Raw genomic sequence first — 54,370 nt, forward strand, 5'->3', positions numbered from 1 at the left:
CGACTCCTACCTCGAGCATGCGAAGCGAACGCCTGCAGCGGGAGATCGACGACCTCGTGGCGCAGGGATGGAAAATCGAGGACGAAGGTCGGGACCGAGTCGTGATGGTCGACCGGGAGTTCGGCTCCGTCGCCTCCCACATCCTCGTCGCGATCCTGACGATCTGGTGGACGATGGGGATCGGAAACGTCCTCTGGGGCGCGTACAACTACATCTCCCGATCACGTCGGCAGGTGCTCTGGGAGGGACGGGAGCGCTGTCCGGACTGCGGCGCCGACGTCTCCGAGGACGCCGCGTACTGTCCTTCGTGTGGCACCGACGTCGAGACCGCATCCGTCGACGGCTCCGGGCTCGCATGTCCGAACTGCGAGGCCGTGGTCGTCGAGGGGTCGCGGTACTGTCGGGCCTGCGGGACCAAGCTCGCCGACGAGATGGGCTCTCCGTAGTCCGAGGAAAAACAGGGGCGTTTTACACCGGTCTCTCGAATCGGCAGTATGGAGTGTCGCCACTGCGGCTCGGCCCTCGAGAAACCCGGCGACTTCTGTCTGGTCTGCCGGGCCGAGAACACCGAGGCGATCGTACTCGAGGCGACCCGCGAGCGGGCGACGCTGACGATGCTGGCCGGCGAGGACGCCGACGATCCCGTCATCGCGGAGACGACGGTCACAACCACGCCCGAGGACGGCGAGAACGGGGTCGTCGAACTGCGAAACTTCGCGGGGCTGCTCGCCGACGAGATCCGTCGCAAGCGCCCCGAGGAGGTGTACGCCAGCGGGTGCCGGGAGGTGATCCGTGCCGTTCGACGCGAGGTCCACTACCCCTTCTATCGCGTCGACGGCGACGCCGACGATCCGGTGGAGGCGACCCTCGAGCGCCGAGGCAACCGAGCCCTCGAGGTCGTCGAGACCCCGCCGGCCGAGAAGATCGGCGGCAGCCACTCGACGCTGATCGGCGGTCGCACGGGAATGCGCGCGATCCAGACCGTCGCGGGCCACCCCCACGTCAAGAAGGTGATTCCGGGCCCGATCGACGCGGGCGGGAAGGGCTCGCAGTCCGGACTCCGGGCGAAAGTCACCCGCGCCGACGACGGCGGCAACGTCCGCATGCTCATCAGGGACGGCTCGAGCGTCCAGGAGAATCGCGTCGTCACGACGGCACCCAATCGGGAACTCGGCGAGCGGATCCGAGACGACCTCAACGACGTGCTCGCCGACTCGGAATTTCAGTGAAACTCGTAGGACGTACGGAGCAAGCGGGTATCAGCGCAACAATCCGTTCCTCCGATAGCTGTCAAGAGAAGCGTGCTGAATATAGCGGCTATAGCAACAACTGAAACTGCTTGCCCACCGATCGCATAGCCGTCGTGCGATCGGGTGCGCACTGACTTTCAGCGGCTACTATAGAGACCGTAACCCGATATCGTCTGTTTCGACTGCGTCGATCAACCGACCGGGAAACCTGCGGGTTGAGCAGCGGCGAGTGTAGCACGGACTCCGGTACCCCTCCAGAACCGGCGTGCCAGAGGAGACCTATTCGTCGGGGATGGGTTGTTCTTCTTCGAAGAACACGACTTCCTCGTCCCCCTCTACCCATGCGTCGTGCCCCGGTGGGAGTAAGGCGACATCGCCCTGTCTGAGTGTTTCGCGCGTTCCGTCCTCCATCTCGACAGTCAACTGACCGGATAGCATGTAGAGACGGTGTGGCCACGGACAGTTCTCGGTTTCCAGATCGGGTGCGTTGTCTCTGGAAAACTTGTATCCCGGCTCTAACGTGGTTACCCAAAAGGTGCCGTCCTCGAACTCGACTCCTTCGACCTTCCCGTTATCGAACGTATTCGTTACGTCGGGTGAAAGAAGTGACTTTATCTGTAATCCACCGGCCATATGTGTGCTAACATACCGAACGGCGATATAGCTGTTTCTACGGGCAGACGGTAGATGATGGGCGATATGCTGCCCTTCGCTGACCGTTCGATCGTGTCGCCCTCGAGAACGGGAGCGGTAACGCTTCTCGTGTCCTCGTTCGGGAGTGAACGAAAGGTCCTGTCGCTCTATGGATCAACGAGACCGAGTTGTCGTACCACTCCCAGGTAATCCCCCTCCCCATACTCTTCGATGATCTTGCCGTCCCGTACGCGGTACACCGCAATACCGGTGTATCGTATCGTTCTTCCGGACCCCGCAGGGAGGACACCGATCGGCAGTTCCCAGGCGGGGCCGGTGTGCGTTCCCTCCGCTTCCCAGAGGGCGACCACGCGATCGCCCTCAGCGATCAACTCAGCAGTCAGCTCGCAGTTGTAGTCCGGAAACAGCCCGTCGAACCCGATAATCCGGGTTTTGATCTCCTCGTGCCCCCGTGACTCGCCACCAAGCGGGTACCGGAGCAGCATGTCGTCTGCAGCGAGTTCGTCGACGATGTCCGGGTTCCGTTCGTCCCAGTACTCGGCAACCCAGCGATCGACGATCGCTTTGTTCGCTTCACTTCTTGGAGGTGCTGTCATAGACGACTTCTCCTCGACTACTATGAGGGACGATAGCATAAACTCACCCAGTGGGAATCCTTCAGAGGCTGAACGGAGAAACGGAAGGGCTCAGGTCGGTCGGTGGCGAGCGATACGCGCTCTGTACAGCGAACTTCTTTACCGAGGGCATCGGCTGACGCCATTGGCGTCAGCCTCAACCCCGGCAAAAAACTTCGATAAAAAAGGCCGACGGCTCGCCCACGGGGCTCGCCGTCGGTGAAACCCCTCGCTTCGCTCGGCGTATGCTTCTCCGTTCCATTCGCACGCGAGACCGAACAAATCGGCCGCCTCAGACGTACAGCCACGACCGACGGCAAAGCCGCACTCCCAGATACTAGTACCGAACCAGTCGGAACCGATCGTTTTCGTCGCTCCGGAGAAGCGACAGGTGCTGCTGGTTGTCGGTCCCTTATCCGACCGGGTGTAATTAGATATAATTAGCCATGCTCGAGCGACCCGACGCGATCCTGGCTGCGATCCCGCTGCTCTCGGTCAGCGGTCTCGCCCTCCAGACGACGATCGCGGCGACGGGACTCGGAACCGGGCTGCTCGCGGCACCGCTGGCCCCGGCCGGCCCGGTCGCTGCGCTCGCGCTCGTCTTCCGGGAGCTGCTCGCCGGACCCGTCGCCGAGCGTGCCGCGGACGAGTAGTCGCAACTCAACAGGTTTAAGAATCCAGTACCGATAGATAGCGGTACTATGGGTAACCAAGAAGTCGGCAGCGCGGGCCGTTTTGGCGCACGCTACGGTCGCGTCGCTCGACGCCGCGTCAGCGAGATCGAAGACGACATGGAAAACGCCGAAGTCGACGGTGACAGCGTCACCCGCGTCGGCACCGGCATCTGGAAGAACGACGAGACCGGCGAGGTCTTCACCGGCGGCGCCTACCGGCCGGAGACTCCCGCAGGTCGCACCGTCCAGCGCTCGATTCGAGCCGCGCTGGCCGAAGACGAATAACGGTCTCTCACTCTCTACGCATGAGCTACAAGTGTTCCCGCTGTAAACGCGACGTTCAGCTCGACGAGTACGGCGGCGTTCGGTGTCCCTACTGTGGCCACCGCGTCCTCCTGAAGGAACGCAGCCGCGACGTCAAGGAAGTCAGCGTTCGGTAGCGTCCGTGGCCGCCCACGGCGCGACCCTCGAGTTCGAGTACGACGAGTCGGCTCGAGCCCGCCTCGTCGCCGAATCGGTCGCCCGCGAGGTCGGCGAGATCGACGACGACCGGTCGCAGACGACGATCGACAGCGAGGGGGCGATCGTCTCGCTCGAGATCGAGGCCGCGGATCCGGTCGCGCTCCGCGCGGCGCTGAACACCTGGTTCTCGCTGGTCGACGTCGCCGAGCGAACCGCCGCCGTCGGCGACCAAGTTCGGTCGCGTTCGGAAACGTAGCAGTCGTCGGCCGGCCGTTTTTCCCTGCGGTCCGCGAAGGACTGCGGTATGGTAACGGATTCGAGCACGGGGAGCCGTCGGCGCGTTCTGCTGGCCGGCGGAACCGTCGGCTTCGGCTTCGGTGCGATTATCGACGTCGTGATCTTCCATCTGACGCTGCAGACCCACCACCTGCTGTCGGGGATCTACGACCCCTACAGCCTCGACGGGATGCGGACGAACGTCATGTTCGACGGTCTCTTCCTGCTCGGAATGCTCGGCGTGATGGGCGTCGGCCTCGGGCTCACCTGGCGACTCGTCAACGGCACCGACGCCCGGTTCTCGACGCGGTACCTGATCGGCTCCGTCGTCGTCGGGGCGGGCGCCTTCAACGTCTTCGACGGCGTCGTCAGCCACTACGTGCTCGACCTGCACAACGTCGTCCACGGCACCGAAGCCTGGAACCCCCACTGGCTCGCGGTGAGCGTGCTCATGCTCGCCGTCGGAATCCTCCTGGTCCGCAGCGCGGACGGCCACCTCGCTCGAGCCGACTGATCGGCTCTACTCGAGGTCGATCCCCACCGTCGCGGGCTCGAGGTCGAAAAACGCCGTCTCGTACCCCTCGTGGCGCGAGAGCTGCGGCGTCGCGTCGACGACCACCGCCAGCTCGGTCGTCGACTCGAGGCGCTCGCGCTCGAGGGGAGCGCCGTAGTGGTGACCCAGCTCGGCATCGAGGCGCTCCGTGAGCGGGGTTTTCTCGCCGGGCGATCCGTCCCGAACCGGAGCGACCGACAGCCCGGCGAACGGGAGCGAAAACTGGTTGTACCGCGTGCGAGCGCTCACGACGAGGGTGTCCTCGCCGATCCCGTCCGATCCCCGCTCGAGGACGCCGACGCCGAACTCGAGGTCCCCGCTGCGGGCGGTGCCGAGCCACTCGTCGGTGGCGGCCTCGAGATCGGCTCCCGCCCCGTGGTCGTCCGCCTCGTGAGCATCGTGATCGTCGTGGCCGTTCCCGGACTCGTGATCACTGTGGCTGTCGTGGTCATCGTGGCCGTTGTCAGTCTCGTGTTCGCCGTGACCGTGTTCCATCGGTTCGACCGCTCCGCTCTCGCCACGCCCCTCGTCCTCGTCGATTAGCCGGCGCTCGAGCGAGTCGATCTCGTCGGCCGCGTACTCGAACTCGAGGTCGACGGTGCGGGCCGTATCGAGTCGGTCGGCGAGGGGACCGGAGACCTGGGCGCTCGTCGGTTCGATCCGAACGGTCGCGTCGTGGGGGCCGTCGTCGCCCAGCGGGACGTTGTCGCCGTAGTGAAATCCCATCCGCTGGGAGAGCATCGGCCACAGAGTCCGCTCATCGATCCGTTCCTCGCGGCTGTGGATCGCCGTCGACACCGACGTCGGAACCGCGAGACCGGTCTCGGCGTCGGTGACCGTCGCCATCAGGTGGACGTCGTGGTGGTCCCGGACGTCCGCACGCGCCCGCTCGCCGTCGGCGACCGTCCAGAACGAGTGGGGTCGCGTCGCCGACAGCGAGACCTCGAGACCGTCGGCGGTCGCAGTGCCAAGCAGAAGCATCTCGTCGACCTTCGGCGGTACGTAGGCGCCGTCAGGTGGGTCGACAACCAGCTCCCGCCAGGCATCCTCGCGCTCGAGCGTCTCGAGACAGCCCGCAAGCGAGAGCGCACTCGAGAGGGCGCCGGCAGTGAGGAGGTCGCGACGTCGCATCACCGGAGGGACGCCCGCGAGGGGGATAGGTTTCGAGGTTGCACGCCCAACGGGCTCGGACGCACGCTTTCGTTCGAGCGACAAAGCTTGGCTTTATCAGTCCGGAGGGCGACGGTCGAGATATGCAAGGAAACCTGCCGCCGGAAGCACAGGAGAAAATCGAGCAGCTCCAGGGCCTTCAGGAGACCGCACAGGAAGTCGCCATGCAGAAACAGCAGGCCGAGACGAACCTCGAGGAGGCTGAGAGCGCCCTCGACGAGCTCGACAACATCGACGAGGAGACGACGATGTACCGTAACGTCGGCGAGCTGTTCGTCGAGACCGACTACGACACGGCCGAGGACGACCTCGAAGAGAAGGTCGACACCCTCGAGATCCGTCTCGAGACCCTCGAGAAGCAGGAGGAGCGCGTCCAGGAGCAGTTCGAGGACCTCCAGGGCGAGCTCGAGGAACTGCTCGGCGGCGCGGGCGGCGGCATGGGCGGCCCGGCAGGTCCGGGCGGTCCCGGTGCCGGCGGCGCGTAAATGTCGAGTGAGGAGCCGACCGACGAGGAGATCGTCCAGACCGCCTCCGACGCAGCGGAGGGACTGATCTTCTCCCGGTACAAGCAATCCGAGGTTCGGGACTACGACGTGACGGTCGTCTTCGAGGACGGCGTCCTCGAGGTCGACGTCTACCTGAACGCGCCCGAAGACGGGGCCGACCCGGAGCAGGTCGCCGACGACGCCGCCCTCGCCGCGCGCGAGGCCGTCGACGAGCTGTTCGGGGAGTAAGGTATTCGGCTCGCTTTTCGCGACGAGTTCGATCGAAACGGCCGTACTCCCGAGAGGATATGTCACAGCTACCCACACTACCACAACCGATTAGTGGTATGCTCGGCAAATCCACGCCACAGCAGATGGAGATCGTTTTCGCTCGGTGAGTCGGGTTCGCCGCCGTCGTCGACGGTTCGGTCGACGGCGACGCAGCCCCCGATCCCCGCTCGTTTCGCCCGGCACGGACTCGAGCCGGAGCCACGCAGTACTCGCAGCTACAGACGCTCATGTCACGATCAGCACCCACGCAGACCGCACGCACAGTTATCGCGAAACGATCGCCGAACGCCCCCGTCGAGACCGACGAGATCGAGGCGCTCGTCCGGGCCAACGGGGACGACGTCGTCGCGACCGTCACGCAGGTCGGACCGAACGACTCCGGGACCTACCTCGGCAGCGGGAAGCTCGAGGAGCTCGCGACCGTCGTCGAGGAGCAGGAAGCCGGCCGCGTCGTCGTCGACGGCGAGCTCACGCCCGACCAGCACCACACCATCGAGCAACGGATGCCCGAGGAGACGATCGTCGTCGATCGCTACCGGCTCGTCCTCGAGCTCTTCGAGAGCCAGGCCGGCACCCGTCGGGCCCAGCTTCAGGTCGAGCTGGCGCGCCTGCGCTACGACCTGCCGCGGGTGATCGCCGCGGCCGACGAGGGGATGTTGAACCAGCAGACCGAGAAGGGGTCCCGGATCTACGACGTCGAGGAGCGGATCGACCGCCTCGAGACGAAACTCGAGGAGCTGCCCGAGCCCGCCGAGCAGTTCCGGCAGCGCCGCCGCGAGGAGGGGTTCGATCTCGTCACCCTGGCGGGCTACACCAACGCCGGGAAGTCGACGCTGCTGCACCGACTCGCCGACGAGATGAGCCTCGAGGATCGCGACGAGGACGCTCACTCGGACGGCGACGGAAAGGACGCCACCGCGGCGATCGAGGATCGGCTGTTCGAGACCCTCGAGACGACGACCCGTCGGGCGACCCTCGAGGGCCGGCCCGCGCTCGTCACCGACACGGTCGGGTTCGTCGACGACCTGCCCCACGACCTCGTCGAGTCGTTCAGTTCGACGCTGTCGGAGGCGGCCGCGGCCGACGTCGTCGTTCTGGTCGTCGACGCCGGCGATTCCCTCGAGACGTTCCGCGAGCGGCTGTCGGTGTCCCTCGAGGTGCTCGACGCACAGGGGGTCGACGACGATCGGATCGTCCCCGTACTCAACAAGGCCGAGACGCTGTCCGACGAGGAGCGCCGACGACGCTCCTCAGTAGCTGCGGATCTCATTCCGGAATCGGCGGCCGACCCGATACTCGCGAGCCTGCTCGAGGGGACGAACCTCGAGGCCGTTCGCTCGGCGATTCGGGAGCGGTTCCCCGAGGAGCGGGCGACGCTTCGGTTGCCGAACACCGACGACGCGATGTCGCTGGTCTCGACTGCTTACGACCGCACGACCGTCGAGTCGGTCGACTACGAGGGCGAGACGGTCACGCTTACGTGTCGCGGTCGGCCGTCCGTGCTCGAGCGGCTGCAGGGTCGGGCCGAAAAGTTCGGGTAAGCGGGGCACGGCCGACCGTGGTTGAGAGCCGATCGATACCCGTTTGGCACGTCGCCGGAAGATAGTCAGTATGGGCCTGGACCGGATCGACGCCGTCTCGATCGTCGGCGTCGGCACGCTGATCGCGGCGTCGACCATCCTCGAGGGCGTCCTGGTGGCGGCCGCGCTCGGCGGCTTCGCGCTCTCGCTCTCGAGCTGGCGGCTGTACGGCGGGCGACCCTGGGAGGCGCTGGCCTGGCTGGCGTGGGTGGTCACCGCCGTCTCGCTCGTCGTCCCCGTCGGTGGTGCGATGTCGACCGTCGTCTTCTTCGCGTCCCTGCTGGTCGGGCTCGGACTGCTGATCGGCGCTCGAGCCGGCCTGCTGCCGGAGGTCTGGGTCGTCGGCGACGCGACCGAGTGACCGAGCGGAAACCGGCGGCTTTTACGCCCGGCACCGACTCATGGCGAGTATGAGCACCGACGAGTTTCCAACTGACAGTCCCGCGATCGTGACCTGCGGGTTGCCCTACGCCAACGGCGACCTCCACATCGGTCACCTCCGCGGATACATCGGCGCAGACGCCTTCAACCGCGCGCTCGAGACGCTGGGCCAGGAGACGGCCTACGTCTCCGGCTCGGACATGCACGGCACGCCCGTGGCCGTCAACGCCGAACAGGAGGGCGTCGATCCCGCGGAGTTCGCGCTGGACTGGCACGAGCAGTACGAGGAGACGTTTCCCAAGTTCAACGTCGACTTCGACAACTACGGCCACACCCACGACGAGACCAACACGGAACTCACCCAGGAGATCGTCCGCACCCTGGACGAGGAGGGCTACGTCTACGAGAAGGAGATCCAGGTCGCCTACGACCCCGACGCCGACCAGTACCTGCCGGATCGCTACGTTCAGGGCACCTGTCCGTACTGCGGGGAGAAGGCCCGCGGCGACGAGTGCGACGAGGGCTGTCAGCGCCACTTAGAGCCCGGCGAGGTCGAGGATCCGAAAAGTACGATCACCGGGAACCCGGCCGAATACCGCCACCGCAGCCACAAGTTCTTCCGCGTCTCGGAGTTTTCGGACTACCTCACCGAGTTCTTGGACGGCCTCGAGGGCACCTCGAACGCGCGTAACCAGCCCCGTCAGTGGATCGAAGAGGGGCTGCAGGACTGGTGTCTCACGCGGGACATGGAGTGGGGGATAGACTACCCCAATGGCGATGACGAGAGCACGGAAGACGTCGTCCTCTACGTCTGGGTCGACGCCCCCGTCGAGTACATCGCCTCGACGAAGCAGTACAGCGAGCGCGTCGGGACCGACGAGTACGACTGGGAGCGCGTCTGGAAAGACGACGGTGAGATCGTTCACGTCATCGGCCGAGACATCATCCAGCACCACACGATTTTCTGGCCCGCGATGCTCGAGGGCGCCGGCTACAACGCCCCTCGAGCCGTGGCCGCGACCGGCTTCATCACAATCAACGGGAAGGGGCTCTCGACGAGTCGCAACCGCGCAATCTGGGCCGAGGAGTACCTCGACGAAGGGTTCCACCCCGACCTACTGCGGTACTACCTGACGACTACTGGGGGTCTCCAGCAGGACGTCGACTTCTCCTGGGACGCTTTCCAGGAGAAGGTCAACGGCGAACTCGTGGGAACGGTCGGCAACTTCTGGTACCGCTCGCTGCTGTTTGCCTACCGGAACTTCGAGGGGACGCCGGACGCGGACGTCTCGGAGGAAGTGCAGGAACGCATCGAGGGCGCCATCGGCGAGGTCCGCGAGGCCGTCAACGACTACTCGCTGCGCGGCATCGGCCAGGCCGCCACTCGTCTGGCGCAGTTCGGCAACGAGTACATCCAGCGCAACGAGCCCTGGAAGCTCACCGACGAGGATCCCGAGCAGGCCGCGCAGGTCATCCGCGACTGCGTCCAGATCGCCAAGGCCGTCGCCGTCCTGCTCGAGCCGATCACGCCCGACAAATCCCAGCTGCTGTGGGACCAGATCGGCGAGGACGGCGAGATCGCGGACGCCGGTCTCGAGGCCGCCCTCGAGGCGCCACCTCGAAACTTCGCGGAGCCCGGCGAGCTGTTCGAGAAGATCGAGGACGACCGCGTCGACGAACTGAACGAGAAGCTCGAGGAGCGCGTGGCTGCGGCCGGTGACGGGGAAAGCGAAAGCGACCACACCGACGAGGGCGAAACCGCAGACATGGCAGACGGAGACGAGGAGACGAGTGACCTCGAGCCCCTGCTCGAGGACCGCATCGGCTTCGAGGAGTTCCAGGACGTCGACATCCGCGTCGGCCGCATCGAGACGGCCGAGGGGATCGAGGGCGCCGACGACCTCGCCAAACTCGAGGTCGACATCGGCTTCGAGACCCGCCAGGTCGTCGCGGGGATCAAGCAGCTCCACGACCTCGAGGAACTCCCCGGCGAGAAGTGCATCCTGCTGGCGAACATGGAGCCCGCCGAGCTGTTCGGCGTCGAGTCGAACGGAATGGTGCTCGCCGCGGGCGAGGGGGCCGACCTGCTGACGACCCACGGCGACGCCGAGGTCGGCGAGAAGGTTCGATAGGCACCCCTCGATTTTTGCTCGAGTCGGGTGCGTTTTAGACCCAATGGTACTCGAAGGGGTCGTTGCGTAGGGAGTGCGAATGGAACAGCCGGCGATACGTCTGCAGTGCCGACCAACCACCACGGGGTGGGACTGAAAGGGGCTGGCGTTCTCGGGCGTTCCGACGACACAAGCACGCGACTGCAAGGAGCGTGCGCAGCGAGTCAGAACGCCCGAGAACGGCAGGGGCTTTCGCGGTAATACCGATAGAAGCAGACGCTGTTCGTACGAACACAGGGAATCGCCACGCCCTCCCTACCCAATTCTCTCACTCGCTTTGCTCGTTCGCTCATCCACTGGAAGACGCGCTGCGTCTTCCAAGCCGTTCGCTCGCATGGCTCGCGAAGACCTCGCGCAGCGTCGTTGACCGTCCTCACAGACGTTCGGCCGGTCGACAGCGCGCGCCACCGCAGGTGGGATGGTCGGACCGAGCTGATACGTCGTTCACCTGTACGTACCGCGAATTCCTAGGTAGAGGGAACCCGGTCAGGATCGACGTGTGGGTCGTGAGGCCGTCGTCCTCCGACGTCCCTCGAGACACGAGCCGATTTAGACTTCGTCGACGAGGTCGGCGAAGTCGTCGGTGTCCTTCAGTGCCATCGTCTGGGCGTCCAGCCCGTGTCGATGCATCGTCAGTGCGGCCTTGTACGCCGAGTCCTGGTCGGGAGCCTCGAAGATGACGAGGAAGTCGTGCTCGCCGAGCATCGCGTAGGAGTCCTCGAGCGTGGTGTCGTGTTCCTCGAACTCCGTTCTGATCTCGCCCCAGATCGAGGCGAGTTCCTGCATGTTCTGGACGTCACGGTCGGCAAGCTCCACGACGGACGCGAACGTTGGCATATACAAAGAGAGGCACGAACCTCGGAAAACCGTTCCCGTGGCACATGATGGGTCGGGAAGGAACTCGAGACCGAGTAAACCACGCAGCTTTTTGACGGTGCTCGCGCTATCAGGGGACATGAGAAACGCGAAGATCGTCTGTACCCTGGGTCCGGCCTCGGACGACCGGGGAACGATTTCGGCACTCGCCGACGCCGGGATGTCCGTCGCTCGGCTGAACGCGAGCCACGGCAGCCTCGAGGATCGAGCGACGCTGATCGACCGCGTGCGCGCGGTCGACGAACAACGGGACGAGCCGGTGGCCGTCATGCTCGACATGAAGGGACCGGAGGTCAGGACGGCCCCGCTCCCGGAGGGTGAAACCGTCTCGCTCGAGACGGACTCCGAGATCGAGTTCGTCGAGGGCGACGAGGCCTCCCCCGAGCGCGTGGGCCTCTCGCTTCCCATCCGGGAGGTCGAGGCGGGCGACCGCATCCTGCTCGACGACGGCCTGATCGAGACGACGGTGCTCGAGCGCTCCGGCGGGTCGGTCCGGGCTCGCGTCGACACCGGCGGCGAACTCGGCGGCCGCAAGGGTGTCAACGTCCCCGGCGTCGACCTCGACCTCGATATCGTCACCGACTCCGACCGGAAGGACCTCGAGCTCGGCGCCGAGAAGGAGGTCGACTTCGTCGCGGCGAGTTTCGTCCGCGACGCCGAGGACGTCTACGAGGTCAGCGAGGTCCTCGAGGAGCTGGGCGCCGAGGACATTCCGATCATCTCGAAGATCGAACGGGCGGGGGCCGTCGAGAACTTAGACGAGATCATCGAGGCCTCCTACGGGATCATGGTCGCTCGCGGCGACCTGGGCGTCGAGTGTCCGATGGAGGACGTTCCGATGATCCAGAAACGGATCATCCGAAAGTGTCACAACGCGGGCTCGCCAGTGATCACGGCGACGGAGATGCTCGACTCGATGGTCCACGCCCGACGACCGACCCGCGCGGAGGCCTCCGACGTCGCCAACGCCGTCTTGGACGGCACCGACGCAGTGATGCTCTCCGCCGAAACGGCGATCGGCGATCACCCCCCCGAGGTCGTCGACGCCATGGACAGCATCGTCCGCCAGGTCGAGAACACGGAGGAGTACGCCGAGACCCTCGAGCAGCGCGTGCCGACCGCGGGCGAGGCCCGGACCGACGCGCTCGCTCGTTCGGCTCGCTACATGGCCCGGGACATCGGCGCGGAGGCGGTCGTCGCCGCGACCGAATCCGGCTACACCGCGCTGAAGACGGCGAAGTACCGTCCGGGCGTTCCGGTCGTCGCCTCGACGCCGAACCACGACGTGCGTCGACGACTCGCGCTGTCGTGGGGCGTGACGCCGCTGTACGCCCGGGTCTCCGATCAGGGTGCTGACGCCGTCGTCGAGAAGGCCGTTCAGGCGGCGCTCGACGCTGGCGTCGCCGACAGCGGCGACACCGTCGTCGTCCTCTGTGGCATGATGACCGAACTCGAGGGCGCGAACACGACGAACATGATGAAGGTCCACGTCGCCGCGGACGCGCTGACGACGGGACGGGTCGTCGTCGAGGGTCGGACGACCGGCCCCGTCGTTCGGCTCCGAGATGGCGACCTCTCGTCGATCCCCGACGGCGCGATCGTCGCGCTCGGGACGGCGTTCGACGACGAGTTCGAGGGCGACCTCGAGCGGATCGGCGGGATCGTCAACGCCCAGCGGGGGATGACGGGCTACCCCGCGCTCGTCGCCCGTGAGATCGACGTCCCGATGATCAGCGGGGCCGACGTCGACGAACTCGAGGACGGATCGACGGTGACCCTCGACGCCGAGCGCGGCGTCGTCTACGGCGGCAACATCGCCCCCCGGTCCGAGCGGAACTGAGTCGAGGACCGCGGGTTTTTGACCGCGGCGCTCTAACCTCGAGGTATGGCAGGCGACGCCTCCGGCGACCGACGCGAGGGCGACGACGGGACGCGGGAGCAGCCGACGGCGGGGTCGACCGACGAACGGGAAACGGTGCGGAACGTCCGGGACACCTCCGGTATCGAGCCCGCCCGCAGCGGTGATCGCGATCGAATCCCGATCGACCTCTCGAGCTACGATACCGACGAGACGGACGCGAGCGAGGAGACCGAGGAGGACGACCCCTACGCGCCCGAGCCGAGTTCGACGCCGATCGAACGCGGCGATCCCACCCTCGAGAACGCGGTCTTCGTCGTGCTGGGCGCGATCGCGATGCTTCTCGTGATCGCCCGCGTTGTCTCGCTGCCCTTCTGAGCCCACTAAACATTTAATCACGGCGAGACCTTAGCATCGGACATGATCGAAGTTCTCTTCGAAAATATGCCCCTCGTGTTGCTGGCGACGGGTCTCGTGTTGATGGGGCTCGAGGCGCTGTCGCCGGGGGCCCACCTGATCGTCATCGGCATCGCCCTGGTCGGTGCGGGGCTCATCGGGATGCTGTTCCCGCCGGCGGCGAACCTGCTGGTGCTGGCGGGGCTGACCCTGGCGATCGGGCTCGTGGCGACCTACGTCTACCGCGAGTTCGACTTCTACGGCGGGAAGGGGACCCCCCAGACCTCGGACTCGGAGTCGCTGGCCGGAACCACCGGCTACGTCACCAAGACCGTCACCAACCGCGGCGGCGAGGTCAAACTCGAGCAGGGCGGGTTCGCCCCCTACTACAGCGCCCGGACCTCGAGCGGCACCATCGAGGAGGGCGAGGAGATCATCGTCCTCGATCCCGGCGGCGGGAACGTCCTGACCGTCGAGTCGCTTGGCTCGATCGGCGAGGACGAGATCGACCGGGCGCTCGCCCGCGACTCCTCGAACGCCGAGGAGCCGACGGTCGACGAGACCGGATCCGCGGAATCGAACGCCGACGACTCGATCCGCGAGCCCGAAACCGAGAAATCCGGCTGACTGCCGGGACATGTTGACCAGGGGAACGTTTTTCCCCTCACCGCCGTAAGATCGACGTATGGCGATCGAATTACTCCCCATGCAAACCGGCGGTGCACTGCTGTTTCTGGGTGCGCTGGTTCTCGTCGTCGTCGTCGCCGCGCTACTGAGCGCGATCGAGATCGTCGACGCCTACGAGAAACGCGCCCTGACCGTCTTCGGCGAGTACCGCAAGCTGCTCGAGCCCGGGATCAACTGGGTCCCGCCGTTCGTCTCGAACACCTATCGGTTCGACATGCGAACCCAGACCCTTGACGTCCCCCGGCAGGAGGCGATCACGCGGGACAACTCGCCCGTGACCGCCGACGCCGTCGTCTACATCAAGGTGATGGACGCGAAGAAGGCCTTCCTCGAGGTCGACGACTACAAGAAGGCCGTCTCGAATCTCGCCCAGACCACCCTCCGCGCCGTGCTGGGCGACATGGAGCTCGACGACACGCTCAACAAACGCCAGGAGATCAACGCGAAGATCCGCCAGGAGCTCGACGAACCCACCGACGAGTGGGGCATTCGAGTGGAGAGCGTCGAGGTTCGAGAGGTGAACCCCTCGAAGGACGTCCAGCGCGCCATGGAGCAACAGACCTCCGCGGAACGGAAACGGCGCGCCATGATCCTCGAGGCCCAGGGTGAACGCCGCAGCGCCGTCGAGAAGGCGGAAGGTGACAAGCAGAGCGAGATCATCCGCGCCCAGGGTGAGAAGCAGAGCCAGATCCTGGAAGCGCAGGGTGACTCGATCTCGACGGTCCTGCGGGCGAAATCCGCCGAATCGATGGGCGAACGCGCCATCATCGATCAGGGAATGGAGACGCTCGAACAGATCGGTCAGAGCGAGTCGACCACCTTCGTCATGCCACAGGAGCTGACCTCGATGGTCGGACGCTACGGCAAACACCTCTCGGGCAGCGACGTCAAGGAAGACGGCGACCAGCTCGAGAGCCTCGAGTTCAGCGAGGAGACCCGCGAGCTGATCGGGCTCGACGACATCGCCGAGATCATCGGCGAGATCGACCAGGAGGCCGAGATGGACGTCGAGGCGATGGAACAGGAGGCCCAGGCGATCAAGGAGGGCGAGGATCCCGCCGAGATCACCGACCCCGACGAGGTCATCGAGGAGATGGACCAGGAGTTCCAGCAGACCGACGGCGGAACGACCGAACCCGCGGGCGACGATGCCGACCCCGACGACGCCGAACCACCGGTTGACGACTCGAGCGCAGACAACTAGCGCTCTGTCCGAGACGGCGGTTTTTGCGGTTCGGTGTGCCGACCCCTTTCGCGTCGGCTCTCTCTCATATTTGTCAGCGTATTAGAAACACTTTTGCAGTGCTGAGTTCGTCGTAGAAGCATGTCCCTGTTCACGCCGCTTTTTGTGACGACCGTCGCCGGACTGGCGATCGGACTGTTGGTGTTGTTGCTCGTTCCGATCGTCCTCCGGAGCAGTATCGTCATCGTCGACGCCTACGAGAAGAAAACGCTGACCGTCCTCGGTGAGTACCGCAAGCTGCTCGAGCCCGGGATCAACGTCGTTCCGCCGTTCGTCTCGAACACCTATCGGTTCGACATGCGGACCCAGACGGTCGACGTCCCACGCCAGGAGGCGATCACGCGGGACAACTCGCCCGTGACGGCCGACGCCGTCATCTACATGCGCGTGATGAACGTCAAGCGGGCGTTTCTCGAGGTCGACGACTACAAGAAGGCCGTCTCGAATCTCGCTCAGACGACCCTGCGTGCCGTCATCGGCGATATGGAGCTCGACGACACGCTGAACAAGCGCCAGGAGATCAACGCAAGGATCCGCCAGGAGCTCGACGAGCCCACCGACGAGTGGGGCATCCGGATCGAGTCGGTCGAAGTTCGGGAGGTAAACCCCTCGCAGGACGTCCAGCAGTCGATGGAGAAACAGACCTCCGCGGAACGGAAGCGGCGCGCGATGATCCTCGAGGCCCAGGGTGAACGCCGCAGTGCCGTCGAGAAGGCGGAAGGTGACAAGCAGAGCGAGATCATCCGTGCACAGGGTGAGAAGCAGAGCCAGATCCTGGAAGCGCAGGGTGACTCGATCTCGACGGTCCTGCGGGCGAAATCCGCCGAATCGATGGGCGAACGCGCCATCATCGATCAGGGAATGGAGACGCTCGAACAGATCGGTCAGAGCGAGTCGACCACCTTCGTTATGCCACAGGAGCTGACGTCGATGGTCGGACGCTACGGCAAACACCTCTCGGGCAGTGACGTCAAGGAAGACGGCGACCAGCTCGAGAGCCTCGAGTTCAGCGAGGAGACCCGCGAGCTGATCGGGCTCGACGACATCAGCGAGATCATCGGCGAGATCGACGCGGAGCTCGAGGCAAACTCGTCGATCGAGTTCGAGGATATCGACGAGGAGCCGTCGCCTGCAGGGGACGACACGACAGATCCCTCCCAGAGTACCGACTGAGGCCGTTTCACCGCTGATCTTGGGATCCGAGACGGAGCGAAACCTGTTTTACCGCGGGTCACATTGCTGACTGTAGAAGTCATGACATCGTCCGAAGGGGTCGACGACGACAAACGCTCGACCCTGCGTCGGTTCGCCGCACTCGGTGCCACTGCACCGGTGGCGGGCCTCTCGGAAACCGCGAGCGCCGACACCGGAGAGAGCGACGCTCGCGACGCGATCTCGGGCTACCTCTCGACGACGCCCGGCGCGCACTTCTCGAAGATCCGTGATGACCTGCAGCTCGGTACCGGCGAGACCCAACACCACCTCCGCCAGCTCGAGGAGCAAGGCGCTATCGAGCGCTACCGTGACGGCGACTACAAGCGATTCGTCCCCGCCGATCGGTTCGACGAGTTCGAGAAACGCACGCTGGGGTATCTCCGCCGGGACACCCCGCGAGGAATGCTGATCGAACTGCTGCTGTCGTCGGACTCGACGGCCGGCGACCTCGCGGACGCCCTCGAGGTCTCGGCACCGACGGTGAGCAAGTACGCCGGCGAACTCGAGGGGGCCGGACTGCTCTCCCGGGAGGACGGGTACGCGGTCGAGCGACCCGAGACCGTGCTCGTCCTCGTCGTTCGCCACGCCGACTCCTTCGGCGACCGCGCGCGTCGACTCGCGCGCAACGCCGACCAGTTCGTCGCCTACGAGGGGTAGCGCGGTGACTCGAACAGCTACTGCTCGCAGGATAGAACGCTCTAGCCGCTGCCTCGTCTCGAACCGCTACAGGCTGACCTTCCAGGTCGTACTCGAGGAGTACCCCCATTTCTCGATCTCGACGCCGGAGTCGCTCTCCTGGAGCGCCGTGATGTTCGACCCGACCTCCTTGGCCGTCATTCCCAGCTCCTGGGCGATGAGTCGCGACTTGAAGTACGTCTTCGTCGCCGCGTGCTCCCGGAAGTACTGGAGGATCCGGCGCTGTTTGCTCGTGAGGTCGGTAGCCATTGCGGTGCTCATACGACATGCCACAGTCGGAACGCTCTTAGGGGGTTTGGTACGACCGGTTAACTCGCTCCCGTCTTGCGATTGCTCGAGGCGTAGGGACGGAAACCGGAGAGCGAACCGTCGTGTTGGTACGGTCGGCTAATCGGTACGGATCGACGACTGTCCGCGGGAGAAACCTCAACGCGGTGCTACCGATCCGGCTACTCGTACCTCGGTGTCAGGAGCGGGCCGACGCTACAGGCGACCGCCTCGCCGAGCGCCCGCGTTCGGTCGGTGAGTCCGTCGGTGAGCACGCCCGCGGCCCCGTCCGTTTCGGCGACGTCGTCCCGACCGAGGACGTCGTCCATCACCGGTCCGAGTTCCTCGCCGTCCTCGAGTCGGTCCGCGATCCGATCGGGAAGCCGAAGCGTCGGTCCGCCTCCGCGCTCGATACGGTGACCGTCGGTCGCCGCGCCCCACATGATCAGCGAGAGCCCCGGCGTCCCCTCGACCCGGGCCACGCCGCCCTCGAGCCCGATCCCGTACTCGCAGTCGGTCGCCTTGAGGGCTCGTCGCGCCCGGTTCTCGGCACCGGAGACNCCCGCTCAGAGATGTGTATAAGAGACAGGGATCGTATCGCTCGAGCGTTCGTTCGACCGCGTCGACCTTGACCGGGTTCGTGCTCCCGACTGCAACGTCCATACGCAGGGCTCGGGGCGGAGCCGTTTGGAACTCCCGTTTCGTTGCTTCCGTCCCGGACCCAAGCGCTCGCGGCCCCGAGTTCTACACGGATTTTGACGATGAACCGCGTCTCGAGCGGAGCACGGCGGCGATTTCGAAACCATTAACTCCGGTGTCTCGGAACCAGGTAGGTAGCAACTCCGTCCGGATTCTGTACGCGACCTACCGGGCAGTACCCGCCATCCCATGACTAACGCATCACCGAGCACGAGAGTCCGACGTAGCGAACACGAAACGAGCGAGGAGACGACCGAGAGCGAGGAAAGCGACGTCGTCTGTCCCGAGTGTACGGGCAACCTCGTCGTCGACGACGAACACGGCGAGACGGTCTGTGAGGACTGTGGCCTCGTCGTCGAGGAGGATTCCGTCGACCGCGGCCCCGAATGGCGCGCCTTCGACGCCAGCGAGAAAAACGAGAAGTCCCGCGTCGGCGCGCCGACGACGAACACGATGCACGACAAGGGGCTGTCGACGAACATCGACTGGCGAAACAAGGACGCCTACGGCAACTCCCTGGGATCGCGCCAGCGCGAGAAGATGCAGCGCCTGCGCAAGTGGAACGAGCGCTTCCGTACCCGCGACTCCAAGGAGCGTAACCTCAAGCAGGCACTCGGCGAGATCGACCGGATGGCGAGCGCCCTGGGGCTGCCCACGAACGTCCGCGAGACCGCCAGCGTGATTTACCGTCGCGCGCTCGACGAGGACCTCCTTCCCGGACGCTCGATCGAGGGCGTCTCGACGGCCTGCGTCTACGCCGCCGCGCGCCAGGCCGGCGTCCCGCGCTCGCTGGACGAGATCGCCGACGTCTCCCGCGTCGAGAAAAACGAGATCGCCCGCACCTACCGCTACGTCGTCCGCGAACTCGGCCTCGAGGTCCAGCCCGCCGACCCCGAGAGCTACGTCCCCCGCTTCGCCTCCGGACTCGAGCTTTCGGACGAGGCCGAACACCGCGCCCGCGGCCTGCTCCAGAATGCCAAGGAGAAGGGCGTTCACTCGGGGAAGTCGCCGGTCGGCCTCGCGGCCGCCGCGGTGTACGCCGCCGCCCTGCTCACTAACGAGAAGACGACTCAGGCCGCGGTGAGCGACGTCGCCGACATCTCCGAGGTCACCATTCGGAATCGGTACCACGAGCTGCTCGAGGCCGAGGAAACCCTCGGGATGGCCTGAGCCGGCGAAACGACACCGTTTTTCGCCGCCCCGTTCTCACAACCGGCTATGGGTATCGACTTCGACTCGTTTACGCTTGCGGCCGCGACCGCCGATCTCGCCGACGCCGACGAGCCGACGGCCCGCGAGCACGCCGATGCCGTCGAGTTCCGGATGGACCTGACCGACGACCCCCTCAAGGCACTCGAGGCGTACGACGCCGACCTCCCGATCGTCGCGACCAACCGCGCCGCCTGGGAGGGCGGCGAGTGGGGCGGTGAGGACAGCGATCGGCTCGAGGTCCTCTCGGCGGCGACCGCGTTCGACGCCGTCGGCGCGATCGACGTCGAACTCGAGTCGATTCTCGAGGGGAAGGCCGAAGACGTCCTCGAGACCGCCCGCGAACGGGACGTCTCGATCATCGCTTCTTCGCACGACTTCGAGGGAACGCCACCCCGCGGCGAGCTGGTTTCGACGCTGACCGAGGCGGGCAAGTACGCCGACGTCGCGAAGCTGGCTGTGACGGCGGAGTCGAACGCCGACACGATCGCGTTGCTGTCGGCGACCGAGCAGCTCGCGTATCACGGCGATCGGGTGGCGACGATGGCGATGGGCGAGGTCGGGCGGCACACGCGGGCCGTCGCGCCGGTGTACGGCTCGCGAATCGGCTACGCGCCCGTCGACCCCGCCGAGGCGACCGCGCCCGGACAGTACGATCTCGAGACGCTCTCGAGGCTCGTGACCGATCTCGACGGATCGACGGCCGAGAACTAAACGCGCGGAGCTTGCTGCTTACGAGAGGCGGCGCTTCCAGCGCTCGAGCAGCGTCGTCCCGGAGCCGTCGGACGGCGCTCGCTCGTCACCGATCAGATCCCGCTCGAGGACGCGCGCGAGGTGACGACCGTCCGCGGTCAGCTCGACGCGTCCGCGTCCTCTGTCGTATCGGATGAATCCTCCGTCGCGAAGCGTCCTCAGGTGGATCTGAATAAGTGACGTGTACGTCCGCTTTCGTTGCTTGTAAGACACCTCCTCGACGCTCACGTCGTTTTCGCGCGCGGCGAGCCACTCCGAGAGTTCCCTGACCGTTGCCTCCCGTCCGTTCGCTCGCAGATACGTCAGCACGTGCCGCCGTCGCTGGTTACTCAACGCGTGAAAGAGTTCGTCCCTCGCGGACCGCTTCTCGTTCGATACCCCCCGTCGAACCTCATGTACCTCTCCTTCGTCCATCTCTTACCCGGCCTCGAGCGGATATTCGGCGGGCCGCTAATAAGGCAGTGAGACCGTTTATCACTGACACTGGCACCGACCGAGAGACAAGGAGGGCCTTCAGTAGACCGTAACTGTCGGTGTATCCGAAACAGTCACCGTCGGAGCTCACGCTGAAACGAGAGACGTGACTCGTCGATTCGGGAGCCAGGTGGGAAGGACAGAGCGCTATCCCGGTGTGAGCGCTCGAGCACCGGGGATGAACGAGCTTGAAGTCGTTGCACGAGCTCCCTGTCGTCTATCAGGTCGGGCTTGAAAACCACGAACGGCCTATTGAGCCGCCGAAGAGCGACGGGTGAGGGTCTCGCGAGCGACGCGTCGCCGAACGAGCGACGGGGGACCGTCCGGCCGACTCGATTGGTGCGAGCGACCGTAGTGTGGTTCGCCGACCGCTGCGAGCGACAAGTGATCGAACGCGGTAGAGTGGTCATACATATTTTGTCCAGAGTCCGAGCGAACGTATGACGAGACCATGGGCTACTCTGCTCGAGCGAGTAACCCGACCGGAGTACATCGGGGAGAACAGATGTCTCCCATGTACGGTACTCAACGTCGCGGTTGCGACGGTCGCGGCGGTCGCCGTCGGTGCCGCCGTTCCGGTCGCGGGAATCGTACTGTTCGTCGTCGCAATTGGAGCGATCTGGCTGCGAGGCTATCTCGTCCCCGGAACGCCGTCGCTGACGAAACGCTACCTCCCGAGTCGGATGCTCGACTGGTTCGGCAAGTCGTCGGAGCCGACGCCGATCGCGGAGCTGCAGATCGACCGCTACCTCAAGGAGACCGGCATCGTGATCGAGGATCCAGTCGCCGACGACCTCGTCCTCGAGCCGACGTTCGAGCGTGCGTGGCGACGGGAGTGTGCAGCCGTCGGCGTGGAACACGCCGATCGGGACGCGCTCGCCGAGCTCGTCGGCCTTCCACCCTCGGAACTCGAGATCCGCTGGCACGGCGACGCGTTCGTCGCGGTGGTCGAGGGAGAGCGGATCGGACAGTGGGAGTCCCGCTCGGCGTTCGTCGCCGACGTAGCCAGTGCCAGGCTGCTCGAGGAGCGGGTCGAGAGCTGGGACCAGCTATCGCTCGCCCAACGCAGCGAGGTTCTCGGCGCGCTGCGACTGTTTCTCGAGCGCTGCCCGACCTGCGACGGTACCGTAAACTTCGAGCAGGCAGTCGTCGAGTCCTGCTGTCGGCAGTACGATGTTGTCGCCGCGACCTGCGAGGAGTGTAACGACAGACTCCTCGAGGCCGGAGTCTGAACCACTACGCCGCGAGACCGTTCGGGGATTCTCCCTCGAGGGCTGCCGTCGGCACGGTTGTTTATCCGCGAAAGGTCGTTTATTCTCGAAACCCCGAGAGTACGAGACTTCGGTTCGCCCACAGCTGGTACAGCGAGAGGACGGCGAACAGTGCCAAAAAGAGGCTCGTCCAGAGAAGCGGGTCGACTCCGCCCAGAAGCGGAGCCTCGAGCAGGGCGCCGAGGACGACCAGCAGACCGGACACCCCGAGCGCGCGGTAGATCTCCGACCACGTCACCCCGTACCGCGTGACGACCTCCATGTAGAGATCGACTTCCCGGGCGTGCTTGCAGAGCCGGACCTGACGGCGGTCGCGGTCGTACTCGACGACGCCGACCTCCTCGAGCTGCGGGAGGTGGGTCTGGTGAAGCGAGTTGTAGACGCTCTCCCTGACGTTCGACGGCGGCGGCGTCTCCCCGGTCTCGAGGGCCGCGACCCGCTCCGACAGCTCTCGGAGCGAGACGATGCCGCCGTTCTCCCCGAGCTGACGAAGCGTCGCACTGCGGCGACTGTTCCCCAGGAGCCTGTGGATCTGGTCTTCGGAAAGGGAGGTGTTCCGGACGCGCATGAGTCGTCGATACGAATCCATGCCGACTATCGGACAAATGTATGAGGCTCGTGTCGGCGGTACGACGGTCCTGTTGGCTCGTTGGGCGCTCTCGAGAGAGATTTCGAACCCGATTCTGCTGCGGTCAACTGATCGCTCGAACGGCAGGGGTGTCGTACCGCCCGCGCTAACGACTCGATTGACAGGTTCTGGCACCGCCCAACGGATCGCTCGAGCGGTGCCATCGGACGTTAGACGCGTTGATTCGCCCGTTCGATCGGGGGATGGGGAATTGTAACTACAGGGGTATGTCCCGACGACTCGAGTAACCGGTCGCGGTCCGTCGGGCGGGCCGAGCCGGGGAGATGACCACAAATGACGAAAGACGGATTCGAAATCTCACGGCGAAAGGCGCTCGCGGGCCTGGGTATGGTCGGCGTCGCCTCGGCTGGCGCGGGACTGGGAACGACGGCGTACTTCAGCGACCAGGAGGAGTTCGACGAGAACACGATTACCGCGGGCGAGTTCGGGCTAACGGTTGACCCCACGAAGGGAGACGTCGACCAGGACGGCCTCGGGCCCGATGAAGGTGAGAAGGGGGAAGCCGCCGAGGGCGTCTTCAAGGACGGTATTATTAAAATTGAAGATGCTAAACCCGGCGACGAGTACGAGTTCTGCTGGGAGGTCACCGTCCACGACAACCCTGGCTACGTGGCGCTCAGAGTCGACAAGGACTACGATAAGAACGGCGTCGAAGCGAGTAACCTCAAGTCCGATAACCTCCCGTGGGACATCGATTCCGAGGATGACCTTTCGACTATCGGGAAGTCGGCAGAGATCTCGGCGTACGTCAACGACACGTCGGTCAGCCTCCACGACCTTCTGAACGGGAAAATCCTTCCCGGTGCTAACGGGGACTGTCACGACCCCGATGAGACGGTCGAGTTCTGTGTCGAGATCGAGATCCCAACAGACGTCGGCAACGAGATCCAGGGTGCCGAAGTTCGCTGGGATACCCGGTTCTACGCCGAGCAGTGCCGCCACAACGACCCCGAAACAGTGGTTGGCCGGCTCAGCGAGATGGAGTAGGAGCACTGGAAACGCTCGGTTCGAAACCATACCACCTGCGTTGGGACACCGGTGCCACGGACGCGGTAACGGGGGCGGTTCGATTCCGCCAGTGGGTTTCCCCCGAGGGGGATGAACACCAATGAGCGAGAAGCGCAATTTCGAACTATCGCGCCGGAAGGCGCTCACAGGCCTGGGAATAGTCGGCGTCGCCTCGGCCGGTGCGGGACTGGGAACGACGGCGTACTTCAGCGATCAAGAAGAAATCGACGGGAACACGATCACCGCGGGCGAGTTCGGGCTAACGGTCGATCCTTACAACTACCTGGTCAACCAAGACGACGAGAGTCAACATATCGCCTGGGGTGCAAATAAAGGAGAGTTCGAAGACGGGGCGTTCGTCGGTGGTTCGATCGGCATCGATGACGCCAAGCCCGGTGACGACTACAAGTTCTGCTGGGAGGTCACTGTCCACGACAACCCTGGCTACGTGCTGGTGAGAGCGGATAACGTCAAAGATCGTGACGGGTCCGAAACCGACGCCGACCTGGACGCTGACGACCTCCACGACACAGAGGAGCTTGCGACTCTCGGCGACACAGCCCGGGCAGAAATCAGGGTTTACAAACCAGGCGGACTCGAGGAGGGCATCCTCTCGACTGCCTACTATGATTCCCTCAACGACCTTCTCGACAGTTTAGAGGAGGGCTTGGTCATCTCCAGCGACTATGAGGATCCGCTCTCGATCGGCCCGGATTCTGCGTCATACCCATCCGTGATCGTCTGTGTCTATATTTACCTTGGCATGAAACGGGGCGAGCCGGGAGGTGTCGGCAACGAGATCCAGGGCGCCGAGCTGAGCGCGGACCTCGAATTCTACGCCGAACAGGCCCGACACAACGACGAGTTCGGAGAGGGTTAAGCGTTTATCTCTCCACTACCACCCGCGTTGGGACTCATCGCTACGACGGCGACATACGGCGGTTCGATTCCGCTGGCGGGTTTCCCGGAAAGGGATGGTCTACGATGAATACAGGGAACGATTTCGAACTCTCACGACGAAAGATCCTCGCGGGCCTCGGCGGAATCGGCATCGCCTCCGCCGGAGCGGGACTCGGCACGACCGCGTACCTCGCCGACAGAGAAGATATCGAGGACAACAAACTGGTTGCCGGACAGCTCGACCTCCGAATCGATTGGCAACAGAAGTACTTTGGACCGGAGGAAAACAAGGACCACTACGCTCCGTACGGGCCCGCCGGCTACCCGTACGTAAACGCCCATCCGGATCACGACGGCTCCGGCGAGCAATCGCTCGCCCTGAACGATACCGCCGTCAGGTACAGTGATAACGATAGAAACATCCAGGAGTACCTCACCTGCGAGACACTCTCGAACTTCGGTCCGGGCGACTTCAACACCGACAAGCGAACGCAGGATCACCTCATCGAACTCGAGGACGTCAAGCCGGGTGACTGTGGTGAGATCACGTTCAGCTACCACCTCTGTGACAATCCTGGGTACGTTTGGTTCTTCGGGGAACTTGGAGAGATCGATCCGGCGCTCGCCGAGGCGGTCGAGGTCCAGCTGTGGTACGATCTCGAGTGTACGAACGAAGTCGACGAGGAGGACACGATTATTTTCGAGGGTGGAAGCCTGAGCGAGGTTCTCGCGGACTTAGAAGGTGGTGTCCAACTCGATTCGACCGTGTACGACAGTGAGGGCGTCGACATCGGCGGTGACGATGGCGGCAGTGATGCCGGCGGTGGCGGTGACAATGGCGGCAGCGATGACGATAGCAGCAACGGCGAGTGCGTGTTAGTCGGAAAGATCGACGATGTGAAAGACGGGGTTTTCAGCGGTGTCGACGGTGGTAGTGCAGTCAACAATAACGAGTTCAATTTTAACGAGCGGGCCAACCGACCGCCGCCGTTCGGCGGCGGTGAATACCTCGCGCGCGACGCGACGGTCAGAATCGATATCACGGAATTCAAAGACGGTAACGAAAGCGAACCGGTCGCGTTCACGGCTGAGGTGATCGATGGCGACTACGGGCTCTGTGGGATCGACGTGAGAGGGGGAGGGGATATCGAGAGGTTCGACGACCTGGGGTGCACGACCAGTACCGAAATCGTAACCAACCTCGAAATCCGTGGAGGTCAGCGGGCTGCGATCAGCAACATCGAGTTCTTCGTCTGTGACGTGGACGACCCGGATCCGCCGGACCCGGATCCACCGGGGGTACCGGGGGAGTGTTTCCCCGCCAACGAGACGTTCTGTATCGGGTTCGAGTGGTGTCTCCCAACGGACACGGAGATCGAGGGGATCGACGACGTCAACGATCTCCAAGGGAAGTCGGTTGTATTCGATCTCGGCTTTTACACCGAGCAGTGCCGGCACAACGACGAACCGTCCGGACCGCCAGGAGGGGCCTAGGCTATACTACACTACAATCACTGCCCAGGCTTTCCCTGCTGTTAGTCCCTGATACAGAACAATCGCGTGGACATCTGTCTCCCGACCGGTATACCCGTCCTGACGGTCCACACAGAACGGTACGAGATTCATACATAACCGAACAGGCAGCCACTGCGCTCGTAACTGCGGAGGTCCAGATCGCTCGGTGGGCCGATCGCGGGAGAGATCTATGAAAGCACGTACAACTACGACTCCGGACGCGTGCGAGTGTGCGCGGACCCACTACGGCTCCCGTTCGACCTTGCCGATCGGGGTTCTCCGTCGACTCAGCCCGTCCGTCGGAGCACGTTCTCGGCCCCACGGAAGGGTCATCGAAATCAATCAGTGGGTGATTGGATGAGCGACGGGTTCTCCCGACGCCGGATCCTCGCCGGGATCAGCGGCGTCGGTGCTCTCGGAGCGGTCGGCGGTGCTGGCACGCACGCGGTGTTGAACGACTCCGAACAGTTGTCCGAGAGCACCGCCCAGGCTGGCACGCTCGGCCTCGAGATCGACTGCGATAGCTGTACCCAAAACGGAAACGGCGTTGCGTTCGGGTTCGATGGACTCGAGCCAGGTGCCTCGGGAACCGAAACGCTCGAGATCACCGTCGAGGGAAACGCGGCCCGGCTCTGGCTGCGGACGGACTGTCCACCGGAGGTCGACCCGCTCGGCGCAGTTCTGGAGGTGACGCTTCGGTACGATCCGGCCTGTCGCTCCGGTAGCGGGGACACGCTCTTCGACGGCTCGCTGAACGACCTTCGACTGGCGTTCGCTGACGGCCTGCGGCTCGACGACGACTGTATCGACGGCGACGAGACGGTGTGTCTGACCCTCGAGTGGGCGCTCCCCGCCGACGGGAGCGACGGACTCGCCGGCCTCTCGAGCGACCTCCACCTCGAGTTTTTCGCCCAGCAGTGTCGCCACGTCTCGGAGGCCGATGTCGAGAACCCCTTTGCCGACGCCGAGGACTGTTCTGATCCCGAGCCAGCGTGTCCGGACTGCGAGGAACTGGGGAAGGCCGATATCGTTCCGGACTCGGTCTCTCCCGGAGATCGGTTCCCGATCGAAGCCGAGGGCGACTACGAACTCGAGGCCCTGACCGTGACAAACAAGCCCGACGGCGACACGGTCTGTGCGAATTTCAGGCTCCTGCTGGACGGTAGCGAGGACGGCGCGCCGCGAATCTGTAAGGTCGTCGTCCGTGGCGGGCCACCGGACCACGACTCATCAGAAGACGACCATCCAGGCAACGGACCACCGGACAACGGACCCCCAAGCGGCAATCCGCCGGGTGGTAACGGGCCCGCCAGCAACCCTAACGAAATCGAGATTCACCCCCCATCGACGCGAACCGGAGAGGTCTGCACGGAGACGACCGAGGCGGGCAGCAGCGGAAACGAGATCTGGCCCGCGATCAGCAACGTCACCGTCTACATCTGTCCGTAGCTCCTCGAGCCATGACACCCAACACTCAACAGCCGATCCGACCATCCCGACTCCGTACCGATCACGAAGACGCCCTCGAGGACGAACGCTGTCCTCTCGAGATCCCCGACAGAGGTCGGAAGCGATGAGCGACGTCCGTCCGGTCGAGTCCGGGTCGGAGCAGATCGACCCGTCCTCGCAGACATCGTCGAAACCGCTCTGGAAGCGCGGACTGCATCTCCTCGCCGCGCTGGTCCTAATCGCGGTCGTCGCGGTGTTCGTGATCTACGCCGTTCCGGCAGTGATCGGCGCGGACTACAGCTTCGTCGTGATGACCGGGAGCATGGCGCCGGAGATCGAGCCCGGCGACGCGGTCGTCGTCGGCGAGCAGGATCCCGCGACGATCGAGACCGGCGACGTCATCACCTTCTACAGGGGCGATGCCGAGGCACCGGTCACCCACCGGGTGATCGGCGTCGGGCAGACGTCGGACGGCTACCTCTACGAGACCCAGGGCGACGCGAACGACGAACCCGACGGGAATCCAGTCCCCCACGAGAACGTGCTGGGGACCGTCGTGTTGACCATTCCTGCTATCGGTCACGTTATCGAGTTCGCCAACACGACCGAAGGGTTCCTGGCGCTCGTCGTGCTTCCGTTCGGCCTCCTCGCGCTGAACGAAGTCTGGTCGTTCACAAGGGGGTCTCGAGACGAGAGCGCGGTGACGGAATCCGGCGACGGTGACGGTGCGCTCGAGGACGGCCAGGATCCCGAACAGACAGCGGAATCCGAGGACACCCTCGTCGTCACCGACCGAATGCTACTGCGTGCGGTCGGCGTCCTCGCCGTACTGGCGCCGGTGAGCGGGCTTCTGGCCTACCTGTTCCCGATGGTCGTGACCATCTCGGTCGCCATCGCGACGGCGATCTGTCTCGTGCTGGCCACGGTCCTGTGGCTGTCGTCGCGAGGGGACGACCCGTCCGAGGAACTCGAGGACGCGATGGAGACGACCTCCGAGGAACTCGAGGGGCCGGACCCCGAGGTGGACCGATGACCGCGCGACGTCAGCCCGTCCTCGCGCTGCTGGCCGCGCTGGTCATCGTCCTTGCGTTCGCGGGTGGCTACGGGACGATCGCGTTGCTCTCGGCGTCCGGGGACGCAACTGGAACGTTCGAAACCGACTCGGAGTTCGGCGACGGGGTTTCCGTAGTCGAGACCAATCTACCGAGCGAGCTTCCCGAGGAGAACGAAACCGACGGCAACGAGACCGAAGCGAACGACACCGAGAACGAGACGGTCGCGACGAGTGAGGATGGCGAGGACCTCGAGTCCGACGATGAGGGCGAAACGCTCGACGCCGACGAGAACGAACTCGAGGCGAACGAATCGGACGAGACGAACGAATCGGACGACCTCCTCGAAGCGAACGCGGCTACCGACGACGGCGTCGAGCGTTCGGAGTCCGACGACGCACCCGAGGAAGGTGTCGTCGACGGAGCGGCGGTGAACGACACTGATTCCGAGACGGACGACGACGAGACTGACTCGAGCGAGTCGAACTCGACGGACGACGAGCCCGAGACGGACGGTCTCGACGCCCTCGGTGCAGAGGCGAATGACACCGACGACGAGTCGGCCGAAACGGAGTCGAGCAACACCGATAGCGAGTCGACTGAAACGGAGTCGGACGACGGTAACGAGACCGACTCGAGCGAGAACGAGAGCGAATCGGACGAGTCGACACCCGCCAGCGTTCAGACGGTCGAGACGACCACGACTGACGATTCCGAGCCGGATGAGTCCAACAGTTCCGAGAACTCGAGCCAGACTTCAACCCAGGTCGACGACTCCACCGAGCGCAACGAAAGCGACGGCGAAGACGACGAAGCGCCGACGGAGGACGAGGAGGCGGCGGAGAACGACTTCGACGACGGTGACGGCACATCGGACAAATCCGTGGAGGAGACCGAAGCGGACGACGCCGAGGCAAACGAGTCGGACGACGACGGCGAAAGCACCTCCACCGGAGCGTGAGACGGCGACGCCAGACTCGAACACCCGACCGACGACGAACCGGAGCTAGACGTCGAAGCGGGCGACGAGAGCGTCGCCGTCTCGGTCACCGGGAACCCGGGGACTCGTCACTCGAGCTGCGAACCGATCGACTGCTGGAGGAACTCGAGGCGGATACCGTCGAAGATCTCTCGGTCGTGACTGCCGACGGGGAGAAGCTCGAGGTACGCGAGGTCGTCGACGACGAGGGTAAGGAGTGGCTTTGGCTCGAGGTGCCAGAGGAGTCAGTGATCGTCGAAGTCATGGGTACGGACCTCGATTGAGCCCGTACAGTGTTCGTTGTCGTGGTCGACGGCGAACGGATCGGGCAGTGGGACTCCCCAGTCGGCGTTCGTCGCCGACGTGGCCGGCGCCAGGGTGCTCGAGGACCGGGTCGAGGGCTGGGACGACCTGTCGCTCGCTCGGCGCAGCGAGGTCCTCGGGACGCTACGACTGTTCCTCGAGTGGTGTCCGACCTGCGACGGCGCCGTGAACGTCGAACGGGCGGTCGTCGAGTGCTGCTGTCGGCGGTACGTCGTCGTCGCCGCGACCTGCGAGGAATGTACCGATCGGGTCCTCGAGGTCGGGTCTGAGTCGTCATTGTACTAATCGCGGCCCGTGGCTGTGGGGCTGCCGAGTTCGAGGACGCGGTCGACGCAGCGGCCGCTCGCGGAGAACAGCAGGACCCGAAGGTGGACCGATGACCGCGCGACCCCGTCCCGTCCTCGTGCTGCTGGCAGTACTGGTCGTCCTCGGGTTCACAGGTGGCTACCAGACGGTCGCAGTGCTATCGGCGTCTGGGGACGCCTCTGGAACGTTTGAAAACTACGAGGACATCAAAAGTGGTACAGAGCGGAGCAAGGTTGGTTATTATAACAAACCATAGCCCGGCTCGAACTATACGACGTACTATTGATTTCTGAGGCTGCTTTCCTAACAGAGTCTACTCACCGACTGTTGTGAGACTATCGTCGTATTCTCCTTCTTGAACATGGGAATCTTCAGCAGCTGCATTTATTGTAACATCTCCTGAGATCGTGTCAAGGCTGTCTTGATCAATATCTTCGAATTGAATGGCAACACCGATCCATGTGCCCGGAGTGAGATTGATACCACTTCCTCCTGAAGACACGTCTAATCCTGCCTCATAGTCGGTTTCACCCCATGAAGAAGATACCCAAGAAGTAACATAGCCATTATCCAATTGATCATCTATTTCGCCTAGATCGATCCAAGCCGTAACTGTATTGGTACCTTGGTTCTTGATTCTAAAAACATCAGTAAACTCCATAGAGGCTTGGTTGTTCAGCCCTTCACCACCAGTCGTTGTTTCACCAAAGTCTATTTCTAGAACATTATCTTCTACGTCTGCATATTGACTAGTCCCTTCAAGCCCTAAATAGGCCTCCGCATCCCCTGAGAAATTAACCGACATTCCTCGATCAACACTAGCGCTAGAAAATGCACCCGAGCCGACAAGCGCACTTGCTCCGATTGCTGTACTCCCCGCACCGATCAGGAATTTACGTCGTTCCATGGTAACACCAGTTGTTGCGCGCTCGAGCCACCGACCAACCGTCACCCGCCAACGTGGGCGTCGTCTTCGAGCGCATGCAATTCGGCCATCGATAGCACACCCCTTTTGTATACACTGGCAGCAGGGACGACACTCCGACGCTGCAGTTCAGTACCGTCTGCGTGACGTTGCTCGGCGAAAGAGTACGGGCTGCCAGTAGGGCTTGCAAGCGGAACATGCCGTGGCGAACGGGAGTACGTGAACCGTGAAACGACGATTCAAGCCGAGCCTGTCGGCGTCGAATGACAGTTGTTCTCAGTGAAAGCGTCGAATCCGGTCCTCGAGCCGGTCACCAACTACCCGATACGAGGACATCGACGACAGCTCGGCTCCCAACACGTTCTGCGGCTCAAGCGACCGAAGAACGAAAACATGCCGCTGTTCCACAGTTCATTCGAATCGACCCGAGAAATCCGAAGAACGCTACGAGTGGGGGTCGTTGCTCTCGTCCTCGACCTCCGCTTCACCAGACCCGTCGCCGATGACCGTCGGCTCCTCGGCTTCCTGCGGGTCGACCTCGAGAATCCGATCTCGATCGTCCTCGAGCCCCTCGGGCGCGTACACGTACATCGACCGATCGTCGACGACGTAGTACCGCCCGTCGCGCTCGTCCTCGAGCACGCGCCGATCGCAGTCGACGGCGACGTCCACCAGGTCCTCGAGGGTCGCGATCTCGATCCGCGAGCGCTCGCGGACCGCCGCGGGAAGCCTCCCGCGGGAGATCCAGTCGTCGAACTCCTCGCGTTCGTACTGGTCATTGATCCGCTCGAGTTCGGCCGTCGAGGGCGCGAGGGTGCCCTTCCGTCGAGCGGTGCCGAGGACGCCGAGGGCCGCGACCGACCCGACCCCGAGCAGGGCGAGAACAACAGAACTGAGCCCGCCGGAGCTCCCCGCGACCGCGACTTCCTCGGTTCGCTCCTCGGTCCGTTCCTCGGCCGCGGGTGCCTCGACCGCGTAGGTCGTGTCGTCGGGCTCGATAACCAGCTCGTAGCTGTCGACGCGATCGACCGACTCGCCGTCGATCGTCCCCTCGATCGCCACCTGGACCTCGACGACCGTCTCGAGGTCACCCACGGATTCGTTGAGGTCTTCCTGGATCGCCTCGGCCTCCGCGCTCGTTTCGGGCACGTCGACGCTGAACGAGGTCGCCTGCTCCTCGCCGGGGTCGAGGGACTCGGTCTCCTCCTGGGCAAGCGTCTCGTTTGTCGCCCAGTACTCGACGACCTCCTCTTCCTCGTCGTCGGCCTCGCCGACCGACCGAATCACGCGGTCGGCTTCGACGTCGACCGCGACGTCGCCGTCGGGCGCGTCGTACACGTACGTGAAGGTCGCCTCAAGCTCGGGTGCGACCTCGGCGAAGTACATCGAGCGATCCGACAGCTCGGTGCCGACCGGGAACACCTCGTTTTCCTCCTGGACGGTCGCGCTATGGTCGAACCCGCCCGTCGTCGACCACGCCTCGACGGTTCGCTGCTCGAACTCCTCGTCGCCGTCGTCGGCGACCGCGCCGTAGGCGCCCCACCCCCCGAGCAGGGCGAGCGCGAGCAGGGCGACGACCACCACGACGAACCACTCGTCGAGCGCGGTGCGAAGCCGCACGCGCCGTCGGTCACTGATCACGGTCGATCCCCCCGTCGTTCGAGTCGTTGTCTGTATCGAAACATGGTTCTCAGTCGTTTACGCCGCCCGGGGAACGCGAGCGAGACCGCGAGCGCGTTCTGATCGTTCCGGTGCCGACCAGCAGGGCCAGCGGTGCGACGATTATCCCCGTCAGCACCGCCGTCACCGACGCCATCGCCGCCCACGGGTGGATCGCGTGCAGGGTCGCGATCATCGGCTCCGGCAACACCGCGAAGTAGGTGCGCTCGCTCACTGACCGGAGGTAGTACCCCGTCTCGGGCGGCGCCGTGTAGGCGACGGTCGCCGTTTCGTTCTCGCCGTAGCCGAGGGTCGTCCGCTCGTCGACGGCGACACCCTCGCTGGCCGGCTCGACCATCGTTACGGTCGGCAGGAGCCCGCCGTTGTACAGCTCGTACTCGTGGCTCTCGGTCTCACCCATCGGAATCACGTCGGGGCGATCGGAGTCGAACTCCGCGCTGACGATCCCCGTCTCGGTCGTCCCCGACATCGCGACCATCGTCGCCAGTGAGACGACGACCAGCAGCGCGGCCAGCCCGAGGACGAGTGTCCGCGCGTCGTACACGTCCGCGCGCGAGCGCTCTCGACTGCGCTCGCGGGTCGCACCGCTCCGTCGCTCGAGGACGAGCGAGACGCCGAGGACGACCAGGCCGAACCCGAGCAACAGGTACGACAGCCCCTGGGTGCCGAGCACGGCGGTCGTCCCGAGCGTCGACGCCAGCTGTTGCTGGCCGGACTCGAGGCTGCTCTCCACGCCCATCACCGCGGACCCGAGGTGGGGAACCGTTACTGGCTCGCCGTTGACCTCGAGGGCCGTCGCGACGACCTGGCCGTCGGTGACGAGTGGTTCGCCGGAGTCCTGGTCGGGGAACGGGTTCGCGTCGCCCTGGGTGACGTAGCCTTGGTCGGTGACCTCGACGACCCGGTGGGTGGTGAGCCCGCCGCCCTCGATCTCCTGGGCATCGAAGACGATCACGTCGCCCTCCTCGACGGGGCCGGCGACGGCGGTCGGAACCGCGACGAAGCCGTCGCCGGTCTCGATCGTCGGCTCCATGCTGCCGGTTTCGACGTAGCTGAGCGCGATCGGAACCCCGAGCAGGTGTCCCGCGACGATCGCGAGCAGTACGACGGCGGCGGCGCCGATCGCGGCGAGTTTCACGAGTCTCCACGCGTTCCCCTGTTGCTGTGTGCTCATCGTCCCCCCGCACGTCCGGCTTCTCGCCACCCGCGAGATCGAACGTACCCGAACCTGACGACGCGCGGGCGGCCCCTTACTATAGGCACGTTAGTTACCCTCTGGCAGTGCCTGCAGGTCGACAAGCCGACCCTGAACTGGCTCGAGGATGCGGTCAAGACGAGCTTGAACCGTCGCGATGGCGGCAAGTAACCCGGCAAGCACTGCCAGTACCTTCCCATCGTGTAATCGGTCGAACCTGTGTCGGGATTGCCGATACCGGCAACAAGAGAGGGCAAACCTCGGATATTCCCTCGAGCGTGTTTGCCGGCTGTAATCTACGCTCTCAATAATAAATATCCCACAGACTGGACGTGTTGATGTACCTCAACGCTCACCGGGGGGTGGCGCCGAGGGTTACGAAGGGAGGGATCCGAATGAGTGTCAGCAAATTGGACGAGGAGGAGTTCGAATCGGGTGAACTCGATCGAGACGACGTCTTCGAGATGTTGAGCAACCAGCGTCGACGCTGGGTACTGCACTATCTCAAACGGGAAGAGAAGGAGCGCGTGGATCTGCGCACGCTCGTCGATTCGGTGTCCTCGTGGGAGTACGAGACGCCCGCGGACGAGCTTCCCTGGAAGAAGCGAAAACGAGTCTACACCTCGTTGCGCCAGTCACACCTGCCCCGCCTCGACGAGACCGGGGTCATCGAGTACGACCGCAACCGAGGGGAGGTCGCACTCACCGACGAGGCTCGAAAGCTCCAGCTGTACCTCGAGTACGTTCCCGAGGACGACATCCCGTGGAGCCACTGCTACCTGGGCCTGTCGGGAGTCGGTGCCGTGATCACCGCGCTCGCGTGGGTACCGGTGTATCCGATCGGCGAGCTCTCGGCCGTCGCGCTGGGAACTCTGCTTACCGCGATGTTCGGCGCCTCGGCGATCGTCCACACCTACTACCTGCGGCGAAACCGCATCGGCCACGAGGGGCCGCCGAAACGATGAGCGCGCGTATCGGGATCGCTCTGATCGCCGTCGCAATCGCCCTGCTGATCACCGCGAGCGCCGGCGCAAGCGTCGTCTCGATGGACCGCTCGATCGCCGTTGAGGTCGTCGACGACGAGAACGCGAACGTCGCCGTCGAACCCGTTGAGGCCGAAGTGCCCGACAACGCCGGGTCGGAGAACGCGAACGAGAGCGCGATAGACGCGGCGCCGCCGCTCGGCGAGCGGGAGCTGCTGAGCGTTTCGAACCGACTCGATGAGGAGATCACGGTAACGGAGCTCGAGACGTCCGACGGCGTCGAGATCGAGGGAGAAGAGATCGATGTCGGACCCGGCAACTCTATTGAGCTCGAGGGAACCGTCGACTGCGACGAGCTCGAGGAGGAGCCGGAGGCGACCGTCGAACTCGACGGGAGCGGCGTCACGATCTCCCAGACCGTCGATCTCGAGGTGACGTGTCCGTCCGACTAATACGGCCGAAGCCCGCGAGTGCAGTCGAGGGCGGACGTCAAGAGAAATCGGAATGTTAAGGGCGCCGCTCCACCACCGGGTTGACATACAATGACTTGGATCCGCGCGCTCGCGGCCGCCGGACTTTCCGTGCTCCTTCCCGGTGCGGGCCACGTGTTTATCCGCGACTGGATTCGTGGTCTCGCCTTCGGCGGTATCTTCGTGGCGTCGCTGGCGATCTTGTTTCCCACCGATCAGATCGCGGCCGCCGACTCGCTCTCGGGAGCGGTGAGCGTCATCACCACCGAGACCGACACGATAAGCCAGTTCGTCATCTCGTTTATCATCCTCTTCGCCGCGATCGACGCGACGTTTCGGTCGATGGGATTCCCGCCGGGGTCGAACAACGGCGCCGACCATGACGGGCCGAGCTGTCCCCACTGCGGCAAACCCCTCGACGAGGATCTCACGTTCTGTCACTGGTGTACGACACGCCTCGAGCCGGCCAATCCGGACGAGGACGAACCGACGAACTGACGGCGACTATTTTTCGATGATGCTCTCCTCGACGGCCTCGCCGAAGTGACGAGCCGTGTCCTCGTAGTACAGGAGGAGTTCGTCGCCCGCCTCGAGGTCGGTGACCGCCTTCCGCCCCGCGCCCGTGGGCACCTTGATCGTTTCGGCGTTCTGGAGCAGCGTCTCGACGCGGTCGCCGTCGGCGGTCTCGAGGGCGACCCGGAACATCGGCCGTTTCTCGATCTTGACGCGGCCGACGATCGCCTCGCGGGTGTTGCCGTCGGTGTCGACGACCTGGACCTCGTCGCCGCTCTGGAGCTCCGAGAGGTACTTCGTGCCGCCGTCGGGGGTGCGGACGTAGGCGTGGACCGCGCCCGCGTTGACCCGGAACGGACGGGAGGCGACGTACGGCGATTCAGCAGTCTCGGCGTGGACGAACACGAGCCCGCGAGCCATCGAGCCGACGAGCATCCCCTCGTCGTGCTCGAGCAGGGAACCGGTGTCGACGCAGACTCGGTCGGCGCTGCCGATCTGTTCGACGTCGAGCACCTCGGCGTACTCGAGATCGAGCGACTCGCGCTCGGCGGCGTCCCGGACCTCGACGGTGCGGCGGATTTCGTCGGGGTCGTCGGAGTCGAGCAGGACGGCGTCGGCGCCGATCTCGAGGGTCTCGAAGGCGGTCCTGGCCTCCTCGGCGCTGGTGACGCCCGCAACGAGTTCCGTTTCGTCACCGATCCGCGCGATCAGGTTCTCGAGCGGGATGATCGTCCAGTCCTCGCCGACGACGATCGTGTGGTCGGCTTCCTCGGCGGCCGACTCGGCGAAGGCCTCGTACTCCGTCCCGAGGATGCGAACGTACGCACCCCGGTCCAGCTCGCCCTCGCGGCGCAGCGTCGAGAGGTCGGCCGAACCCGAGAGATCGCCAGGAAGATCGATCGTCCCGTCGCCCTCGCCGTTCTTGCCGACGACGACGGCATCGGGCTCGGCGGTCGACGCCGGCTCCGACTCCGCCTCGGCGTCGACGACGTCGACGTCGACGTCGTCGACCAGGGTGACGTCCCCGTCGGTGCGAAACGCCGCGACGTTGATCTCGCCGAGTTCGCTGACGCGTTCGACGTCGTCCTCGTCGACCAGTACCCAGTCGGCGCCCGCCTCGAGCGCGGTCGTGATCCGTGCGCGGCGGGCGTCCCAGTCGCCGACGGCGTCGTCGGCTTTGACCCAGACAGCTCTCGTCATAGCTCGAGTCTCGAAGGGGAACGGCTTGAACGTGGCGGATCCGACAGCAGTCGTGGGAACCGAACGGTCGGGCCGACGATCCCAATAGTGTGCCGAGTTCCCATCTGTCACTGGTCGAAACGTTCAGAACGCTCGCCACCCTATCGGAAACCAGATGGCTGCCTACGACGCGATCTGTTTCGATCTCGACAGCACGCTCTGCGAGCCCACGCAGGACCCCGCCGCGGTACTCGAGCGGGCCTTCGAGGGCGTCGACCGCGACCCGTTCTGTACCCCTACCGATCTCCGTGCGGGCGTCCCCGCCTTGCCGACGGTCGGGACTGCCGAGGAGTTCTACGCCGAGCTGTTCGCCGAAGTCGCCGACCGGGCCGACGCCGACCCCGCGCTCGCGCCCGATCTCGCACGGCAGTACCTCGAGGTGCAGGACCCCAGCGCCGTCCAGTTTCGCCCCGGCGCCGAGGCTGCCCTCGAGTACGCCCGCGAGCGCGGTCGGGTCGGGCTGATCACCAACGGCGGCCGGAGGACCCAGATTCAGAAACTGCGGGCGCTCGGCATCGAGGACGCCTTCGACGTTCGCGTCTACACGGATCCCAACGCCGGCGTCTTCCCGAAACCCGACGCCGCGCCGTTCGAACGGGCGCTGGGCGCCCTCGAGGCGAGCCCGGGGCGGGCGATCCACGTCGGCGACTCCCTGCGGGCCGACGTCGCGGGTGCCAACGCGATGGGACTCGACTCGGCGTGGATCGACGTCGGCCGCGACGACGTCGCCCGCGAGCACGAGCCGACGTACGAACTCGACAGCCTCGAGGAGTTCGCGTCGATCGTCTGATCGCGACTACGCCTCGGGTAACAGATCGGTGTGGACGACCGCCCGGTATCGGCTGTCGGTTGCCTCGTCCAGTCGCGACAGCAGGGCGGCGACCGCGGGCAGCGACTCCGGGAGCTCGAACTCGCCGCTGCCGTCGTCGCGTTGCTTACAGCGCTTGACAAACGAGCGGATCGCCTCGAACTCCCCCTGCTGGACGTAGACGACGCCGAGCCCGTCGTCCCCGTCGGGGACCTGCCCGCGCCAGGTCTCGAGGACGGTTTCGACCGTCGAGCGAGCGGCCTGCTCCCTGGCGGCGATATCGGTCGCGTCGGGTCCCTGGCCGTCGAACAGCTCGTCGAACGTGTCCTGGAGCTCGTCGGCGTTTTCGGCCAGCGACGGCGCCGACTCGTCGGCCGCCAGCAGCTCCGCGAGCGCCTCGAGCTCAATCCGGCGGACGGCGACGGGGTAGACGAACTCGTGGCTCTCCTCGGGCAGCTTGTAGGAGTGGCCATCGATTCCCTGCTGGCCCTCCCCCGACCGCCCGAGCATCAGATCGAGTAGTCCCATGGCTGGACCTGTACTCGGTTTCCGGATAAGTGTTCCGCGCTCCGCTCACCAGTCCTCGCCGAGCGCGGCCTTCGCGCCCCCGTACCCGCTCGCGGCGGTCCAGATTCGGCCGCTGTCGGCGTGTTCGACCTCGAGGGCGCCCCCGCAGTCGCCACACCGATACCGGTCAGGCGCCCGAACGGGCTGGGACGCCCGGTGGCGCGTCGCTCGCCAGTCGCAGTCATCCCCCCGACAGCGGAGCACGTACCGCGGGTTGGCGAAGGATCGGCAACGGCGGGGCGCCTCGAGCCGCGCCGCAAGCGTACAAAAGCGCTCGCCGTGGCCCGACTCGCCGAAGCGCTGGAACTCGAGGGCGTGGACGAGCTCGTGGCGGACGACCGCCGCGAACTCGGGCCACTCGTAGCGCTCGTAGGCCCGGCGCGCGAGAACGATCGTCGCCACCTCGCGATCGGCGTCCCACCGGCACAGCCCCGCGCGACGCCGTGCCCGCGCCGAGACGTCCCACTCGAGCGCGCCGAGGTCGAGCTCGAGATCGTGCTCGTCGACCACCTCGCGGGCGTGGATCCGCGCGCGGGCGAGGATCTCGTCGTCGAGCGTGAGCGCCTCGTCGGTCACGGCTCGACGGACGAAAGCGATTCACGAAACGGTTCCGGCTTCCGGCAGGCCTTTTCGCGCAGGCGGCGACCGTCGACCATGAGCGACCCCCCGCTTCCGGAGCCGCGACGCCCCGACCCGAACGATCCGGTTCGTCCCGCCGCGCTCGTGCTCGTCGCGGTCGCCGAACCGCCCCTGGACGAGCGCCGACCCTGGCTCGAGCGAGCCGACCTCGTCGACGCGCTGACCGTCCCGGGCGCGGACACGCCGATCTATCTCACCGACGACGGCATCGCCATCACGACGACCGGGATCGGCAAGAGCGACGCGGCGACCACGACGACCGCGCTGCTCGCGAGCCCCGGACTCGACCTCGGGTCGGCGTACGTCCTCTCGGCGGGGATCGCAGGCGGCCCGCCGTCTCGAGCTGCGCTGGGTCGTCCTCGCGGACGCGGTCGTCGACTGGGATCGCAAACACCGCTGGGACCGCGCCGAAGCCGACGGAAAGCGGGCGGACGACACAGCCGAGTCGATCGACACCCTCGCCTACCGCCCTCGAGACTACGTGCACCGACTCGAGGATCGGCTCCTCGAGCCGGCGCTCGACGCAGCAGCGCAGATCGACCTCGGGGCCGATCCCGATGTCCGGACCTACCAGGATCGGTACCCGACCGCCCCCGACGATGGGCCGACCGTCGAGGTCGGGACGACCGTTTGCGGCGACGAGTTCTGGCACGGCCCGCGCTACGCTCGAGAGGTCGACTGGCTCTGCGAACGGTACTGGGTCTGTCTCTTATACACATCTCTGATGCGCGAGGNGGCGACGAGTTCTGGCACGGCCCGCGCTACGCTCGAGAGGTCGACTGGCTCTGCGAACGGTACGGGGTCGGCCCCTACGCGACGACCCAGATGGAAGACGCGGCGACGGCGACCGCCCTCGAGCGCTTCGGCCTGCTCGAGCGCTACCTGAGCGTGCGCGCGGTCGCCAACTACGACCGCTCGGCGCCCGGCGAGACGGTCGAAGAGAGCTTCGACGGAACCGAGGCGAGTCTCGCGCTGGCGATCGACAACGCCGAGCGCGTCGGCTCGGCGGTCGTCGAGGCACTGCTCGAGGCGGATCCGCTCGGGATTCGGGGGTGAAGCAGTTCGGCCGAAAAGCGGAGGCGGCGTCTCAGGCGCCGCGGGGTTCGGTCGCGGGAGGCGCCACATCGTCCTCGAGCCGGCGTCCGCCGTAGGCGACGGCGGCCATCGAGAGCCCCGTCGTGAGGAGACTGACCCCGACGAGCAGCCCGATCGCCCAGGCTGCGGTGGCGGGGAAACCGGCCCACAGAAGCCCCGCGAGAACGAGCGAGAGGACGCCGCTGGCGGCGATCCAGGCCCGTCCCGGTTCGCCCGCCATCCGAAGACTTACGCCCAGTTCAGCGATACCGTCGACGAGCAGGTACGCGACGACCAGCATCGTGAGACTGAGCAGGCCCAGGATCGGATTGACGAGCAGCAGCAACCCAGCACCGATCGACACCACTGCGAGTGCGAGCTGCCACAGCGATCCCCGCCAGCCGCGCGCGGTGAACGCGTGTCCGGCGTGGACGATTCCGCCGACGACCAGCAGGGCGCCGACGATGACCGTGATCGCGAGTCCCGTCGCGAACGGCAGGAGTATCGCGAGCAGGCCGAGCAGCGCGACGACACCGCCCGCGATCGCGAGCGTCCGCCAGCCCTTCTGTAACGAGTAGGTTCCGGGTTCGGTAGTTGGTGTGCTCATGGAACTTTCCGACCGAACGGACGCGTCGCACGGAGATAGCGGTTATCTGCGCGCTGACAGTAACTCCGAAAAAGGGACCGGTCCGTACGTGAGAGGGTCGAACACGAACGAAACGGACGAGTGCGTTACCGATCAGACCTCGAGTGCCAGTCCGGACCTGGTCAGCGCCTCGTCGACGGAGAGGTCGTCGTGGACGATCCCGCCGACGGCCGTCGCGATCGCCTCGGGGTCCTCGTGCTGGAAGATCGAACGCCCCATCGAGATGCCGGCGCCGCCGGCGTCGGTTGCTCCCCGGACCATCTCGAGGGTCTCGCGGTCGGTTCCGCGCGAGCCCCCGGCGATGACGACGGGCAGCCGGGTCGATTCGATAACGTGCTGAAAGCTGTCGGCGTCGCCGCTGTAGCCCGTCTTCACGAGGTCGGCGCCGACCTCCTCGGCGAGGCGGACGGCGTGGCCGAGCGACTCGGGGTCTTCGGAGTCGACGCCCGGGCCGCGGGCGTAGGCCATCGCGAGGACGGGGATGCCGAACCGGTCGGCCTCGGCGGTGATCTCCGCGAGCTGGCTGGTCTGGTCGGGCTCGTAGTTCGAGCCGACGTTGATGTGGAAGGAGACGGCGTCCGCGCCGACCCGGATCGCCTCCTCGACGGTGCCGGTCAGCCGTTTGTCCTGCTCGTCGGGGCCGATCGTCGTCGACCCGTTGAGGTGGACGATGTACCCTTTGCCGTTCTTGTTGTCGTGGACCCGCGGGGCGATCCCCTTCTGAGTGAGGACGGCGTCGGCGCCGCCGCGCGTCACCCCGTCGATGGTCGATTCGATATCCTTCAGTCCCTGGACGGCGCCCATCGTGATGCCGTGATCCATCGGGACGATTACGTACGATCCGTCTGTACCGATCCGCTCGAGTCGTGCCTCGGTGCCTGTAGTCATTGCGAGTGTCTAGCAATCAGGTGGTTATGGCTGTTCTGGTTCCGGTACATCTACCCCGCCGCCCCGGAGGGCGCCGCGTTTGAGCTCCGCGGCTTTGGCTTCGAGGGCGTCGGCCGCGGGGGCGTTGCCCTCGCCGTGTTCGGCGATCAGGTCGACCAGGGCGCTGCCGACGATGACGCCGTCGGCGCCGGCCTCGATTATCTCTGCGGCGTGGTCGCCCTCGCTGACGCCGAAGCCGACCGCCTTCGGAACATCATACTGCTCGAGGCGGGTCAGGCTGTCGTGGGTCGCGTTCGAGACGTCCGCCCGCGCACCCGTCGTGCCCAGGCGGGCCTGGACATAGGCGAAGCCCGACACCTGTGACATGATCCGATCGAGTCGCTCGCCCTCGGTCGTCGGCGCGACGATGAAGACCAGATCGAGCCCGTGGTCGTCACAGGCCGCTCGCAGCGGATCGGCCTCCTCGGCGGGCAGGTCGGGGACGATGATTCCGGAGAGCCCGACCTCGGCGGCGCGCTCGACGAACGGGCGGACGTCCGGCTTGTCTCGCGGTTCCACCGTCTGCTCGCGGGTTGACGTCCCGCTCGCATGGTCCGAGGGACTCTTCGAGTCCCTCGCTACTCGACTATCCGAGGCGCGTTGCGCCTCGCTCGGACCGTACTGGAGGAGCATATTGTAGTACGTCATCACCAGCAGCGGCGCCTCGGTCTCGAGGTCGTCGACCAGCTCGAAGAAGCCCTCGGGGGTCGTTCCCGCGTCGAGCGCGCGGTTGATCGCCGCCTGGATCGTCGGCCCCTCGGCGATCGGCTCCGAGAACGGCAGGCCGAGTTCGATCAGATCCGCGCCGCCCCGGTCCAAGGCCTCGACGTACTCTTTGGTGTCCTCGAGCGAGGGATCGCCCGCGGTGATGTACGTGATCAGGGCGGGGTGGTCCTCGCGGATGGCCGCCTCAATTTCACTCACTGGTCGAACACCTCCACGTCCGGCGCGGCCTCGAGATCGCGCTTCTCGGTCTCCTCGAGCACCGTCTCGAGGTCCTTGTCGCCCCGTCCGGAGACGTTGACGACGACGAGGTCGCCGAGTTCCTCGTAGTTTTCTTCTAAGTACCCCAGTGCGTGGCTCGTCTCCAGTGCGGGGATGATCCCCTCGAGGTTCGACAGGCGGTGGAACCCGTTGAGCGCCGCGTCGTCGTCGACGCTGACGGGTGTCACCCGATCGGTGTCGACCAGATACGACAGCTCGGGACCGACTCCGGCGTAGTCGAGCCCCGCGCTGACGCTGTGAGACTCCATGATCTGCCCGTCGCCGCTCTGGAGGAGCTTGGTCATCGCCCCGTGAAGCACACCGTCGGTGCCCGTCGACAGCGTCGCCGAGTTCGGTGCCAGCGCGTTCGCCTCGTCGATCTCGAGGCTCGAGCCGCCGGCCTCGACCGCGTATAGCTTCACTCCCTCGTCCGGCACGAACTCGTGGAACGTTCCCATCGTGTTCGAGCCGCCGCCGGCACACGCGAGGACGCTGTCGGGGAGTCGCCCCGCCTTCTCTCGAACCTGTTCGCGGGCCTCCCGGCCGATTACCGACTGGAAGTCGCGAACGAGCTTCGGGAACGGGTGCGGACCGACGATCGAGCCGATCACGTAGTGGGTCCGCTCGACGGTCGTCGCCCAGTCGCGCATCGTCTCGTTGATCGCCTCCTTCAGGGTACCGGAGCCGGCGGTGACCGGGTTGACTTCCGCGCCGTTCATCCGCATCCGGTAGACGTTGGGTCGCTGGCGGTTGATGTCGGTCCGGCCCATGTAGATCTCACAGGGCATGTCGAGGTGGGCTGCGGCCATCGCCGTCGCGGTGCCGTGCTGGCCTGCCCCGGTCTCGGCGACGATCCGCTCCTTGCCCATGTACTTCGCCAGCAACACCTGCCCCAGCGCGTTGTTGAGCTTGTGGGCCCCGCCGTGGACGAGATCCTCGCGCTTGAGGTAGATCTCGCGGTCGTACCGATCGCTGAGCCGGTCCGCGCGCTGCAGGGGAGTCGGCCGTCCGCCGAAGTCCCGCATCCGCTCGCGGAACTCGTCGATAAAGCCGTCCTCGTTCTCGAGGACGTAGCGCTCGTAGGCGTCCTCGAGCTCCTGGACGGCGGGCATCAGCGCCTCGGGGACGTACTGGCCGCCGTACTCGCCGAACGTTGCCTCGCTGTCTCGGTCGCGGTTTCGCTCCGGTTTACTCATTGGGTGTTTCCTGTGTCGCGTCTGTGAGCCGTCGCGTGTTCTCGGTCACGTCGCCCGCGCCGTCGTGGTCCATGATCGCGCTGCCGACCAGCAGGGCGTCGGCGCCCGCCTCGCGCATCCGTCGGACGTCCTCGGGGTTCGAGACGCCGCTCTCGGCGATCAGCGTCACGTCGTCCGGAACGTGGGGACTGAGGGATTCAAACGTTCCGAGATCGACCTCGAGTTTCGCCAGATCCCGGTTGTTCACGCCGACGATCTCGGCGCCCGCCTCGAGGGCGTCCTCGAGCTCTCCGCGGTCGTGGACCTCCACGAGGGGCTGAAAGCCCCGGTCGCGGGCGGCCTCGACCAGCCCCTCGAGGTCCTCTACGAACCGCGCGATGAGCAGGAGCAGATCGGCCTCGACGACGTCCATCCCGCGCTCCTCGAGCACGAAGTCCTTCCGCAGGACCGGGACGTCGACGGCCGCCCGCACTCGCTCGAGGGCCTCGGCCGACCCCCCGAAGTGGTCGGGTTCGGTCAGCACCGAGATCGCCGCCGCGCCGCCGTCGACCATCGCCTCGGCCAGTTCGACGGGATCGTCCCCTCGGGTTCCGTCGGCGGTCGGACTCGTCGGTTTCACTTCGGCGATGATTGGGACCCGGCCGTCGGCCGCCGCTCGAGCCAGCGCGTCGGGCAGCGACCGCGCGTCGACCGAGAGCCGGTCTCGATCGGCGTTCGATCGCTCCCCGGCGGACTCGAGGATCGACCGTACTTCGGGTGCGAGCTCCGTCGGAGAGTTCATTATTGTACATCGACGTACTGTTATGTACATAAGGCTTGCGTCCGCGGCGCCCGAACGACCGGCGAATATTCAAGTCCGTCGCTCGTATCGCCGCGCATGGAGGATGTCACCGACGCCGGGATCTACGCGCGGGAGTCGTCGTACCTCGATCGATACGTGCAGGTCGGCGTCGCGGGTGGACGGGTGCTGCGGGTCACGTTCCCCGAGACGCCCGAGGACGACGCCGAGGACGACCACCCCGTCCTCGAGCGGATCTTCGAGTACCTCGACGGACTCGAGGAGGTCGCGTTCGACGACGTCCAGGTCGCACTGACGATGCCGACCGACCAGCGAGCGGTGCTGGAAGGCGTTCGAGAGATTCCCTACGGCGATCAGGTCGATGTCCGCACGCTGACGCGGATGACTCCGGAACTCGACCACGAGGAAAACGACGATCTCAACCTGGTTCGGACGGCCCTCGACAACAACCCCGCGCCGATTCTGATCCCGGACCACCGGGTCCGCGACGGCCCCAGCGCCGCGCCCCCGCCGGTCGAACAGAAGCTGCGCTCGCTCGAGGGATTGTAGCAGGAGTTGGCACTACGTATTCTTATCAGATGTGCTGGAACTGAACAGGCGTTACGTAGAGGGTGCGTATGGAACACTGCCGAGAGTGCCGAGCAGCCGTGAGCGAAGCGAACGGTTCACCGCCGGAGCGGGGTGAAATCCAGCGACGGCGGCCTTTTTGTATCATCAGAACCGCCTCATGGTTCTGATTAGCAGTCAGAACGCGTTGCGTTCTGACGACATCAACGGGTTTTAGCGGGGGTTGAGGCTGGCATCGTAGACGCCAGCCGATGCCCCCGCTAAAAGAGGTTGCTGTCTGTGACGAGATTCTCACAAGATGTCTCGTGAAAATTCGCACTCCCAGGACGCCGGTTTCTAGCTGTTCCAGGCCGCGTAGATGTAGAGCCCGATGCCGGCGTAGACCAGCAGCGTACTCGCCAGGTCGATGACTACCAGTCCGCTCACCAGGTGGGCGAACTGGAGGATTCCGCCCGCGATCAGACAGACCGCCGCACCCGTGACGACCGAGGTCGGCTCGTCGGCCTCCCGGTAGAGGATCGCGCCGATCCCGACCGCGATCACCCCGAAGGCGAACTCCGTCACGAGCATCGCCATCGCGTCCTCGGCCAGCGTCGCGTACGCGAACAGGGCGAAGTAAAACAGGATTCCGTAGACGATCAGCCGCCGCATCGACGCCGAAAGTTCGATCGTATCGCTCATACGCGACTCGAGCGTCCCGTCCCCCTTAGCTTTCGAGGGTTCGAGCCCACTCGAGGTCGATCCCTTCGTGGACGACGAACTCGAAGGCGTTGATCAGGTAGTGGGCGACGACGACGACGAGGAAGCTCTCGGTCACGATAAAGACCGCCGCCAGCACGAACCCGAGCGCCCCGGTGACGACGACGCCGACGTCGCCCTGCATCCCGTGGCCCAGCGCGAACGCGATCGAAGAGACCACCGCGAGCAGCCACGGCGAAATCCCGAAGCCGACCGAGAGCGCGCCGATCAGCGCCGCCCGGAACAGCAGCTCCTCGAAGACGGCGATCAGCGGGAGGACGCCGCCAAGCAGCACCGCCCACCCTCGAGCCGAGTCGGGCGCCAGCAGCTCCCGGAGCTGTTCGTCGTGGTCAAACCCCAGTCTGGTCGCGAGCGCGGCGCCGAGTTCGTTGGCGACGTAGAGGACGACTCCCACTGCGGTGCCGACGACCAGCCCGGTCTCGAGGTACCCCCTGGAAAATTCGATCCCCAGCGCGTCGGCCGGGACGCCCGTGTAGATGATCGCCCCCAGCAGAATCAGCGCGAACAGCCCCTGCGAGGCCGCGACGTTCGCGAGCATCATCCCCGTCGTCAGCGAGTCGGGGTCGACGCCGTCCCGGCGATCTCGAGGGGACGGCTCGGCCGTCTCCGACTCGATATCACGGTCGGTCTCGGCTGTCGCGGACACGTCGGCGGAAGCTTCCGACGACGGGCTCGAGCGGGAAGCGTCCATCTCGGCCTCGGCCCCGACTGGCGTTTCGTGGAACTCCTCCTGATCGTCTTCGAGCGGCGACGCTTCGGCGTCGAGGGTGTGATCGGCACCGTCCGGAGCGTCGTCGGAACGCCCCTCGAGATCGATCTCGTCGAACGCCGACTGCGTGAGGTGTGAAAGAACCAGCAACACGAGGAGGACGACGCCGGTGATCGCCGCGAACGCCGTCCACTGAGTCATCTACTGCAGACTCGGGTTCGAACCGCTGGCCGAACCGACGGCCTGCTGGTCGAACGCCGATCCGGTGATCGACTTGAGCCGATCGACCAGCGAGTCCTTCTTCGGTTCGCCCATCAGGGCGACGTCGAGCACTTCGCTGATGTTCGAGCAGGGGATGATTTCGATCATCTCGTCGTACTCGTCTTCGATCATCACGTCCTGTTCGTTGGCCTTCGGGATGATGACCTTCGTACAGCCGGCCTTGGCGGCCGCCTCGATCTTGTGGGTCACCCCGCCGACCGGGAGGACGTCGCCGCGAACCGACAGCGAGCCGGTCATGGCGACCGACTGGTCGATCGGGATATCCTCGAGGGCGCTGATGACGGCCGTCGCGACCGTGATCGACGCCGAATCGCCGTCGACACCCTGCTGGCCGGCCTGGACGAACTGGATGTGAACGTCCTTCTCCGAGAGGTTGACGTCGGAGAACTTCTTGATGATCGCCGAGACGTTCTGGACCGACTCCTCGGCCATCTCCTTGAGCTGCCCCGTGGCGATGACCTGGCCCTGGCCCTGGGCGGGCGCGATTTCGGCCATCACTGGCAGCATGATACCCGAGTCCTCGCCCATGACGGCGAGGCCGTTGACCCGACCTTCCATCCCGTCGTGGGTAACCTGCAGCTCGTAGTCCTTGCGCCGTTCGATATAGTCGTCAGCGAGTTGCTGTTCGATCGAGCGCGAGCGGCCCTTGGCCTCGAGGACGTCCTCGCGGGTCGTGAACTCGGCGTCCTCGGCACGGGCGATGTCGCCGGCGACCCGAACCAGCCCGCCGAGGCTCCGGAACTCGAGGGTGAGGTGCTCTTTCCGACCTGCCCGGCGTTTGGCCTCGAGGATGACCTCCTCGACGGCCTCGCGGGTGAAGTGGGGGAGACGCCCGTCGCGATCGACCTCCTGGGCGATGAAGCGGGCGTACTTGCGGCGCATCTCGGCGGTGTCCTCGATCGTGTCGTCCATGTACACCTCGTACCCGTAGCCCTTGATCCGCGAGCGCAGGGCGGGGTGCATGTTCTCCATCGCGTCGAGGTTCCCCGCGGCGATCATGATGAAGTCACAGGGGACGGGCTCGGTCTGGACCATCGCACCCGAGGAGCGCTCGGACTGGCCCGTGATGGCGAACTCGCCCTCCTGGATCGCGGTCATCAGCTTCTGCTGGGTGCGGACGTCGAGCGTGTTGATCTCGTCGACGAACAGCACGCCCTTGTTGGCCTTGTGGATGCCGCCGGGTTCGACCCGGTCGTGGCTCGGCGTCTCCATACCACCCGACTGGAACGGGTCGTGGCGGACGTCGCCCAGCAGGGCGCCGGCGTGGGCGCCGGTGGCGTCCTCGAAGGGCGCCTGGCGCTGGTCGCCGTTGTCGACGATCATGTTCGGCACCATCGCGTCCGTGCCCCGCGAGGTGTAGCGGAAGATAAACCAGATGATACCCGCTGCGAGGATACCGAGCAGGATCTGTCCGGAGAGGATCGCGTACCCGACGACGATCGCGATGATGATCCACATCAGGATCGAACGCATCTGGTTGCGCTTGCGGGCTTCCTCCTTGTGGGCGTCGATGATCTGTTCGCCCTTTCCGGCCGGAACCGTCCTGACCTTCGGCTCGTTGCCGTCGTCGGGGTTGTGGTAGACGAGGACGTCCTGGAGGTCCTCCTGGGGCAGTAGCTGGCTCATCGCCTTGGCCAGCATCGACTTCCCGGTTCCGGGCGAACCGATCATCATCACGTGTCGGCGCTGCTTGGCCGCCTTGATGATGATGTCTCGAGCCTCGTCCTGTCCGATCACCTGGTCGACGAGTCGATCGGGAACCTCGATATCGTCCGTCGAATCGATCTTGAGTCCGCCGAGAAGGTCGTCCTCGGCGTTCTCCTCGTCGAACTCGACCCCGGGATCGACCTCGACGGTGCTTCCGAGATCCTCGACAGTTTCGATACCCTCGTCGGCGTCGGGTTCCTCGTCGGCGTCGGGTTCCTCGTCGGCGTCGGGCTCCTCCTCGAGCCCGTCGGACGGACGCTGCTCGGACTCGTCGGGCTCCGACTCGCGGCCGGTTTCCTCGATCGGCCTCCTGTCGGACTCGTCGGGCCGGTCGCCGGAGTCCGCTCCCGGCGACCGATCCCCCTGGCGATCCGACGACTGCTCCCGCTGGCTCTCGCGGGGAGCATCGTCAGGTGCGCCTTCGGGGGAGTCATCAACGTTCGTATCGTTACTCATAGAACTCTGTTCAGTACCTGATCCGAAGGGATTGCGACTGATATACTTTCTCCATGCGGAACGCAGCGCCCATGGCCGTAATCGCGGATTACAGCCCCCGGCGGCGGTGATCTGGGCGTCACTGTTTGAGCTCGATCGCCGGCTAGCCGTAAATACCGACTCGATCCGGCGCCCGCGAGGGAACCCGCCACGCTTAAGCGCAGCCCCGAAACAGTACCCGGCATGAGGGGGTTCTACATCGGCCGTTTCCAGCCGTTTCACAACGGCCACCGCAACATGGTCGAGCAGATCGCCGACGACGTCGACGAACTCGTGTTGGGGATCGGAAGCGCCGACGACTCACACTCGGTGCGGAATCCGTTCACCGCCGGCGAACGGATCATGATGATCACCAAGTCGCTCGTCGACATGGACGTCGTCACCTACGCCGTCCCGATCGAGGACCTGGAACGAAACTCGGTGTGGGTGAGCCACGTCCAGAGCATGAGCCCGGACTTCGACGTCGCCTACTCCAACAACCCGCTAGTCGTCCAGCTGTTTCGCGAGGCCAACTTCGAGGTGCGCCAGTCGCCGATGTTCAACCGCGAGGTCCTCGAGGGAACCGAGGTCCGCGAGCGGATGATCAACGGCGGCGACTGGGAGTCGCTGGTCCCCGAGGCCGTCGCCGAGGTCGTCGACGAGATCGGCGGGATCGAACGGATCCAGATGGTAAGCGGCTCCGATACGAACGGCGACTGATCCCCGGAACCGCTCGGCCGCGGGACAGCTGTGCCCTCGAGCCGCGTTCGTTTTTATCGATCGCGCCGTATCCGCGGCCATGATCACGCTCACGTCGGACTTCGGGACGCCGTACCCCGCGGCGATGAAGGGAGTCCTGCTCGGACGAACCGATGCGAGGCTGGTCGACATCGGGCACGACTTCCCGCGCCAGGACGTTCGTACCGCGGCGTTCTGGCTCCGGGAGACGCTGCCGTACTTCCCGCCGGCCACGCACCTCGTCGTCGTCGATCCCGGCGTCGGCACCGACCGCGACGCGATCGCCATCCGAGCAGGGGAGCACGCACTCGTGGGACCCGACAACGGCGTCTTGCTTCCCGCCGCTCGGCGACTCGCCGGCGACGCCGCCCTCGAAAGTTACGTCGTCGACGAGGACGCGCTCGAGCCGGTCGTCCCCGCGGGCGAGTCACCTTCGGATCCCGACGAGGGCCCGAGAAGCAACACCTTCCACGGCCGGGATATCTTCGCCCCGACCGCTGCGACGGTCCACGACAGCGACGGTCCCGACACCGTGGCGTTTCTGACGCCAGGAGACGGTCCGGTCGACCTCGAACTGCCCGCGGCAACCCTCGTGGATGGCCGCGCCGTCGGCGAAGTACTCGTCGTCGACGACTTCGGGAACGTGATTACGAACGTTCCCGGGGAGTTCCTCGAGGGCCGCGAGTGGGTCGTCGCGAACGACGAACAGGTTCCGGTCGGCGACACGTTCGAGGCCGTTCCCGCGGGCGACCGACTCGCGACCGTCGGGAGCCACGGCTACGTCGAACTCGACGTCAATCGGGGGCGAGGCGAGACGGCGTTCGAGCTCGCCGTCGGCGATCGGGTTGTCCTCGAGTTCGTCGATTGAGAACGGACCAGGGGTCCGTCGACCGAGCAGGAATCAGCGGTCGGCCGACGGATCGATGACGAGTTCGCCCGAGGCGTGGCAAACGACCGCGCAGCCGGCGAACCGAAACGAGGTCGTTCCGTCCTCGATGCGGTGTCGACCCCAGTGAGCGAACAACGTATCGAGAGCGTCGGGATCGACCCGCGTCGACAGCGCCTCGAGTTCCTCGGGATCGGTCTCGAGCACCGACGCGACGGTCAACACGAGGACCGTGCTCACGGCCTCGGGGTCGCTGTCGGTCCACCACATGTGGTAGGTCTCGCGGTCCTCGTCGCGGTAGACGGTTCGACCTGCGACGTCGTCGACCGGAGTCAGCCCGTCGGACGGCGGAGAGAGGGACATTCTACAGGACGGTTTGTGTATTATTACTTAACTTTATTGTTAAAAATACAAGTAGTTTCGAAGGAGAGACGACCGGACGACTACTCGGCGGCGATGACGTCGTCGATGCGGACGATCATCGTCGCGGCCTCGGTCGCGCTCTGGATAGCCTCACGCTTGACGTCCGCGGGGTCGACGACGCCGTACTCGAATGGGTCGTCGATGGTGACGGTCTCGCCGTCGGTGATGAGGCCGGCGCGCTCGCCGCCCTCGTGGGCCGCCCGCAGATCGACGAGGGTGTCGATCGGGTCCTGGCCGGTGTTGGTCGCCAGCGTCCGCGGAACGACGTCGAGCGCGTCCGCGAAGGAGGTAACCGCGAGCTGTTTGCGGCCCTCGATGCCGGCGGCCGCCGAGCGGATCTTGTCCGCGACGGCGATCTCGGTCGCGCCGGCGCCGGGAACGACCTCGCCCGAGTCGAGCGCCGTCGAGACGACGTCGAGGGCGTCGCCGATGGCGCGCTCGAGCTCGTCGACGACGTGTTCGGTGCCGCCACGGACGAAGACGGTGACGGCCTCGGCGGCCGCGCCGCCCTCGACGAACGCGAGGTCGTCGTCGCCGTAGTTCTGGCTGCGGACCCGGTCGGCCGCGCCGAAGTCGCTCTCCTCGAGATCCTCGAGGGCGCCGACGCGGTTCGCGCCGGTCGCGGAGACGATCTGGCGGGCGTCGGAGCTGCCGACGTTGTCGAAGACGAGCACGCCCTCCTTCGCGAGGAACGAGCTGATGCGCTCGTCGACGTCGTCGGTCGTGAAGACGACGTCCGCGCCGCTCTCGGCGAGGGTCTCGGCGTAGCCGCGAACCTCGCTCTCCTCGGCGTCGATCGCCTGGTTGAGCTGGTCGATCGAGTCGATGGCGTACTCGGCGTCGATGTCGCCGGTACGGACGCCGAGCTCGACGTCGAGGACGGCGATCGAGGCGTCCTCGACCTCCTTCGGCATGGCGTCGTGGGCGGCCTCCTCGTCGATGACGATACCGGGGACGAGCTCCGTCGCGTTCGAGGAGGCGCCGATCTGCGTGTGGACGGTGACGTTGTCCCGGTGGACACCCTCGTCGTCCTCGACGTGGCGGATGGCCTCGACGACCGTCTCGGCCAGCGACTCGGCGGTCAGGCCGCCGGTGCCCTTGCCCGTCATGCTGGATTCGGCGACCTGTTTGAGCACGTCGTCGTCGACGGCGTCCTGGCTGACCTGCTCGGCGATCGCCTCGAGGGCGATCTCGGCGGCCTCGTGGTAGCCCTCGACGATCGTCGTCGCGTGGACGTCCTGCTCGATGAGGTCCTCGGCCTCGGCGAGCAGGTTACCGGCGATCACGGCCGCGGTCGTCGTCCCGTCGCCGACCTCCTCCTCCTGGGAGTCGGCGACCTCGACGAGCATCTGGGCCGCGGGGTGTTCGATGTCCATCTCGTTGAGGATGGTTGCGCCGTCGTTCGTGATGACGACCTCGCCGCCCGAGTCGACGAGCATCTTGTCCATCCCGCGGGGGCCGAGTGTCGTCCGTACTGCCTCGGCGACGGCCTTGCCGGCCATGATGTTCGACGACTGGGCGTCTCGCCCCTGGGTTCGCTGGCTGTCCTCGCTCAGAATGAACATAGGCTGTCCGCCCATGCGTCGCTGTTGTGCCATTGTGGATCCTCAGTAACCATGTCGTCAGCACTTCTATATAACTGTTTCGCTAGCCGTCGGCGCTCCGTCTGGCGATTTCCCTGTCACACCTCGACACACCCTCGAGACGACGGGCGCTCGACATCGCAGTCGCCGACGAGTTCCGACCCGCCCGGCAACGTCGCTCGAGGATCGCTCGAGCCGCCGAACTCGGCCTGTGTCGGGTTCGCATCCGTCGGGTCGAGTGAGTCGATTTATGTCGGAGCCGAAACGTTCGCTACGTATGGTCGCGAAACGGGCGGTCGGTTCTCCGCCGTCGACGACGATCGGACGGTGACCCTTAGGTATGTTACACGCTCTCGAACAGCGGCTCGGACCGCGGTTCTCGGTGCTGCGGGTCTACTGCTACGGTCTCTGTATGGGAACCGCCGACGCCCTCCCCGGCGTCTCCGGCGGCACCGTTGCGCTCCTGCTCGGGTTCTACGGCCGGCTGATCGCCGCCGTCACCGCGCTCACGCCCGGGCGAGCGATCGACGTGCTCCGGGGGTACGACGCCGAGCAGCGGGGACGCGCCAAAGAAGCACTGCTCGAGATGGATCTGCAGTTTCTCCTGCCGCTGGGCGTCGGAATGGTCACCGCCGTTGCACTCATCGCCGGCGCCGTCACGGCGCTCTCGGAGTCACACCCGATCGCGCTCTTCGGGTTCTTCATCGGACTGATCGCCGCCTCGGCGATCGTCCTCTTTCGGAGCCTGCCCTTCGCCACCAGTCGGCACGCCCTCGCGGCCGCCGCCGGTACCGCGCTCGCCCTGCTGGTCGCAGCCAACGTCCTCCAGCTACCGGGCAGCGGCGCCGTCCTGATCTTCCTCTCGGGCGGACTGGCGATCAGCGCGATGATCCTTCCCGGCGTCTCCGGCTCGCTCATCCTGATTCTGCTCGGCCAGTACGTGTTCCTCTCTTCGCAGTTGACGGCGTTCCTCCAGTCGATCCGTGATTTCGCCCTTGGCAACGGAACGATCGCGGGCGTCGTCGAACCCGGAACTACCGTCGTCGTCTTCGTCGCGGGCGGAGTCGTCGGCCTCGTCACGATCGCTCGGGTCGTCCGGTTCGCGCTGGATCGCCACCGCGAGCTGACGCTGCTGTTCCTGGTCGGCCTCATCGCCGGCTCGGTGCCCGCGCCGCTTCACGAGATCGCCGGCGCCCACGCGTTGACGGGC

The 54,370-nt window shown here is 65.5% G+C and carries 61 protein-coding genes and 2 pseudogenes (1 of these 63 only partly in view); 39 read left to right on the forward strand and 24 right to left on the reverse strand.

Features of this window, described 5'->3' with window-relative positions:
* Positions 1-17: 17 nt before the first annotated feature.
* Both C491_RS03390 and C491_RS03395 read left to right on the forward strand, forming a co-directional pair.
* Positions 18-446, forward strand: coding sequence for a zinc ribbon domain-containing protein (locus C491_RS03390; protein ID WP_005553794.1), 429 nt, complete (start codon positions 18-20; stop codon positions 444-446).
* A gap of 48 nt (positions 447-494) precedes the next feature.
* A complete protein-coding gene (locus C491_RS03395; protein ID WP_005553795.1) occupies positions 495-1,229 on the forward strand; it encodes a DUF2103 domain-containing protein in 735 nt (244 codons plus the stop codon).
* Between the two features lie 300 nt (positions 1,230-1,529).
* On the opposite strand, the gene C491_RS03400 is transcribed toward C491_RS03395, so the two are convergent.
* On the reverse strand, positions 1,530-1,883 hold the full coding sequence (locus C491_RS03400; protein ID WP_005553796.1) for a cupin domain-containing protein: 354 nt from the start codon (positions 1,881-1,883) through the stop codon (positions 1,530-1,532).
* Positions 1,884-2,050: 167 nt separating this feature from the next.
* Entirely contained in the window at positions 2,051-2,539 is a 489-nt protein-coding gene (locus tag C491_RS03405) for an ester cyclase (RefSeq protein ID WP_152421274.1), read from the reverse strand.
* Positions 2,540-2,964: 425 nt separating this feature from the next.
* On the opposite strand from C491_RS03405, the gene C491_RS03410 reads away from it, so the two are divergent.
* Genes C491_RS03410 through C491_RS03430 form a run of 5 tightly spaced genes read left to right on the forward strand, consistent with a single transcriptional unit; the run spans position 2,965 to position 4,444 of the window.
* The gene (locus C491_RS03410) at positions 2,965-3,171 is read left to right on the forward strand and encodes a hypothetical protein (protein WP_005553798.1); all 207 of its coding nucleotides are present in this window, start codon (positions 2,965-2,967) and stop codon (positions 3,169-3,171) included.
* 48 nt (positions 3,172-3,219) lie between these two features.
* Positions 3,220-3,477 carry an eL43 family ribosomal protein gene (locus tag C491_RS03415; RefSeq protein WP_005553799.1) on the forward strand — a complete coding sequence of 86 codons (258 nt, stop codon included), beginning with the start codon at positions 3,220-3,222 and terminating at the stop codon, positions 3,475-3,477.
* Between the two features lie 20 nt (positions 3,478-3,497).
* Positions 3,498-3,632, forward strand: coding sequence for a DNA-directed RNA polymerase subunit P (locus tag C491_RS03420; protein ID WP_005553800.1), 135 nt, complete (start codon positions 3,498-3,500; stop codon positions 3,630-3,632).
* 5 nt (positions 3,633-3,637) lie between these two features.
* Positions 3,638-3,910, forward strand: a complete 273-nt coding sequence (locus C491_RS03425) for a KEOPS complex subunit Pcc1 (RefSeq protein ID WP_005553802.1) — start codon at positions 3,638-3,640, stop codon at positions 3,908-3,910.
* Positions 3,911-3,958: 48 nt separating this feature from the next.
* Positions 3,959-4,444 (forward strand): DUF2243 domain-containing protein, encoded by a 486-nt coding sequence (locus C491_RS03430; RefSeq protein WP_005553804.1) that lies wholly within the window; start codon positions 3,959-3,961, stop codon positions 4,442-4,444.
* A 6-nt stretch (positions 4,445-4,450) separates the two neighbouring features.
* Here C491_RS03430 and C491_RS03435 read toward each other — a convergent pair whose 3' ends face one another.
* Complete coding sequence (locus C491_RS03435) at positions 4,451-5,614, reverse strand: DUF7350 domain-containing protein (protein ID WP_005553805.1); 1,164 nt, start codon at positions 5,612-5,614, stop codon at positions 4,451-4,453.
* 122 nt (positions 5,615-5,736) lie between these two features.
* Between C491_RS03435 and C491_RS03440 the strand changes: the two genes are divergently transcribed.
* The 5 genes from C491_RS03440 to metG all read left to right on the forward strand — a co-directional run bounded on the left by C491_RS03440 (position 5,737) and on the right by metG (position 10,522).
* Positions 5,737-6,138 (forward strand): prefoldin subunit beta, encoded by a 402-nt coding sequence (locus C491_RS03440; protein WP_005553807.1) that lies wholly within the window; start codon positions 5,737-5,739, stop codon positions 6,136-6,138.
* Positions 6,139-6,387 (forward strand): DUF3194 domain-containing protein, encoded by a 249-nt coding sequence (locus C491_RS03445; RefSeq protein WP_005553808.1) that lies wholly within the window; start codon positions 6,139-6,141, stop codon positions 6,385-6,387.
* A 269-nt stretch (positions 6,388-6,656) separates the two neighbouring features.
* Positions 6,657-7,970 (forward strand): GTPase HflX, encoded by a 1,314-nt coding sequence (gene hflX / locus C491_RS03450; RefSeq protein ID WP_005553809.1) that lies wholly within the window; start codon positions 6,657-6,659, stop codon positions 7,968-7,970.
* Positions 7,971-8,040: 70 nt separating this feature from the next.
* Positions 8,041-8,370 carry a hypothetical protein gene (locus C491_RS03455; protein ID WP_005553810.1) on the forward strand — a complete coding sequence of 110 codons (330 nt, stop codon included), beginning with the start codon at positions 8,041-8,043 and terminating at the stop codon, positions 8,368-8,370.
* A 49-nt stretch (positions 8,371-8,419) separates the two neighbouring features.
* Positions 8,420-10,522 carry a methionine--tRNA ligase gene (metG, locus tag C491_RS03460; protein ID WP_005553811.1) on the forward strand — a complete coding sequence of 701 codons (2,103 nt, stop codon included), beginning with the start codon at positions 8,420-8,422 and terminating at the stop codon, positions 10,520-10,522.
* A gap of 588 nt (positions 10,523-11,110) precedes the next feature.
* Here metG and C491_RS03465 read toward each other — a convergent pair.
* Positions 11,111-11,398 (reverse strand): GYD domain-containing protein, encoded by a 288-nt coding sequence (locus C491_RS03465; RefSeq protein ID WP_005553812.1) that lies wholly within the window; start codon positions 11,396-11,398, stop codon positions 11,111-11,113.
* A 118-nt stretch (positions 11,399-11,516) separates the two neighbouring features.
* Between C491_RS03465 and pyk the strand changes: the two genes are divergently transcribed.
* From pyk to C491_RS03495, 6 genes are all read left to right on the forward strand, one after another.
* Positions 11,517-13,277, forward strand: coding sequence for a pyruvate kinase (gene pyk / locus C491_RS03470; protein ID WP_005553813.1), 1,761 nt, complete (start codon positions 11,517-11,519; stop codon positions 13,275-13,277).
* Between the two features lie 45 nt (positions 13,278-13,322).
* Positions 13,323-13,673, forward strand: a complete 351-nt coding sequence (locus C491_RS03475) for a DUF7312 domain-containing protein (protein WP_005553814.1) — start codon at positions 13,323-13,325, stop codon at positions 13,671-13,673.
* A 42-nt stretch (positions 13,674-13,715) separates the two neighbouring features.
* Entirely contained in the window at positions 13,716-14,318 is a 603-nt protein-coding gene (locus C491_RS03480; protein ID WP_005553815.1) for an NfeD family protein, read from the forward strand.
* A gap of 58 nt (positions 14,319-14,376) precedes the next feature.
* Positions 14,377-15,582 (forward strand): SPFH domain-containing protein, encoded by a 1,206-nt coding sequence (locus tag C491_RS03485; RefSeq protein WP_049891414.1) that lies wholly within the window; start codon positions 14,377-14,379, stop codon positions 15,580-15,582.
* 120 nt (positions 15,583-15,702) lie between these two features.
* Positions 15,703-16,794 (forward strand): SPFH domain-containing protein, encoded by a 1,092-nt coding sequence (locus C491_RS03490; RefSeq protein ID WP_005553818.1) that lies wholly within the window; start codon positions 15,703-15,705, stop codon positions 16,792-16,794.
* A gap of 81 nt (positions 16,795-16,875) precedes the next feature.
* Positions 16,876-17,493: a winged helix-turn-helix transcriptional regulator gene (locus C491_RS03495; RefSeq protein ID WP_005553820.1), complete on the forward strand. Its 618-nt coding sequence runs from the start codon at positions 16,876-16,878 to the stop codon at positions 17,491-17,493.
* Positions 17,494-17,559: 66 nt separating this feature from the next.
* On the opposite strand, the gene C491_RS03500 is transcribed toward C491_RS03495, so the two are convergent.
* Positions 17,560-17,793, reverse strand: coding sequence for a DUF7123 family protein (locus C491_RS03500; protein ID WP_193787526.1), 234 nt, complete (start codon positions 17,791-17,793; stop codon positions 17,560-17,562).
* Between the two features lie 188 nt (positions 17,794-17,981).
* Positions 17,982-18,462: pseudogene (locus tag C491_RS03505) on the reverse strand (DUF84 family protein).
* 225 nt (positions 18,463-18,687) lie between these two features.
* On the opposite strand from C491_RS03505, the gene C491_RS03510 reads away from it, so the two are divergent.
* Together C491_RS03510 and C491_RS03515 are read left to right on the forward strand one after the other, a co-directional pair.
* On the forward strand, positions 18,688-19,668 hold the full coding sequence (locus tag C491_RS03510) for a transcription initiation factor IIB (protein ID WP_005553824.1): 981 nt from the start codon (positions 18,688-18,690) through the stop codon (positions 19,666-19,668).
* A gap of 48 nt (positions 19,669-19,716) precedes the next feature.
* Positions 19,717-20,421, forward strand: coding sequence for a type I 3-dehydroquinate dehydratase (locus C491_RS03515; RefSeq protein WP_005553826.1), 705 nt, complete (start codon positions 19,717-19,719; stop codon positions 20,419-20,421).
* A gap of 18 nt (positions 20,422-20,439) precedes the next feature.
* Here the strand turns inward: C491_RS03515 and C491_RS03520 are convergent, their stop codons facing one another.
* The gene (locus tag C491_RS03520) at positions 20,440-20,874 is read right to left on the reverse strand and encodes a DUF7344 domain-containing protein (RefSeq protein WP_005553827.1); all 435 of its coding nucleotides are present in this window, start codon (positions 20,872-20,874) and stop codon (positions 20,440-20,442) included.
* Between the two features lie 500 nt (positions 20,875-21,374).
* Between C491_RS03520 and C491_RS03525 the strand changes: the two genes are divergently transcribed.
* On the forward strand, positions 21,375-22,166 hold the full coding sequence (locus C491_RS03525) for a hypothetical protein (RefSeq protein ID WP_005553828.1): 792 nt from the start codon (positions 21,375-21,377) through the stop codon (positions 22,164-22,166).
* A gap of 79 nt (positions 22,167-22,245) precedes the next feature.
* On the opposite strand, the gene C491_RS03530 is transcribed toward C491_RS03525, so the two are convergent.
* On the reverse strand, positions 22,246-22,773 hold the full coding sequence (locus C491_RS03530) for a DUF7344 domain-containing protein (RefSeq protein ID WP_049891454.1): 528 nt from the start codon (positions 22,771-22,773) through the stop codon (positions 22,246-22,248).
* A 354-nt stretch (positions 22,774-23,127) separates the two neighbouring features.
* Here C491_RS03530 and C491_RS03535 point away from each other — a divergent pair, with 354 nt between their 5' ends.
* The 9 genes from C491_RS03535 to C491_RS22875 all read left to right on the forward strand — a co-directional run bounded on the left by C491_RS03535 (position 23,128) and on the right by C491_RS22875 (position 30,643).
* On the forward strand, positions 23,128-23,841 hold the full coding sequence (locus C491_RS03535) for a SipW-dependent-type signal peptide-containing protein (protein WP_005553830.1): 714 nt from the start codon (positions 23,128-23,130) through the stop codon (positions 23,839-23,841).
* A gap of 121 nt (positions 23,842-23,962) precedes the next feature.
* Positions 23,963-24,742 carry a SipW-dependent-type signal peptide-containing protein gene (locus tag C491_RS03540; protein WP_005553831.1) on the forward strand — a complete coding sequence of 260 codons (780 nt, stop codon included), beginning with the start codon at positions 23,963-23,965 and terminating at the stop codon, positions 24,740-24,742.
* Positions 24,743-24,846: 104 nt separating this feature from the next.
* Entirely contained in the window at positions 24,847-26,256 is a 1,410-nt protein-coding gene (locus C491_RS22865) for a hypothetical protein (RefSeq protein ID WP_005553832.1), read from the forward strand.
* 378 nt (positions 26,257-26,634) lie between these two features.
* A complete protein-coding gene (locus C491_RS03550) occupies positions 26,635-27,726 on the forward strand; it encodes a SipW-dependent-type signal peptide-containing protein (protein WP_005553833.1) in 1,092 nt (363 codons plus the stop codon).
* 124 nt (positions 27,727-27,850) lie between these two features.
* A complete protein-coding gene (locus C491_RS03555; protein WP_005553834.1) occupies positions 27,851-28,759 on the forward strand; it encodes a signal peptidase I in 909 nt (302 codons plus the stop codon).
* Complete coding sequence (locus tag C491_RS22870) at positions 28,756-29,739, forward strand: putative sodium/potassium/calcium exchanger (protein ID WP_005553835.1); 984 nt, start codon at positions 28,756-28,758, stop codon at positions 29,737-29,739. Before C491_RS03555 ends, C491_RS22870 begins: the two co-directional genes overlap by 4 nt.
* A gap of 176 nt (positions 29,740-29,915) precedes the next feature.
* Positions 29,916-30,041, forward strand: coding sequence for a hypothetical protein (locus C491_RS23950; protein WP_275040002.1), 126 nt, complete (start codon positions 29,916-29,918; stop codon positions 30,039-30,041).
* Between the two features lie 16 nt (positions 30,042-30,057).
* The gene (locus C491_RS03570) at positions 30,058-30,366 is read left to right on the forward strand and encodes a hypothetical protein (protein ID WP_005553839.1); all 309 of its coding nucleotides are present in this window, start codon (positions 30,058-30,060) and stop codon (positions 30,364-30,366) included.
* A gap of 91 nt (positions 30,367-30,457) precedes the next feature.
* Positions 30,458-30,643: a hypothetical protein gene (locus C491_RS22875; RefSeq protein WP_160167138.1), complete on the forward strand. Its 186-nt coding sequence runs from the start codon at positions 30,458-30,460 to the stop codon at positions 30,641-30,643.
* A 57-nt stretch (positions 30,644-30,700) separates the two neighbouring features.
* On the opposite strand, the gene C491_RS22400 is transcribed toward C491_RS22875, so the two are convergent.
* The 3 genes from C491_RS22400 to C491_RS03580 form a co-directional block, all read right to left on the reverse strand.
* Positions 30,701-31,294: a hypothetical protein gene (locus C491_RS22400; RefSeq protein WP_152421275.1), complete on the reverse strand. Its 594-nt coding sequence runs from the start codon at positions 31,292-31,294 to the stop codon at positions 30,701-30,703.
* A gap of 462 nt (positions 31,295-31,756) precedes the next feature.
* Complete coding sequence (locus C491_RS03575; RefSeq protein WP_169331727.1) at positions 31,757-32,953, reverse strand: DUF5305 domain-containing protein; 1,197 nt, start codon at positions 32,951-32,953, stop codon at positions 31,757-31,759.
* 49 nt (positions 32,954-33,002) lie between these two features.
* Positions 33,003-34,166, reverse strand: a complete 1,164-nt coding sequence (locus C491_RS03580; protein ID WP_005553842.1) for a signal peptidase I — start codon at positions 34,164-34,166, stop codon at positions 33,003-33,005.
* Between the two features lie 416 nt (positions 34,167-34,582).
* Between C491_RS03580 and C491_RS03585 the strand changes: the two genes are divergently transcribed.
* The 3 genes from C491_RS03585 (at position 34,583) to C491_RS03595 (ending at position 36,138) form a co-directional block, all read left to right on the forward strand.
* Positions 34,583-35,152, forward strand: a complete 570-nt coding sequence (locus tag C491_RS03585) for a DUF7344 domain-containing protein (RefSeq protein WP_005553844.1) — start codon at positions 34,583-34,585, stop codon at positions 35,150-35,152.
* Positions 35,149-35,622 (forward strand): hypothetical protein, encoded by a 474-nt coding sequence (locus tag C491_RS03590; RefSeq protein WP_005553845.1) that lies wholly within the window; start codon positions 35,149-35,151, stop codon positions 35,620-35,622. The genes C491_RS03585 and C491_RS03590 overlap by 4 nt, the downstream gene beginning before the upstream one ends.
* 90 nt (positions 35,623-35,712) lie before the next feature.
* Complete coding sequence (locus tag C491_RS03595) at positions 35,713-36,138, forward strand: DUF7575 domain-containing protein (RefSeq protein WP_005553847.1); 426 nt, start codon at positions 35,713-35,715, stop codon at positions 36,136-36,138.
* Between the two features lie 6 nt (positions 36,139-36,144).
* On the opposite strand, the gene C491_RS03600 is transcribed toward C491_RS03595, so the two are convergent.
* Positions 36,145-37,353, reverse strand: coding sequence for a 3-dehydroquinate synthase II (locus tag C491_RS03600; protein WP_005553849.1), 1,209 nt, complete (start codon positions 37,351-37,353; stop codon positions 36,145-36,147).
* A 154-nt stretch (positions 37,354-37,507) separates the two neighbouring features.
* Here C491_RS03600 and C491_RS03605 point away from each other — a divergent pair, with 154 nt between their 5' ends.
* Positions 37,508-38,182, forward strand: a complete 675-nt coding sequence (locus tag C491_RS03605; RefSeq protein WP_005553851.1) for an HAD family hydrolase — start codon at positions 37,508-37,510, stop codon at positions 38,180-38,182.
* A gap of 6 nt (positions 38,183-38,188) precedes the next feature.
* Here the strand turns inward: C491_RS03605 and C491_RS03610 are convergent, their stop codons facing one another.
* Both C491_RS03610 and C491_RS03615 read right to left on the reverse strand, forming a co-directional pair.
* Complete coding sequence (locus tag C491_RS03610) at positions 38,189-38,728, reverse strand: hypothetical protein (RefSeq protein WP_005553853.1); 540 nt, start codon at positions 38,726-38,728, stop codon at positions 38,189-38,191.
* Positions 38,729-38,773: 45 nt separating this feature from the next.
* The gene (locus tag C491_RS03615) at positions 38,774-39,343 is read right to left on the reverse strand and encodes a SprT family zinc-dependent metalloprotease (RefSeq protein ID WP_005553854.1); all 570 of its coding nucleotides are present in this window, start codon (positions 39,341-39,343) and stop codon (positions 38,774-38,776) included.
* Positions 39,344-39,421: 78 nt separating this feature from the next.
* On the opposite strand from C491_RS03615, the pseudogene C491_RS03620 reads away from it, so the two are divergent.
* Positions 39,422-40,462: pseudogene (locus C491_RS03620) on the forward strand (phosphorylase family protein).
* 31 nt (positions 40,463-40,493) lie between these two features.
* On the opposite strand, the gene C491_RS03625 reads toward C491_RS03620, so the two are convergent.
* The 5 genes from C491_RS03625 to trpC all read right to left on the reverse strand — a co-directional run bounded on the left by C491_RS03625 (position 40,494) and on the right by trpC (position 45,014).
* Positions 40,494-41,087 carry an HdeD family acid-resistance protein gene (locus C491_RS03625; RefSeq protein ID WP_005553856.1) on the reverse strand — a complete coding sequence of 198 codons (594 nt, stop codon included), beginning with the start codon at positions 41,085-41,087 and terminating at the stop codon, positions 40,494-40,496.
* A gap of 132 nt (positions 41,088-41,219) precedes the next feature.
* Positions 41,220-42,014, reverse strand: coding sequence for a 2-amino-3,7-dideoxy-D-threo-hept-6-ulosonate synthase (locus C491_RS03630; RefSeq protein ID WP_005553857.1), 795 nt, complete (start codon positions 42,012-42,014; stop codon positions 41,220-41,222).
* A gap of 24 nt (positions 42,015-42,038) precedes the next feature.
* The gene (trpA, locus tag C491_RS03635; protein ID WP_005553858.1) at positions 42,039-42,977 is read right to left on the reverse strand and encodes a tryptophan synthase subunit alpha; all 939 of its coding nucleotides are present in this window, start codon (positions 42,975-42,977) and stop codon (positions 42,039-42,041) included.
* Positions 42,974-44,233, reverse strand: coding sequence for a tryptophan synthase subunit beta (gene trpB / locus C491_RS03640; RefSeq protein WP_005553859.1), 1,260 nt, complete (start codon positions 44,231-44,233; stop codon positions 42,974-42,976). Before trpB ends, trpA begins: the two co-directional genes overlap by 4 nt.
* Entirely contained in the window at positions 44,226-45,014 is a 789-nt protein-coding gene (gene trpC / locus C491_RS03645) for an indole-3-glycerol phosphate synthase (RefSeq protein WP_005553860.1), read from the reverse strand. The genes trpB and trpC overlap by 8 nt, the downstream gene beginning before the upstream one ends.
* Before the next feature lie 96 nt (positions 45,015-45,110).
* Between trpC and C491_RS03650 the strand changes: the two genes are divergently transcribed.
* Positions 45,111-45,581 (forward strand): MGMT family protein, encoded by a 471-nt coding sequence (locus tag C491_RS03650; RefSeq protein WP_005553861.1) that lies wholly within the window; start codon positions 45,111-45,113, stop codon positions 45,579-45,581.
* A 354-nt stretch (positions 45,582-45,935) separates the two neighbouring features.
* Here the strand turns inward: C491_RS03650 and C491_RS03655 are convergent, their stop codons facing one another.
* Genes C491_RS03655 through lonB form a run of 3 tightly spaced genes read right to left on the reverse strand, consistent with a single transcriptional unit; the run spans position 45,936 to position 49,512 of the window.
* A complete protein-coding gene (locus tag C491_RS03655) occupies positions 45,936-46,280 on the reverse strand; it encodes a hypothetical protein (RefSeq protein WP_005553862.1) in 345 nt (114 codons plus the stop codon).
* Positions 46,281-46,305: 25 nt separating this feature from the next.
* Positions 46,306-47,268, reverse strand: coding sequence for a CPBP family intramembrane glutamic endopeptidase (locus C491_RS03660; protein WP_005553863.1), 963 nt, complete (start codon positions 47,266-47,268; stop codon positions 46,306-46,308).
* Positions 47,269-49,512, reverse strand: a complete 2,244-nt coding sequence (gene lonB, locus C491_RS03665; RefSeq protein WP_005553864.1) for an ATP-dependent protease LonB — start codon at positions 49,510-49,512, stop codon at positions 47,269-47,271.
* A 222-nt stretch (positions 49,513-49,734) separates the two neighbouring features.
* On the opposite strand from lonB, the gene C491_RS03670 reads away from it, so the two are divergent.
* The gene (locus C491_RS03670; protein WP_005553865.1) at positions 49,735-50,250 is read left to right on the forward strand and encodes a nicotinamide-nucleotide adenylyltransferase; all 516 of its coding nucleotides are present in this window, start codon (positions 49,735-49,737) and stop codon (positions 50,248-50,250) included.
* A 79-nt stretch (positions 50,251-50,329) separates the two neighbouring features.
* Entirely contained in the window at positions 50,330-51,136 is an 807-nt protein-coding gene (locus C491_RS03675; protein ID WP_005553866.1) for an SAM hydrolase/SAM-dependent halogenase family protein, read from the forward strand.
* 33 nt (positions 51,137-51,169) lie between these two features.
* Here C491_RS03675 and C491_RS03680 read toward each other — a convergent pair whose 3' ends face one another.
* Together C491_RS03680 and thsA are read right to left on the reverse strand one after the other, a co-directional pair.
* The gene (locus C491_RS03680; protein WP_005553868.1) at positions 51,170-51,517 is read right to left on the reverse strand and encodes a HalOD1 output domain-containing protein; all 348 of its coding nucleotides are present in this window, start codon (positions 51,515-51,517) and stop codon (positions 51,170-51,172) included.
* 80 nt (positions 51,518-51,597) lie between these two features.
* A complete protein-coding gene (gene thsA, locus C491_RS03685; protein ID WP_005553869.1) occupies positions 51,598-53,142 on the reverse strand; it encodes a thermosome subunit alpha in 1,545 nt (514 codons plus the stop codon).
* A 358-nt stretch (positions 53,143-53,500) separates the two neighbouring features.
* On the opposite strand from thsA, the gene C491_RS03690 reads away from it, so the two are divergent.
* On the forward strand, positions 53,501-54,370 hold the 5' portion of the coding sequence (locus tag C491_RS03690) for a DUF368 domain-containing protein (RefSeq protein WP_005553871.1). It continues 93 nt past the right edge of the window; the window shows 870 of its 963 coding nt (coding positions 1-870); the start codon lies at positions 53,501-53,503; its stop codon lies beyond the right edge, outside the window.

The sequence above is a fragment of the Natronococcus amylolyticus DSM 10524 genome (assembly GCF_000337675.1).
Taxonomy (GTDB): Archaea; Halobacteriota; Halobacteria; order Halobacteriales; family Natrialbaceae; genus Natronococcus; species Natronococcus amylolyticus.

Bases quoted from the DNA above. Each gene is read 5' to 3' on its own strand.
- C491_RS03390 (WP_005553794.1), top strand. From the start codon at position 18: ATGCGAAGCGAACGCCTGCAGCGGGAGATCGACGACCTCGTGGCGCAG.
- C491_RS03395 (WP_005553795.1), top strand. From the start codon at position 495: ATGGAGTGTCGCCACTGCGGCTCGGCCCTCGAGAAACCCGGCGACTTC.
- C491_RS03400 (WP_005553796.1), bottom strand. From the start codon at position 1,883: ATGGCCGGTGGATTACAGATAAAGTCACTTCTTTCACCCGACGTAACG.
- C491_RS03405 (WP_152421274.1), bottom strand. From the start codon at position 2,539: ATGCTATCGTCCCTCATAGTAGTCGAGGAGAAGTCGTCTATGACAGCA.
- C491_RS03410 (WP_005553798.1), top strand. From the start codon at position 2,965: ATGCTCGAGCGACCCGACGCGATCCTGGCTGCGATCCCGCTGCTCTCG.
- C491_RS03415 (WP_005553799.1), top strand. From the start codon at position 3,220: ATGGGTAACCAAGAAGTCGGCAGCGCGGGCCGTTTTGGCGCACGCTAC.
- C491_RS03420 (WP_005553800.1), top strand. From the start codon at position 3,498: ATGAGCTACAAGTGTTCCCGCTGTAAACGCGACGTTCAGCTCGACGAG.
- C491_RS03430 (WP_005553804.1), top strand. From the start codon at position 3,959: ATGGTAACGGATTCGAGCACGGGGAGCCGTCGGCGCGTTCTGCTGGCC.
- C491_RS03435 (WP_005553805.1), bottom strand. From the start codon at position 5,614: ATGCGACGTCGCGACCTCCTCACTGCCGGCGCCCTCTCGAGTGCGCTC.
- C491_RS03440 (WP_005553807.1), top strand. From the start codon at position 5,737: ATGCAAGGAAACCTGCCGCCGGAAGCACAGGAGAAAATCGAGCAGCTC.
- C491_RS03445 (WP_005553808.1), top strand. From the start codon at position 6,139: ATGTCGAGTGAGGAGCCGACCGACGAGGAGATCGTCCAGACCGCCTCC.
- hflX (WP_005553809.1), top strand. From the start codon at position 6,657: ATGTCACGATCAGCACCCACGCAGACCGCACGCACAGTTATCGCGAAA.
- C491_RS03455 (WP_005553810.1), top strand. From the start codon at position 8,041: ATGGGCCTGGACCGGATCGACGCCGTCTCGATCGTCGGCGTCGGCACG.
- metG (WP_005553811.1), top strand. From the start codon at position 8,420: ATGAGCACCGACGAGTTTCCAACTGACAGTCCCGCGATCGTGACCTGC.
- C491_RS03465 (WP_005553812.1), bottom strand. From the start codon at position 11,398: ATGCCAACGTTCGCGTCCGTCGTGGAGCTTGCCGACCGTGACGTCCAG.
- pyk (WP_005553813.1), top strand. From the start codon at position 11,517: ATGAGAAACGCGAAGATCGTCTGTACCCTGGGTCCGGCCTCGGACGAC.
- C491_RS03475 (WP_005553814.1), top strand. From the start codon at position 13,323: ATGGCAGGCGACGCCTCCGGCGACCGACGCGAGGGCGACGACGGGACG.
- C491_RS03480 (WP_005553815.1), top strand. From the start codon at position 13,716: ATGATCGAAGTTCTCTTCGAAAATATGCCCCTCGTGTTGCTGGCGACG.
- C491_RS03485 (WP_049891414.1), top strand. From the start codon at position 14,377: ATGGCGATCGAATTACTCCCCATGCAAACCGGCGGTGCACTGCTGTTT.
- C491_RS03490 (WP_005553818.1), top strand. From the start codon at position 15,703: ATGTCCCTGTTCACGCCGCTTTTTGTGACGACCGTCGCCGGACTGGCG.
- C491_RS03495 (WP_005553820.1), top strand. From the start codon at position 16,876: ATGACATCGTCCGAAGGGGTCGACGACGACAAACGCTCGACCCTGCGT.
- C491_RS03500 (WP_193787526.1), bottom strand. From the start codon at position 17,793: ATGAGCACCGCAATGGCTACCGACCTCACGAGCAAACAGCGCCGGATC.
- C491_RS03510 (WP_005553824.1), top strand. From the start codon at position 18,688: ATGACTAACGCATCACCGAGCACGAGAGTCCGACGTAGCGAACACGAA.
- C491_RS03515 (WP_005553826.1), top strand. From the start codon at position 19,717: ATGGGTATCGACTTCGACTCGTTTACGCTTGCGGCCGCGACCGCCGAT.
- C491_RS03520 (WP_005553827.1), bottom strand. From the start codon at position 20,874: ATGGACGAAGGAGAGGTACATGAGGTTCGACGGGGGGTATCGAACGAG.
- C491_RS03525 (WP_005553828.1), top strand. From the start codon at position 21,375: ATGACGAGACCATGGGCTACTCTGCTCGAGCGAGTAACCCGACCGGAG.
- C491_RS03530 (WP_049891454.1), bottom strand. From the start codon at position 22,773: ATGCGCGTCCGGAACACCTCCCTTTCCGAAGACCAGATCCACAGGCTC.
- C491_RS03535 (WP_005553830.1), top strand. From the start codon at position 23,128: ATGACGAAAGACGGATTCGAAATCTCACGGCGAAAGGCGCTCGCGGGC.
- C491_RS03540 (WP_005553831.1), top strand. From the start codon at position 23,963: ATGAGCGAGAAGCGCAATTTCGAACTATCGCGCCGGAAGGCGCTCACA.
- C491_RS22865 (WP_005553832.1), top strand. From the start codon at position 24,847: ATGAATACAGGGAACGATTTCGAACTCTCACGACGAAAGATCCTCGCG.
- C491_RS03550 (WP_005553833.1), top strand. From the start codon at position 26,635: ATGAGCGACGGGTTCTCCCGACGCCGGATCCTCGCCGGGATCAGCGGC.
- C491_RS03555 (WP_005553834.1), top strand. From the start codon at position 27,851: ATGAGCGACGTCCGTCCGGTCGAGTCCGGGTCGGAGCAGATCGACCCG.
- C491_RS22870 (WP_005553835.1), top strand. From the start codon at position 28,756: ATGACCGCGCGACGTCAGCCCGTCCTCGCGCTGCTGGCCGCGCTGGTC.
- C491_RS22875 (WP_160167138.1), top strand. From the start codon at position 30,458: ATGACCGCGCGACCCCGTCCCGTCCTCGTGCTGCTGGCAGTACTGGTC.
- C491_RS22400 (WP_152421275.1), bottom strand. From the start codon at position 31,294: ATGGAACGACGTAAATTCCTGATCGGTGCGGGGAGTACAGCAATCGGA.
- C491_RS03580 (WP_005553842.1), bottom strand. From the start codon at position 34,166: ATGAGCACACAGCAACAGGGGAACGCGTGGAGACTCGTGAAACTCGCC.
- C491_RS03585 (WP_005553844.1), top strand. From the start codon at position 34,583: ATGAGTGTCAGCAAATTGGACGAGGAGGAGTTCGAATCGGGTGAACTC.
- C491_RS03590 (WP_005553845.1), top strand. From the start codon at position 35,149: ATGAGCGCGCGTATCGGGATCGCTCTGATCGCCGTCGCAATCGCCCTG.
- C491_RS03595 (WP_005553847.1), top strand. From the start codon at position 35,713: ATGACTTGGATCCGCGCGCTCGCGGCCGCCGGACTTTCCGTGCTCCTT.
- C491_RS03600 (WP_005553849.1), bottom strand. From the start codon at position 37,353: ATGACGAGAGCTGTCTGGGTCAAAGCCGACGACGCCGTCGGCGACTGG.
- C491_RS03605 (WP_005553851.1), top strand. From the start codon at position 37,508: ATGGCTGCCTACGACGCGATCTGTTTCGATCTCGACAGCACGCTCTGC.
- C491_RS03610 (WP_005553853.1), bottom strand. From the start codon at position 38,728: ATGGGACTACTCGATCTGATGCTCGGGCGGTCGGGGGAGGGCCAGCAG.
- C491_RS03625 (WP_005553856.1), bottom strand. From the start codon at position 41,087: ATGAGCACACCAACTACCGAACCCGGAACCTACTCGTTACAGAAGGGC.
- C491_RS03630 (WP_005553857.1), bottom strand. From the start codon at position 42,014: ATGACTACAGGCACCGAGGCACGACTCGAGCGGATCGGTACAGACGGA.
- trpB (WP_005553859.1), bottom strand. From the start codon at position 44,233: ATGAGTAAACCGGAGCGAAACCGCGACCGAGACAGCGAGGCAACGTTC.
- trpC (WP_005553860.1), bottom strand. From the start codon at position 45,014: ATGAACTCTCCGACGGAGCTCGCACCCGAAGTACGGTCGATCCTCGAG.
- C491_RS03650 (WP_005553861.1), top strand. From the start codon at position 45,111: ATGGAGGATGTCACCGACGCCGGGATCTACGCGCGGGAGTCGTCGTAC.
- C491_RS03655 (WP_005553862.1), bottom strand. From the start codon at position 46,280: ATGAGCGATACGATCGAACTTTCGGCGTCGATGCGGCGGCTGATCGTC.
- C491_RS03660 (WP_005553863.1), bottom strand. From the start codon at position 47,268: ATGACTCAGTGGACGGCGTTCGCGGCGATCACCGGCGTCGTCCTCCTC.
- lonB (WP_005553864.1), bottom strand. From the start codon at position 49,512: ATGAGTAACGATACGAACGTTGATGACTCCCCCGAAGGCGCACCTGAC.
- C491_RS03670 (WP_005553865.1), top strand. From the start codon at position 49,735: ATGAGGGGGTTCTACATCGGCCGTTTCCAGCCGTTTCACAACGGCCAC.
- C491_RS03675 (WP_005553866.1), top strand. From the start codon at position 50,330: ATGATCACGCTCACGTCGGACTTCGGGACGCCGTACCCCGCGGCGATG.
- C491_RS03680 (WP_005553868.1), bottom strand. From the start codon at position 51,517: ATGTCCCTCTCTCCGCCGTCCGACGGGCTGACTCCGGTCGACGACGTC.
- thsA (WP_005553869.1), bottom strand. From the start codon at position 53,142: ATGTTCATTCTGAGCGAGGACAGCCAGCGAACCCAGGGGCGAGACGCC.